Annotated in this window: 48 protein-coding genes and 1 pseudogene (1 of these 49 running past the window's edge); 29 read left to right on the top strand and 20 right to left on the bottom strand. The window is 65.1% G+C overall.

The window, feature by feature from the left end:
* Nucleotides 1-1,863: the 3' portion of an oligoendopeptidase F gene (gene pepF / locus ACYPYD_RS00640; RefSeq protein WP_069708505.1), read on the top strand. Its footprint begins 9 nt before the window's first position; 1,863 of the gene's 1,872 nt are visible here — the last part of the coding sequence; the start codon falls outside the window, past its left edge; its stop codon occupies nt 1,861-1,863.
* Between the two features lie 10 nt (nt 1,864-1,873).
* On the opposite strand, the gene ACYPYD_RS00635 is transcribed toward pepF, so the two are convergent.
* A complete protein-coding gene (locus ACYPYD_RS00635; RefSeq protein ID WP_069708504.1) occupies nt 1,874-2,764 on the bottom strand; it encodes a fumarylacetoacetate hydrolase family protein in 891 nt (296 codons plus the stop codon).
* A 136-nt stretch (nt 2,765-2,900) separates the two neighbouring features.
* On the bottom strand, nt 2,901-4,082 hold the full coding sequence (locus ACYPYD_RS00630) for a capsular biosynthesis protein (RefSeq protein ID WP_156799860.1): 1,182 nt from the start codon (nt 4,080-4,082) through the stop codon (nt 2,901-2,903).
* A 349-nt stretch (nt 4,083-4,431) separates the two neighbouring features.
* Here ACYPYD_RS00630 and ACYPYD_RS00625 point away from each other — a divergent pair, with 349 nt between their 5' ends.
* Nucleotides 4,432-5,925, top strand: a complete 1,494-nt coding sequence (locus ACYPYD_RS00625; RefSeq protein WP_231957995.1) for an LTA synthase family protein — start codon at nt 4,432-4,434, stop codon at nt 5,923-5,925.
* Here ACYPYD_RS00625 and ACYPYD_RS00620 read toward each other — a convergent pair.
* Entirely contained in the window at nt 5,903-6,691 is a 789-nt protein-coding gene (locus tag ACYPYD_RS00620) for an SDR family NAD(P)-dependent oxidoreductase (protein WP_459661694.1), read from the bottom strand. The two genes, ACYPYD_RS00625 and ACYPYD_RS00620, sit on opposite strands and share 23 nt — an antisense overlap.
* Nucleotides 6,692-6,902: 211 nt before the next feature.
* Here ACYPYD_RS00620 and ACYPYD_RS00615 point away from each other — a divergent pair, with 211 nt between their 5' ends.
* The 7 genes from ACYPYD_RS00615 (at nt 6,903) to ACYPYD_RS00585 (ending at nt 17,636) form a co-directional block, all read left to right on the top strand.
* Complete coding sequence (locus tag ACYPYD_RS00615) at nt 6,903-7,445, top strand: sterol desaturase family protein (protein ID WP_459661693.1); 543 nt, start codon at nt 6,903-6,905, stop codon at nt 7,443-7,445.
* Between the two features lie 10 nt (nt 7,446-7,455).
* The gene (locus ACYPYD_RS00610; protein ID WP_069708500.1) at nt 7,456-8,229 is read left to right on the top strand and encodes an aspartyl/asparaginyl beta-hydroxylase domain-containing protein; all 774 of its coding nucleotides are present in this window, start codon (nt 7,456-7,458) and stop codon (nt 8,227-8,229) included.
* Nucleotides 8,230-8,940: 711 nt separating this feature from the next.
* Nucleotides 8,941-11,049 carry a glycosyltransferase gene (locus ACYPYD_RS00605; RefSeq protein WP_156799859.1) on the top strand — a complete coding sequence of 703 codons (2,109 nt, stop codon included), beginning with the start codon at nt 8,941-8,943 and terminating at the stop codon, nt 11,047-11,049.
* A gap of 2 nt (nt 11,050-11,051) precedes the next feature.
* On the top strand, nt 11,052-14,117 hold the full coding sequence (locus ACYPYD_RS00600) for a glycosyltransferase (RefSeq protein WP_459661692.1): 3,066 nt from the start codon (nt 11,052-11,054) through the stop codon (nt 14,115-14,117).
* A 30-nt stretch (nt 14,118-14,147) separates the two neighbouring features.
* A complete protein-coding gene (locus ACYPYD_RS00595) occupies nt 14,148-15,203 on the top strand; it encodes a GHMP family kinase ATP-binding protein (protein WP_069708496.1) in 1,056 nt (351 codons plus the stop codon).
* A gap of 34 nt (nt 15,204-15,237) precedes the next feature.
* Nucleotides 15,238-16,479 (top strand): HAD-IIIA family hydrolase, encoded by a 1,242-nt coding sequence (locus tag ACYPYD_RS00590; RefSeq protein ID WP_069708495.1) that lies wholly within the window; start codon nt 15,238-15,240, stop codon nt 16,477-16,479.
* Nucleotides 16,476-17,636 carry an AGE family epimerase/isomerase gene (locus ACYPYD_RS00585; RefSeq protein WP_459661691.1) on the top strand — a complete coding sequence of 387 codons (1,161 nt, stop codon included), beginning with the start codon at nt 16,476-16,478 and terminating at the stop codon, nt 17,634-17,636. The genes ACYPYD_RS00590 and ACYPYD_RS00585 overlap by 4 nt, the downstream gene beginning before the upstream one ends.
* A 51-nt stretch (nt 17,637-17,687) precedes the next feature.
* Here the strand turns inward: ACYPYD_RS00585 and ACYPYD_RS00580 are convergent, their stop codons facing one another.
* The 6 genes from ACYPYD_RS00580 to ACYPYD_RS00555 all read right to left on the bottom strand — a co-directional run bounded on the left by ACYPYD_RS00580 (nt 17,688) and on the right by ACYPYD_RS00555 (nt 23,710).
* Nucleotides 17,688-18,437 carry a class I SAM-dependent methyltransferase gene (locus ACYPYD_RS00580; protein ID WP_069708493.1) on the bottom strand — a complete coding sequence of 250 codons (750 nt, stop codon included), beginning with the start codon at nt 18,435-18,437 and terminating at the stop codon, nt 17,688-17,690.
* Between the two features lie 171 nt (nt 18,438-18,608).
* Complete coding sequence (locus ACYPYD_RS00575) at nt 18,609-19,469, bottom strand: WcbI family polysaccharide biosynthesis putative acetyltransferase (RefSeq protein ID WP_069708492.1); 861 nt, start codon at nt 19,467-19,469, stop codon at nt 18,609-18,611.
* Nucleotides 19,466-20,980, bottom strand: coding sequence for a GSCFA domain-containing protein (locus tag ACYPYD_RS00570; protein ID WP_231957994.1), 1,515 nt, complete (start codon nt 20,978-20,980; stop codon nt 19,466-19,468). The genes ACYPYD_RS00575 and ACYPYD_RS00570 overlap by 4 nt, the downstream gene beginning before the upstream one ends.
* A gap of 180 nt (nt 20,981-21,160) precedes the next feature.
* Nucleotides 21,161-21,823, bottom strand: a complete 663-nt coding sequence (locus ACYPYD_RS00565; RefSeq protein ID WP_069708491.1) for an ABC transporter ATP-binding protein — start codon at nt 21,821-21,823, stop codon at nt 21,161-21,163.
* Nucleotides 21,820-22,614: an ABC transporter permease gene (locus ACYPYD_RS00560; RefSeq protein ID WP_069709239.1), complete on the bottom strand. Its 795-nt coding sequence runs from the start codon at nt 22,612-22,614 to the stop codon at nt 21,820-21,822. Before ACYPYD_RS00560 ends, ACYPYD_RS00565 begins: the two co-directional genes overlap by 4 nt.
* A gap of 10 nt (nt 22,615-22,624) precedes the next feature.
* A complete protein-coding gene (locus ACYPYD_RS00555) occupies nt 22,625-23,710 on the bottom strand; it encodes a hypothetical protein (protein ID WP_069708490.1) in 1,086 nt (361 codons plus the stop codon).
* Between the two features lie 333 nt (nt 23,711-24,043).
* Between ACYPYD_RS00555 and ACYPYD_RS00550 the strand changes: the two genes are divergently transcribed.
* The 3 genes from ACYPYD_RS00550 to ACYPYD_RS00540 all read left to right on the top strand — a co-directional run bounded on the left by ACYPYD_RS00550 (nt 24,044) and on the right by ACYPYD_RS00540 (nt 27,492).
* Nucleotides 24,044-25,261, top strand: a complete 1,218-nt coding sequence (locus ACYPYD_RS00550; protein ID WP_459661690.1) for a polysaccharide biosynthesis/export family protein — start codon at nt 24,044-24,046, stop codon at nt 25,259-25,261.
* A 43-nt stretch (nt 25,262-25,304) separates the two neighbouring features.
* Nucleotides 25,305-26,600 (top strand): glycosyltransferase family 4 protein, encoded by a 1,296-nt coding sequence (locus ACYPYD_RS00545; protein ID WP_459661689.1) that lies wholly within the window; start codon nt 25,305-25,307, stop codon nt 26,598-26,600.
* Between the two features lie 124 nt (nt 26,601-26,724).
* A complete protein-coding gene (locus ACYPYD_RS00540; protein WP_459661688.1) occupies nt 26,725-27,492 on the top strand; it encodes a class I SAM-dependent methyltransferase in 768 nt (255 codons plus the stop codon).
* 270 nt (nt 27,493-27,762) lie between these two features.
* Here the strand turns inward: ACYPYD_RS00540 and ACYPYD_RS00535 are convergent, their stop codons facing one another.
* The 6 genes from ACYPYD_RS00535 to ACYPYD_RS00510 all read right to left on the bottom strand — a co-directional run bounded on the left by ACYPYD_RS00535 (nt 27,763) and on the right by ACYPYD_RS00510 (nt 33,362).
* A complete protein-coding gene (locus tag ACYPYD_RS00535) occupies nt 27,763-28,953 on the bottom strand; it encodes a glycosyltransferase family 4 protein (RefSeq protein WP_069708487.1) in 1,191 nt (396 codons plus the stop codon).
* Complete coding sequence (locus ACYPYD_RS00530) at nt 28,950-30,500, bottom strand: capsular polysaccharide export protein, LipB/KpsS family (protein WP_459661687.1); 1,551 nt, start codon at nt 30,498-30,500, stop codon at nt 28,950-28,952. The genes ACYPYD_RS00535 and ACYPYD_RS00530 overlap by 4 nt, the downstream gene beginning before the upstream one ends.
* Before the next feature lie 101 nt (nt 30,501-30,601).
* The gene (locus ACYPYD_RS00525) at nt 30,602-31,189 is read right to left on the bottom strand and encodes a histidine phosphatase family protein (protein WP_069708485.1); all 588 of its coding nucleotides are present in this window, start codon (nt 31,187-31,189) and stop codon (nt 30,602-30,604) included.
* Nucleotides 31,190-31,199: 10 nt separating this feature from the next.
* Nucleotides 31,200-32,012, bottom strand: a complete 813-nt coding sequence (locus ACYPYD_RS00520; RefSeq protein WP_459661686.1) for a 3-deoxy-manno-octulosonate cytidylyltransferase — start codon at nt 32,010-32,012, stop codon at nt 31,200-31,202.
* A 16-nt stretch (nt 32,013-32,028) separates the two neighbouring features.
* Nucleotides 32,029-32,181, bottom strand: coding sequence for a hypothetical protein (locus tag ACYPYD_RS00515; protein WP_156799858.1), 153 nt, complete (start codon nt 32,179-32,181; stop codon nt 32,029-32,031).
* A gap of 194 nt (nt 32,182-32,375) precedes the next feature.
* Complete coding sequence (locus ACYPYD_RS00510; RefSeq protein ID WP_069708483.1) at nt 32,376-33,362, bottom strand: KpsF/GutQ family sugar-phosphate isomerase; 987 nt, start codon at nt 33,360-33,362, stop codon at nt 32,376-32,378.
* Between the two features lie 228 nt (nt 33,363-33,590).
* On the opposite strand from ACYPYD_RS00510, the gene kdsA reads away from it, so the two are divergent.
* A complete protein-coding gene (gene kdsA, locus ACYPYD_RS00505; protein WP_069708482.1) occupies nt 33,591-34,418 on the top strand; it encodes a 3-deoxy-8-phosphooctulonate synthase in 828 nt (275 codons plus the stop codon).
* Nucleotides 34,419-34,488: 70 nt separating this feature from the next.
* The gene (locus tag ACYPYD_RS00500; RefSeq protein ID WP_231957993.1) at nt 34,489-35,508 is read left to right on the top strand and encodes a phytanoyl-CoA dioxygenase family protein; all 1,020 of its coding nucleotides are present in this window, start codon (nt 34,489-34,491) and stop codon (nt 35,506-35,508) included.
* Between the two features lie 156 nt (nt 35,509-35,664).
* On the opposite strand, the pseudogene ACYPYD_RS00495 reads toward ACYPYD_RS00500, so the two are convergent.
* Nucleotides 35,665-36,037, bottom strand: a pseudogene (locus ACYPYD_RS00495) (aldehyde dehydrogenase family protein); the annotation flags it as partial.
* 353 nt (nt 36,038-36,390) lie between these two features.
* On the opposite strand from ACYPYD_RS00495, the gene ACYPYD_RS00490 reads away from it, so the two are divergent.
* Nucleotides 36,391-36,702: a hypothetical protein gene (locus ACYPYD_RS00490; RefSeq protein ID WP_069708479.1), complete on the top strand. Its 312-nt coding sequence runs from the start codon at nt 36,391-36,393 to the stop codon at nt 36,700-36,702.
* 73 nt (nt 36,703-36,775) lie between these two features.
* Here the strand turns inward: ACYPYD_RS00490 and ACYPYD_RS00485 are convergent, their stop codons facing one another.
* On the bottom strand, nt 36,776-38,227 hold the full coding sequence (locus ACYPYD_RS00485; RefSeq protein ID WP_459661685.1) for an NAD-dependent succinate-semialdehyde dehydrogenase: 1,452 nt from the start codon (nt 38,225-38,227) through the stop codon (nt 36,776-36,778).
* A 212-nt stretch (nt 38,228-38,439) separates the two neighbouring features.
* On the opposite strand from ACYPYD_RS00485, the gene ACYPYD_RS00480 reads away from it, so the two are divergent.
* From ACYPYD_RS00480 to ACYPYD_RS00465, 4 genes are read left to right on the top strand one after another with little or no spacing between them, the layout of a single operon-like run.
* Entirely contained in the window at nt 38,440-39,897 is a 1,458-nt protein-coding gene (locus tag ACYPYD_RS00480) for an aldehyde dehydrogenase family protein (RefSeq protein ID WP_069708477.1), read from the top strand.
* A gap of 19 nt (nt 39,898-39,916) precedes the next feature.
* Nucleotides 39,917-40,732, top strand: a complete 816-nt coding sequence (locus tag ACYPYD_RS00475; protein WP_069708476.1) for an SDR family NAD(P)-dependent oxidoreductase — start codon at nt 39,917-39,919, stop codon at nt 40,730-40,732.
* Between the two features lie 13 nt (nt 40,733-40,745).
* The gene (locus ACYPYD_RS00470; protein WP_459661684.1) at nt 40,746-41,771 is read left to right on the top strand and encodes an NADP-dependent oxidoreductase; all 1,026 of its coding nucleotides are present in this window, start codon (nt 40,746-40,748) and stop codon (nt 41,769-41,771) included.
* 33 nt (nt 41,772-41,804) lie between these two features.
* Nucleotides 41,805-42,836, top strand: a complete 1,032-nt coding sequence (locus ACYPYD_RS00465) for a DUF2889 domain-containing protein (RefSeq protein ID WP_069708474.1) — start codon at nt 41,805-41,807, stop codon at nt 42,834-42,836.
* A gap of 4 nt (nt 42,837-42,840) precedes the next feature.
* On the opposite strand, the gene ACYPYD_RS00460 is transcribed toward ACYPYD_RS00465, so the two are convergent.
* Nucleotides 42,841-43,326, bottom strand: a complete 486-nt coding sequence (locus tag ACYPYD_RS00460; protein ID WP_459661683.1) for a GbsR/MarR family transcriptional regulator — start codon at nt 43,324-43,326, stop codon at nt 42,841-42,843.
* A 117-nt stretch (nt 43,327-43,443) separates the two neighbouring features.
* On the opposite strand from ACYPYD_RS00460, the gene ACYPYD_RS00455 reads away from it, so the two are divergent.
* From ACYPYD_RS00455 to ACYPYD_RS00440, 4 genes are read left to right on the top strand one after another with little or no spacing between them, the layout of a single operon-like run.
* Nucleotides 43,444-44,247, top strand: a complete 804-nt coding sequence (locus ACYPYD_RS00455; protein ID WP_069708472.1) for an SDR family NAD(P)-dependent oxidoreductase — start codon at nt 43,444-43,446, stop codon at nt 44,245-44,247.
* 4 nt (nt 44,248-44,251) lie between these two features.
* Nucleotides 44,252-44,755: a nuclear transport factor 2 family protein gene (locus ACYPYD_RS00450; RefSeq protein WP_083274757.1), complete on the top strand. Its 504-nt coding sequence runs from the start codon at nt 44,252-44,254 to the stop codon at nt 44,753-44,755.
* Nucleotides 44,755-45,768 carry an LLM class flavin-dependent oxidoreductase gene (locus tag ACYPYD_RS00445; protein ID WP_069708470.1) on the top strand — a complete coding sequence of 338 codons (1,014 nt, stop codon included), beginning with the start codon at nt 44,755-44,757 and terminating at the stop codon, nt 45,766-45,768. The genes ACYPYD_RS00450 and ACYPYD_RS00445 overlap by 1 nt, the downstream gene beginning before the upstream one ends.
* A complete protein-coding gene (locus ACYPYD_RS00440; protein WP_069708469.1) occupies nt 45,765-46,805 on the top strand; it encodes a zinc-binding dehydrogenase in 1,041 nt (346 codons plus the stop codon). Before ACYPYD_RS00445 ends, ACYPYD_RS00440 begins: the two co-directional genes overlap by 4 nt.
* Nucleotides 46,806-46,902: 97 nt before the next feature.
* Here the strand turns inward: ACYPYD_RS00440 and ACYPYD_RS00435 are convergent, their stop codons facing one another.
* On the bottom strand, nt 46,903-47,793 hold the full coding sequence (locus ACYPYD_RS00435; protein ID WP_459661682.1) for a LysR family transcriptional regulator: 891 nt from the start codon (nt 47,791-47,793) through the stop codon (nt 46,903-46,905).
* A gap of 129 nt (nt 47,794-47,922) precedes the next feature.
* Between ACYPYD_RS00435 and ACYPYD_RS00430 the strand changes: the two genes are divergently transcribed.
* The 6 genes from ACYPYD_RS00430 (at nt 47,923) to ACYPYD_RS00405 (ending at nt 56,201) form a co-directional block, all read left to right on the top strand.
* A complete protein-coding gene (locus ACYPYD_RS00430; RefSeq protein WP_459661681.1) occupies nt 47,923-49,524 on the top strand; it encodes a carboxyl transferase domain-containing protein in 1,602 nt (533 codons plus the stop codon).
* Nucleotides 49,521-49,829: a DUF3088 family protein gene (locus ACYPYD_RS00425; RefSeq protein ID WP_069708467.1), complete on the top strand. Its 309-nt coding sequence runs from the start codon at nt 49,521-49,523 to the stop codon at nt 49,827-49,829. The genes ACYPYD_RS00430 and ACYPYD_RS00425 overlap by 4 nt, the downstream gene beginning before the upstream one ends.
* A complete protein-coding gene (locus tag ACYPYD_RS00420; RefSeq protein ID WP_459661680.1) occupies nt 49,826-51,676 on the top strand; it encodes an acetyl/propionyl/methylcrotonyl-CoA carboxylase subunit alpha in 1,851 nt (616 codons plus the stop codon). The genes ACYPYD_RS00425 and ACYPYD_RS00420 overlap by 4 nt, the downstream gene beginning before the upstream one ends.
* A 1-nt stretch (nt 51,677) precedes the next feature.
* On the top strand, nt 51,678-52,127 hold the full coding sequence (locus tag ACYPYD_RS00415; RefSeq protein WP_008832042.1) for a MaoC family dehydratase: 450 nt from the start codon (nt 51,678-51,680) through the stop codon (nt 52,125-52,127).
* 683 nt (nt 52,128-52,810) lie between these two features.
* Nucleotides 52,811-55,015, top strand: coding sequence for a TonB-dependent receptor (locus ACYPYD_RS00410; protein ID WP_037520952.1), 2,205 nt, complete (start codon nt 52,811-52,813; stop codon nt 55,013-55,015).
* Between the two features lie 64 nt (nt 55,016-55,079).
* The gene (locus ACYPYD_RS00405) at nt 55,080-56,201 is read left to right on the top strand and encodes a nucleoside hydrolase (RefSeq protein WP_459661678.1); all 1,122 of its coding nucleotides are present in this window, start codon (nt 55,080-55,082) and stop codon (nt 56,199-56,201) included.
* Between the two features lie 315 nt (nt 56,202-56,516).
* On the opposite strand, the gene ACYPYD_RS00400 is transcribed toward ACYPYD_RS00405, so the two are convergent.
* Nucleotides 56,517-57,401, bottom strand: a complete 885-nt coding sequence (locus ACYPYD_RS00400; RefSeq protein WP_008830471.1) for a flagellin — start codon at nt 57,399-57,401, stop codon at nt 56,517-56,519.
* Nucleotides 57,402-57,671: the final 270 nt, after the last annotated feature.

The following is a 57,671-nucleotide window of genomic DNA, read 5'->3' as shown; positions in this document are numbered from 1 at the left end:
ACCGACCGTCGCGGCGCTATCGGCCTTGCCGCCGCGCTTCCTCTCGCCTCGGCGCTGCCCTCGATGCTGGCGGGCACGGCCCATGCCGCCGATGCAGCCGCCGCGCAGTGGGACCTTACCGACCTCTATCCCGGCCTCGACGCCTGGGATGCCGCGCGCAAGCAAGTCGCCGCCGCGCTGCCGCGCCTTGCGGCCTACAAGGACAGCTTCGGCACCGACGCGCCATCCATGCTCAAGGCGCTGGAGGATATCTCCGAGGTCTCGAAGACCTTCGCCCGCGTCTATGTCTACGCCTCGCTGAAGGCGGACGAGGACGTGCGCGTTTCCGCCAACCAGGAGCGCAACGCGCAGGTCATGGACCTCTACGCCGCCTTCGGCGAGGCGACCGCGTGGACGGCGCCTGAAACGCTCAAGCTGGGCAAGGACAAGGTCGAGAGCTTCATCGCCGCCGACAGGGCGCTTGCCAACCGCTTCGCCTTCGGCCTGCGCAAGACCCTGCGCGACGCCGAGCATACGCTCGATGCGAAAGGCGAGGCGCTGCTGGCGGCGGTGTCCTCGCCGCTCTCCGGCCCGCAGACGATCCGCGAGCAGTTGTTCTCCTCCGACATTCCCTGGCCCGAGGTGGCGCTGTCGGACGGGCGCAAGACGACGCTCGACGCGCAGGGCTACACGCTGACCCGTGATGCCCCTAATCGCGCGGACCGCAAGACAGTGATGGACGGCTTCTTTGGTCAGATGGGCAAGTTCGAAAGCTCGCTGGGCGCGGCGATGGCGGCCAAGCTCAAGGGCGACGTGTTCGAGGCCCGCGCCCGCAGCTACAAGAGCTGCCTTGCCATGGCGCTGGCGCCCGGAGCGGTGCCCGAGGGCGTCTACCGCACGCTGGTGGCCGAGACGAACGCCGGTCTGCCGCAGCTTCACCGCTCGTTCGAGCTGCGTCGCAAAATGCTGAAGCTGCCGGACATGCACTATTACGACATCTACCCGCCGTTGGTCAGCATGGAGCGCAAGTTCACCCTGACCGACATGCGCAACATCACCCTGAAGGCCGTCGAGCCGCTGGGCCCCGACTACGTCAAGCGCCTCGGCGCGGCGACGGCGGCGAAGTGGATGGATCCGCTCCCGCGTCCCGGCAAGCGCCCCGGCGCATACATGAACGGCTCGGCCTACGGTGTGCACCCATACCTGCTGCTCAACCTCGGCGAGAACTACGAGGGGCTGTCCACTTACGCGCATGAATGGGGCCATGCGATGCACTCGCTGCTGGCCGATTCGGTGCAGCCCTACGAGCTGTCCGACTACCCGATCTTCACCGCCGAGATCGCCTCCACCTGCAACGAGGTGCTGCTGACCGAGTACATGCTGGGGCAGGCGAAGACGAAGGAAGAGAAGATCTACTACCTCGGCATGCGGCTGGAAGGGATGCGCGGCACCTTCTTCCGGCAGGCTATGTTCGCCGAGTTCGAGCTGAAGATGCACGAGATGGCGGAGGCCGGGGAGGGGCTGTCGGGCGAGAGTCTGACGCGCGTGTATCTCGACCTGCTGACGCGCTATCACGGCCCGAACTTCGTGATCGACGCGCCCTACGCGATCGAGTGGGCCTATATCCCGCACTTCTACAGCACGTTCTACGTCTACCAGTACGCCACCTCGATCTCGGCGGGGACGTGGTTCGCGCATTCGATCCTGAACGGCGGCAAGGCGGAGCGCGAGCGTTACCTCGACGTGCTGCGCGCAGGCGGTTCGGCCGATCCGGTCGATATCCTGAAGAAGGCCGGGCTCGATATGACCGCGCCCGATCCGTATCGCGGGCTGGTGGCGGACTTCAAGGCGACGATTGACGAGATCGAGACGCTGATGGCGTGACGGGGAGGCGTCAGGGCACCATTCCGTCGAGTGGTGTCCTGCGCCCCGGCCCGCCAGTGACCGCAACGGTCATCGCACCGAGCCCTTCCGCCCAGGCGTGCATGGTGTCTTCCGGCACCACCGGCCCGACCGAGCGCGGCGGCGTGCCGGAGAAGATCACGTCGCCCGGATGCAGGGTCATCACCGAGGCGGCATGTTCGACGAGGTCGGCGATGCCAAGGACGAGGCGGCGGGTATTGTCCACCTGCCGGTCCTCGCCATTGACGGTGAGGCGAAAGTCGAGGGCATCGGGATCGGCGATCTCGTCGCGGGTGGTGAGCCATGGCCCCATGACGCCATATGTGTCGAAGCTCTTGCCGAAGCTGGGAAACTCGCTGCCCTGCATCGTCATGTCGAGGCCGATGCAATAGCCCGCGACATGCTCCAGCGCCTTGGCGGCGGGGATTTCGGTGCCCTGCTTGCCGATGACGATGGCGATTTCCATCTCGTAGAAGGTCGTGCGCTCGGGCCAGCGCAGGGTCACCCCGTCGGCAGGCCCGGCAGCCGCGCTGGTCATCTTGAACAGCAGGCCGAGGCGGCGCGGGTGCCCGCCGGCGGCCAGGACCTCTTCGAAGTTGCCCGCCCCGCAGACGAACTTGCCGGGGTTGGCGACCGGGTTCCTGAGCAGGACTGTGTCAAGCGGCTGGCCCTCGACGCTGTCGGCAAGCGCCTCCATCTGCGGGCGCAGCGTGTCCAGATGCGCGATGAACTGGTCGCCGGGCGGGAAGGGCCAGCGAAGCGGTGGCAGTGCGTCGGTGATCGCACTGACGTCATGAACCCGCGTCCCGCGCACGACGCCGAGGCGGATCGGTTCGGCGCCGTTGGGATCGTCGCACCGTAGCCGATAGCGGCAGATTTTCATCGTTCCCTTTCTCTGCTGTCCATCCGGTGGGACAATGGCGTGAAGGGAAACGCGGGCAATCACCAGGAGTCCGGCAAGCCATCGAGATCGTCCGGAAAGGTTCCGGATAGTGATACCGATGGCAGCCGCTCCTGAACTATTCCGGCGCGATCGGATGCCCTTCGAGCCTTGCCACGGCATGCCGTACGACCTTGTCCAAGGCTTCTTCGGAGAAGAAACCGCCGGGGATCAGGCATCGTTCGATCAGCACGCGGCGGAACGCGCCGAAAGTCTCGGGGTCAGGGGGAACCGGATCGGTCCAGAAGGCGTCGAGGCCGCTCTGGCAGGTGATCTGGGCAATGTCGTAGACCGCATGGCCCAGTACCACCACCGGCACTCCGGCGGCCAGCGCGAACGTGCCGCTGGTGCTGTTGATCGTAACCACCCCGCACGCGCCGCGCGTTACCGGCACGATATCGCCCGTGGCGAGATAATCGACGCGGTCCTCCACCCCGAAGCGCTTGGCGAGGTCGCTCGTCTCCTGTCGCCAGTCGCGCACGCCGTTGTCGAGCGGGTGCTCCTTGACCACCAGGCGCGTGTCGCTCGGTGCATGGGCGGCGAACGAGGCGATCACCTGATGGATGGCGGGCAGGATCCCGGCGAAGGGCGAGTGCAGGCGGATCTGCGCATCGGAATCAAGCTGCAGCGGGAACAGGTAGTAAGGAGCGCCCGAATGCGCGAGCCTCTCCATCAGGTCGGCGGACGAAGCCTCGCGCTCCTTGCGGCGACGCAGCTTGCGCCACCAGCCCATGCCCTCGACCACGGGGTGCCATGGGCGATGGTTGCTCCAGCCCGGGTAATGCCAGCGGGTGAGCACGTCGGCGGCATTGTAGGCGAGCCCTTCCAGCGCGCGGCGCCGGAACGAGGACGGGACTTGCGCATGGGGCGGGACCGGAGGCAGGGATGCCGCGGTTTCGCGATACCAGGCCGGGTCGCGGGGCAGCTGCGAATGGCCGTTGACCCCGCCCAGTTCCAGCGTGACCCAGTCAGGCCGGATATAGCCTTCCTCGAAGACGTGGACCGGGACGCTCAGGTCCCGGGCAATCCGGATCGCAGGCATGTGATGGTCGCGGCAGTCGCCGAACAGGACGACGTCGGTGACCCCCTTGTCTTGCAGCAGCCGCGCGAAGAAGGCGGGCCATTCCTCCAGCGTGCCGCGATACTCGATACCGCCCGGCAGCCGCCAGAACGCCCGGTCGCCACCGTTGAAGTTGACCTTGTGGACGGTATGGCCGGCGCGCATCAGTTCCTGTCCCAGGCGGCGGAACAAGGGCCCCATCAGGCCTTGCAGCAGGAGTACCGTGCGGGAACCGGACGCGGTAACCGGAGGAGGGGAAAGGTGCGGCATCCGGGAAAAAAAGCTCCGAGGAATGGGTCATGTGCGCGGCTTGGCTTGTCCGGCTCAGCCTCCTTTGCCGCGTTTGGCCAAGGCGTTAATGCGCCCGGCGTTCGGCGGCAAGCCTGCCCGGGCCGTCGCTGATGTAGACGGAGACGTATGCGCGCGCCCTTGGAACATCACGGGGAACATCGTGAAGGTGAGGGCCTTTCCTCGTCAGGGCCGGGCCGCTATCACGCCTTTCTCCGCCCGCAGGCCGCTTCGCCCGCAGGCCTCACGACACGGCAGGACGGTGACGACAGGTATCGCGACATTCGCCCTCACGCTGCTCGGCACCTGGGCCGGATCGGCCGTGCTCGACGGGCTCGTGCGGCCGCGCGGGATCAGGCGCGTGCGGGGGCTGTGGCTGCTCGCCTGCATGGCGGGCGCGCTCCACGGGCTGTTCCTGATGCTCTGCGGGAACGCCGTGGTGGCCATGGCGCTGGCGCTCGCGGTCCAGGCGCTGCTGGTTCTCGCCTCCAATGCCAAGCACGCGATGCTGGGCGAGCCGCTGCTGTTTTCCGATCTTGCGCTGGTGGGTGCGGTGTTCCGCCATCCACAGTTTTATCTTTCGGCTGTGCGCCTGTGGCAGCGGGTGGCGGCGGCGCTGGTGGCGGCGGTGCTGCTGGGTGTGGTCGGCTGGCTCTCTCGCGCCGATCCGGAGGCGCATCTCACGGGGCTGCTGCTGCTGGCGGCGGCGCTGGCCGCCCTCGCGCTTTCGCTGCCGCGTTCGCCGCGCAGCACCGTGGCGAGAGTGCCCGAGGTCGAAGCGGACACTGGGCGCCTCGGTTTGCTGCCCGCCGTGCTACTTTACTGGCGGCGCTGGCGGGCGCAGCCCGACCCGGCGCCGTGTCCGCAGCCGCATCGTCGGTCTCCGACCGATGCGGCCGAACTTGTCGTCGTCATCCAGTGCGAGAGCTTCGCCGATCCCACCGAGCTGTTCGGCGATCCGGCGCTGGTGCTGCCCGGGCTGCGGGCAGCGCGGGCTCACGCTATGCAGTGGGGGAACCTCAACGTCAGCGGTTTCGGCGCCTACACCATGCGGACCGAATACGGCGTGCTGTTCGGGCGGGACGAGGCGGCGCTGGGCTTCCGGCTCTACGACCCGTTCCTGACCGCGAGCGCGGAGGGGACATACGCGTTGCCCTCGCGCCTGCCGGGGTGGCGGGCGCTGTTCGTCCACCCGCACGACATGCGCTTCTACGGGCGCGACGCGATCATGCCGGCGGGGGGTTTTGCCGAACTGGTGGGCGAGGATCATTTCGCGCCTCCGGGGCCGGGTGAGGGGCGCTACGTCACCGACGCGGCGATGACCGAGGTTATCCTGGCCCGGGCGAAGGCCGCCACGCAGCCGAGCCTCATCTATGCGGTCACGATCGAGAATCACGGCCCCTGGGCGCCCGACGCCCGTGGCGGCGGCAGCCCCGATCTGGTCGCGGGCTACATGCGGCTGGTGCGCTGCGGCGATGCCATGCTGGAAGCGCTGACCGCCGGCCTCGCCGCGCTTGGCCGTCCTGCGCTGCTGGTGTTCTTCGGCGATCACCGGCCGAGCATTCCGGGCGCGTCGGTGCCGGGCGGACCGCGGCATACCCCCTACGTCATGGTCCGCATGGACGCTCAGGGCCAGGTCATGCCCGGCGACAACCGCCGCATCGACCTCTCTCCGGCACAGCTGCACCATGCAGTGCTCGATACCGTGCTGGGACCTGTAGCCTCGCCGGAAGTCAGCCCCTCCCGGGAGGCGTGAGCCCGGCCAGCACCCGGTCTCGCAGGGGACGCGGGAGCAGGCGGTCGAACCAGTGCAGCACGGTGAAGGGCCAGGGCAGCACGAGGTGCGCCTTGCCCGCAGCGGCTGCGCGCGCGATCCTGGCCGCGACCGCGTCGGGTGCCATCAGCATCGGCTTGGGGCCAGGCACCTTGCGGCCTGCCGCCGTGTCGATGAACCCCGGCGAGACGAGCGTGACGCTGACCCCATACGGCCTTGCGGCAAGCCGCAGCGCGTCGGCGAACCGCGCGAGGCCCGCCTTGGTGCCCGAATAGGCCGCCGCGAACGGCAGGGCGTGAAATGCCGCCGCGCTGCCGACGAGGACGATGCGGCCATGTCCTCGCGCCGTCATTCGTTCGGCGATCGCGGCCGCCATGGCGGCGGGGGCGGTGAAGTTGACGATGCCCAGATGCGCAACCATCGCGGCATCCTCGATGCGGGCATCCGCTGCGCGGACGTCACCCCGGCCCGAACAGAAAAGCACCATATCGAAGGCATCTGCGGCGTCCTCCTCTCGCAATGCGGCGAGAGCGGCCGGGACGTCGGCAATGTCGAGACTGCGGATCAGGACTTGCGCTCCTGCCGCCCGACAGGTCTTTGCGATCGTTTCGAGGCGCGCCGGGTCCCGCCCCCAGAGGCTCAATCGCGCGCCGGGCGCAGCGTAAAACCGCGCCACCGCGCCGCCCAGACCGCCCGATGCCCCGGTGACGAGGATGCGAATCGATTCGCCGCCAAGGCTATTGGCCAACGCCTCCGTCATTGCTGGAGCGCCATGCGCGATACTCGTCCAATTCTTGCCATATGTTCACCGCGTCTGGAGGCGTTTCGACTTGACAGCTAAACCCTCCTACTGTCCAGCATCGGAGCCAATGCTAACTCCGGTTTCCAGTCCGTCACGCATCCGGCTGTTCAAAAGTGAACGCCTGGAAAGTCTTACGCTCATCTCGCCGCGAACCTTCGTGTTGAGCTGGTCGGTGATGCTGCCGCTGATCGCGCTGGTCGGGTGGCAGGGTGCCGGGCGCCATGGCCCTGAGCCGTTAGCTACCGCAGGATTGATCGCGGCGGGCCTGTTCGTGTGGACGCTGTTCGAATACGCGATGCATCGCTGGCTGTTCCACTGGGAATCCGACGTGCCGATGGTGCGCTGGTTCGTCTACCTGATCCACGGCAACCACCACGCCAGCCCCAACGATCCCCTGCGCGGCCTGATGCCCCTGCCGGTGAGCGTGTCGGTGGGCTCGCTCATCTGGCTGGCCTGCCTCGCGCTGATGGGGGCGAAGGGAACCTGGCTGCTGCTGGGGTTCATGACCGGCTACGTGCTGTACGACGCGGTGCATTTCGCCTGCCACCAGTGGCAGATGCGCGGCCGCATCGGCCGTATGTTCAAGCGCCACCACATGCGCCACCACTACGTGGGCGAGGACGGCAACTTCGCCATCTCCGCGCTGTTCTGGGACCGGATCTTTGGATCGCGGATTCGCTCGCTCAAGCGGGAAGCCTAGGACGCTGCGCGTGACCAAGTGGCAGCAGACCCTCAATTCGCGGGGCTGGAAAGTGCCCTTCCTGGGCAAGTCGCTTTTCCAGATCGGCAAGGAACTGCGCCCGAAGATCGACGCGGTGATCATGCGCAATTCGCTGATCCCCGACGCTGCAGTGCAGGACAAGGCATTCTTCCCGTGGATCGCCGAACTGGAGCGCAACTGGCAGGCGATCCGCGACGAGGCGACACGCATCCGGGCCGAGGATATTCCCTCGCTCGGCGACATTTCCTTCGACCACGGCCGCATCGCCGCCGACCGGCGGTGGCGGGCGTTCTTCCTTAAGGGCTACGGCTACCGCATGCCGGCCAATGCCGCCCGCGCACCGGTGACGGCGGCGCTGATCGAGAAAGTGCCGGGCCTCGTCACCGCCAATTTCTCGGTGATGGAAGCGGGCGGGCATATCCCGCGCCACTGGGGCATGACCAAGGGCATGCTGACCTACCACCTCGCGCTCAAGGCTCCGCGTGAGGCGCAGAAGTGCCGCATGCATATCGAGGAGGGGGAGACCCTCCACGTCATGCACTGGGAGGATGGCCGGTCGTTCCTGTTCGACGACATGTTCAACCATGAAGTCTGGAACGAGAGCGAGGACGATCGCTACATCCTGCTCATCCAGATCAAGCGCCCGTGCCGTTTCTGGGGCAATCTGATCCAGAACGCGTTTCTCGGCGCGGTGCGCCATTCGCGCTTTGTAAAGGACATCAGGAAGGCGATCGACCGGGAAGCCGCTGTCCGTAATGCCTGAAGGGCGCCCAACGGGGAAGGGGCGGTAAGCCGTCAGGATGCGACGATGCCGTTCTCCTGCGCGAGGCGTGTCGTTAATTCGGGGTGTTGGCGGAGAAGCTTCCATCTTCGCTGTCGGGTTTGGGAAGGGGGGGGCTACTTACGCTGTCGGCACGCACCGGCTCAACGGCCCGTCGCAGGGACGCCGCCTCTCGATGCCGCCGTTGGCAGGTAATTGGCCATGACCGATCATCTATTCAATCTGGAGCGGGTTACGATCTGACGCCATCATGAAAATGGTTATATATCAATTATTTACTGAATTCCCGAGTCATCGGGGATAGCAGGTCGCCTGCCTTTTGCCCGTCTCCGACAGGCGCTTTAGGTGATCTCCGATAGCAAACGGCCTAGACAGTTTCACGCCGACCTCTGCATTGCCCGCAGCGATTGAATCATCGACGCACCATCAACGCCAGCGGTAAACAGGCGCATCCACGTGTACCTTTCAGTCGTATCATAAGCTCGCCCAGCCGGAATCTTTGGTGAAAAGTCAGTTGTTGAGGTTGAAATTGTGTGGCAAGCGATCAAGCATAGTGCTGCTAAATCGGCATTCTCAATGCGGTGAAGCGATTTGTGTTTTGCAGTGTGTCGTATTTAAAGAATTTCTATATTACAATTATGTAATAGGTGAATGTAAAAGTGAAGCTGATGGAATTGCTGTGGGTTTTGCAAAATGACTGATCGTATTATTTTCGATATACGTCAGCTACAAAAACATACTGCGAAATATGGCCCGCTTGAGCGAATTTTGACAGCCATTATTAGCAATATTCCAGCTTCTGTATTGGCTGAGCGTACCGTGGAACTGTATGCGGATGCTGAGCGACCGATCCCCTTGGCAGTCGCGCATTTAGGTCTCGACATTGTCCGCTCCTTGCCGTTTCGTCGTGAAACGGTACTTGTCGTCGAGCCGGCGGGAACTGTCACCGACGTTAGCCTGCGCGAATTGGTGCAGCCTACGATCCACAGTATGGTACGAGTGCTGGCCGTTACCGATCAAGGCGTTGCCCCGCAGGGCGACGGGGTGGGTGTCAAGCAACTGCTAGAACTGCGCATGCGTCCGGCTGCGGGCGATTCTGCTGCAGGGGATGGCCTCATGGCAACGGTGGCCGTTCCTGTTGCTATAGATGCAAGCCTGCTTGCACCCTGCAACGGGTTGGACGAGGCCATACTAGAGGTGCTTTTTGCCGGTGGTCAGCCTGTCCTGATGGTCGATGGCGCGTTGGCGATGAACAAGGACATCATGCGCGGGGTGCTGGGGCTGACGAGACGTAACCCTGCACGCATTCTGGTCTGCAGCGAAAGTGCTGCCGTAGATGCGCCCGAAGTTTCCGTGCTGCGTCCCGGTCCAGCCTTGCTAGGGCGGATTGCAGCTCGGTCACTTGCGGTGCTGGTTCCCGCTGTCGGCAGATCGCAGACGTTATCGATGCCCGAAGTGCTGGGGCTCGGCGGCCGCTGCGTGGCCGTGGGGGATACCCTTCAGGTCCGCGATCTGGCTGAGCTGGCAGCTTTGCCGACCGCGGCGGCGGAGCTATCGTCTGGGTCGGACTATGCCGCATTTTGGGATCAGATGCTGATAGCAGCGTCATCGGATCCGTCAGTCAGCGTGCCCGAGAGACCCAGGATTGCACTGGTCACGCCAATCTTCCCGCAGAAAGGCGGCCCACCGCACTCCTCGCTCGATCTTGCGTTGGCACTAACGGAAATTGCGCAGCTCGACATCTGGACCGACGGCGACATGCTGCCCTCGCATCGTGCCCGCATGAACGCGGTATACCGACTGGACGCCACTTTCGAGGCGGACCGGTATGATGCGATCGTCTACGTCCTCGGCAATCATCCGATGTACCTGAAGATCTTCGACATGATGTGCGAACATGGTGGAACACTGATCCTCCATGACGCTCACATGGTCGACTTTCTCAACCACCGTTATGGACGCAAGCGGCTCGGCATGCTTCTTTCGCAGGAACATGGCGCGCCGATCGATGCATCCGATCCCGGGAAGGTCATCGGCAGGCTGGCCGAGTACGGTCGCCCCTTCCTGCGCGAGATCGTGCGGCATGCAAACCCCACGATCGTCCACAGCCCGACCTCGGCAGCGGTGCTTCACGACCTCTACGGGATCGATGCGAATTATTTTCCGGTAGCCATGCCCTATCCATTCGAGCGATCAGAACTTACCCCGGAAGCTCGCCTGCAGGCCAAGCTGGCACTGGGCATCGCGGCATTGCGGCCGTGCATCGCATCCTTCGGCGAAGTGCACATGATGAAGGGCGCGAAGCAGTGCCTGTTCGTGATGAAGGAATTGCTGGACTGGGGCATCGACTTCCAGTTCCTGTTCGTCGGCCCGGTCGACAAGTCGCTCGGCAACGAGCTGCGCGAAAGGATCGAGCAGTATGGGTTGCAGGATCATGTCGTCATCAAGGGCCCGGTGTCCGAAGCCGACTATATCCAGCACCTGAAAGCGGTCGATATCGTCCTGCAAATCCGGCAAATCCCGTTCGGGCAGGTGTCAGGTGCGCTGCTCGATGCGGTGTCGGCGGGCATGCACGGCGTCGCGTCGGAGAACCTCGCGCGGTCGATCGAGGCGCCGCCGCTGGTCCGGCGCGTCAACGACAAGGCCTCTCCCACGATCTATGCCGAACAGCTGGCCGAGATGATCGCCGCGAAAAGCTATGAGGACCGGCCCGGACCCGGCTGGGAGGATTTCACCGTAAAGCACGATTTCGGCCGCTATGCCCGCAATCTGCTGTCGATGCTGTTCGGCAAGCGGGGCTAACGATGACCGACAAGGCTTCCGCAAGCCTCGCGCAGGCGTTGATCCGTGACAAGTTCCTGATTAACTTCAATAATCTTGTGTCCAATCCGATGCGCACGGGCATCCAGCGCGTATGCTACGAATTTAGCACGCGCTGGCCATACATCGACGACACCATCGCTTTCGTGGAACTGGGCATGGACCGGATCGGGATCCTTGATCCCGACTTCTTTGAAAACGTGCGGCAACTGTTCGAGGACAACGACGATGTGTTGCGCGCCCTTTCGGGCGAGTTCGAGGATCTCGGCATCGATCCAAGTCCGGGTCGGATCGGGCTACTGTCCGCCCGCAATCGCATCATCTGCGAGATTTCCGTCGAGCAGGCGCTGGAATGCTGCCGGGCGGTCATCTCGCTGGAAGAGTCGCTGAACCTCGAATTTTTCAGCTTTGCGGCGGCGACGCGGCCGGAGAAGATTTTCAACTTGTGCCACGATTTCCTGTCGTGGACCCATTCGGAGTTCTTCTCCACCGACTGGCGTGTGGCTGACAATGTCAGCCTGTCGCTGGGGAACCGGCGCAAGTATACCCACAACATCTTCACCTCGACGACGACGCGAGATGTCTTCGTCAATCGCATCAATCGTGGTGACAGGCGTACATACCGGGTGATCGCGCCGGGTGCCGACGGTCTTGGGCGCACGTATCGCAAGACCGCGCCGGCGTCTGCGGAATTCCTGGTCGTCGGCACGCTGGAGCCACGCAAGCAGTCGCTGCACATCCTGCGGGCGTTCGAGCGGTTGCAGGCGGAGGGTCATGTTGCGCGCCTGTGTTTCGCGGGTCGGATGGGGTGGCTGGAGCCGGCTGACAAGGCCGAGTTGGAGGCGGCCTTCGAGCGATATTCGTGGCTGCGCTGGGTGGACAGCCCCTCGGACGACGAACTGCGCGATCTCATGATGCATTGCCGGGCATCGATATACATGTCGGTGGCCGAGGGGTTCGGTTCTCCGCCGGTTGAAAGCCTGGCGCTGGGCGTGCCGTGCATCGTCACGGCCGACCTGCCCAGCATCCTCGACCTTGAGCCCAACGGCCAACTGCGCGTCGAGGCTCAGGATGGCCAGGCGTTGGAGGACGCGGTGCGCCGCTTGCTGGACGACAGCGCCGTACTGGCTCTCCAGGCGGAGATCGAGACGCTGGCGCTGCCGACCTGGCAGTCTTTCGTGGACGGTATCGCAGCGCTCGTCACCGAAAAGGTGGGCGCGCCCGCGCGATCGGAAACCGACACCAGCTATCGCGCCCGCCTTGCCATTCTCGCATCGCTGTCGCTGATGGGGCAGTTCGACCGGGAAGAGCTTGTGGAGCATCTCGTTTCGGCGGCGCTGCCTGCAATCCATCAGGATGAGCTGACACGGTGGATCGTCCGGGCCGAGCGGGCCAACTGGTCGAACACCGAAGTCGCCCTGAACCTCATGGCGGCGTTTCCCGATGCCCTGCCGGCGCGCCTCGTTAACGATGCGCTGAGCGGCAATCTGGAGACGACAGCGTACATCCCGCCCAGCTTCGCGAAGGAATGGCGGTCCCGGTTCCGCCGGATCATGCAGATCGAGCCTTATCCTGCCTTCCACGAAGCCATCTACAGCGACCTGCTGTTCCGCAATCCCGGGACCGGCGAGTTGGACGCGCACATGCCCCTCGACGAGCGCGGGACGCTGCGCACGGCACACTTGCGGGGCGCGGTGCAGAGCGAGGAATATCGCTCGCGTTTGGAAGCGGGCCTCCGCCACAGGCTGCCCGCAGGGTATGCCGAAAAGATCTCGCTGCCTACAATCGGATGGAAGCTGCGCGTGATCGAGCAACTCGTTTCCGAAGCAGCGGTGGACCGGGCATTGCTGGTCGAAGACGACAGCGAGTTCCTCGATATCGCCAGCCTTGACCTGACCGGGCAGGTGCCCTCGCGCGCGGGGAAGGCCCAGCTTCAGGCGCTGCTCGGTGGGCGGAATGGGCGGGAACGCGTGCTGCTGCGGCTGCTGCTTTCCGAGGCGGCGTTGCGCCGCGTGAAGGATCCCCAGGCCCATCTCGAATTGATCCATATGGTGGCGCTGCGTTCCGGGCTGGCACGGCGGGAACCGGCGGGCGAGCGCACGGTAGCGGGCAAGGTCAGCGCCGTGGCGGGGCTTTCGGCCGCAAGTCTTGCGGTCGGGGTCGCGGCATTCCTCGGTCGCGAGGCAACACCGGCGGAGCTGCGTCTGGCGGACTTCGCTTCGGGTTCTGCAAAGGCTGCGAATGCGGACCTAATGGCCGCCCGCCTCGTGCTTTACGCGACCTTGCGCGGTGAAATCGTGCTGTCGCCCGCCTTCGTGGGCTGGGCTGCCAAACGTCTGGCGGGCTCACTGCAGCTGGACACGTGCATTGCCCGGCAGGGGGGAGCCGATTCTTCGCCCGAAGCTGCTTTCGTCGCTGGGTTCGGCCGTGATCCGGAGCCGCGTGAGACTGCCGCCCTGGTCGCGGCGGCGGCGCAGGGCCTCGGCTTGGCGGACATCGTCGACGCCGTGCGCATCGCTGCGCTGCGGGCTGGGCAGGTGAGCGATATCGTGCCCGAACTGGAGCATTTCGCAAAGGACCACGCGGGCCTCGTCACCCGGTTCGGACAGCTCGATACGCTGGCACATGCGTTGGATGCCGCGGCACCCGAAAAGCGCCGTCAGGCTTGGAGCCGACCCGCTCCGCAGGCGGCGCCGAACGGGCAGCATGCGCCGCAGTCGGTCGCGCAAGCCTTCGCCCACGCACCGCGTTCCGAAGGCGATATCCTGACCGTGGATCAGCTGTCGGCCCTCGACGGCGACGATTTCGTGCGCATGGCCTATCGCAAGCTGCTGCTGCGCGAAGCCGACGAAGGCGGGGTGCAGACTTACCTGAAGGCGCTTGGTGCCGGGCGCAGCAAGGCGGCGATCATCTATAGCCTGAGCGTCAGCGCAGAAGGCCGGGGCGCCGATGCAAACCTTATCGGGCTGGACGGGCTGGTGTCGCGTCAGCGTGCAATGCGGCGATGGCCGGTGCGCAAGCTGCTACAGATGGCGGGCGTTCCGCTCTGATTTTTCCCTGGATCGAAACGAGAAGATGAAATGTTCGAACGGCTGATTCACCGAAACGTGCGCGCGCGCTCGCCGTTGCGTCTGGGGTTGGGTGGGGGTGGCACCGACCTGCTGCCCTATTGCGACGACTTCGGCGGCGTAGTGCTCAATGCCACCATCGATCGCTATGCCTATGCCCACCTGGCGAGCCGCGACGACGGGCGCATCGTTTTCCGCGCCGACGATCTCGGCAGCGAGGACGAGTTGCCCGCGACGCTCGATTTCAGCATCCGCGAAGGGCTGGTACTGCACCGCGCAACTTATAAGCTGATGATGGAGCGGTACAACGACGGCAAGGCGATGCCGCTGACCATCTCCACCACGATCGACGTCCCGGCGGGATCTGGCCTCGGCGCATCCTCGGCGCTGACCGTGGCTTTGATCGAGGCGTTCGCGCTCGCGCTCAAGCTGCCGCTCGGCCCTTACGACATCGCCGAGATGGCCTATGACATCGAGCGCGTCCAGTTGGGCCTGCTCGGCGGCAAGCAGGACCAGTATGCGGCGGCGTTCGGCGGGTTCAACTTCATAGAATTCCTGAAGGGCGGCATTGGCGTCATCGTCAATCCGCTGCGCCTGCATCGCGAATACCTGAACGAATTCGAATCCTCGCTTGTGATCTGCTTCAGCGGCCAGTCGCGCGAATCCGCGCGGATCATCGAGGACCAGATCTCCGGCCTCAAGCAGATGGACGACAAAACCATCGTTTCGATGCACGAGATCAAGGAACATGCCACCCGCATGAAGACCATGCTGCTGGGCGGCAAGATCCGGCAGACGGCCGATGTGCTGCAGCAGGCATGGCTGGCCAAGAAGAACACCGCCACCACCATCTCCAACGGCACCATCGACGGCCTGCTGGACGTGGCGCTGCGCAATGGCGCGTGGGGCGGCAAGGTCTCGGGTGCGGGCGGCGGCGGCTTCATCATGCTGCTGGCCGACCCCTCGCTGCGCCATCATCTGATCGAGGCGCTGAACGATGCCGGCGGCAACGCCAGTGCCGTGCGGCTGACGTTCGAAGGCGTTGAAGCCTGGGTGGTTCCGGAATGACGTCGGCCACGGCAGGCGCGGAGGAGCACCGCTGATGGTCGATCAATGCGCGATCCTGCTGGGCGGGTTGGGCACCCGCCTGGGCAGCCTGACCCGGGAGACGCCCAAGCCGCTACTGCCGGTGGGCGGCACGCCTTTTATCGAGCTGCTCGTTCGTGAGGCGTGGCGGCAGGGCTTCCGAAAGGTGCTGCTGCTGGCGGGGTACAAGTCCGAACGGGTGTTCGCTTTCGTCGATGCCCTGCGCGCCGCGCTGCCGCCGGGGCACACCATTGACGTGGTGGTGGAGCCCGAGCCGCTGGGCACCGGGGGCGCCGTCGCCAATGCGCTGCCGGTGCTGGATGAGCGGTTCCTGCTGCTGAACGGGGATACTTGGTTCGACTGCAACTGGAACGCGCTGTGCAGCGCCGATTTCGTGGGCGAGGGGCCGGAAAATGCATCGCTGGCGGTGCGCGCGGTACCAATGGCGGACCGCTACGAGACCATCGACTTCGAAGCCGACGGGCAGGTGAGGGCGGTCGTGCCGCGCGGACAGGCGCTTGCCGCGCCGTTCTACGTCAACGGCGGCGCCTACTGCCTGTCACGCGATCATGTGCGCGGGCTGGGCGAGCGCTTCTCGATCGAAGAGGACGTGCTGCCCCGGCTGGCGGCGGCGGGCAAGCTGCGCGCGCGCGCCTTCGAGGGATACTTCCTCGACATCGGCGTGCCGGAATCGTATGACCGCAGCCAGGTCGAAGTGCCCGCGCAGCGTCGCCGGCCCGCCCTCTTCCTCGATCGCGACGGCGTGCTGAACCATGACGAGGGCTATGTCGGGACGACCGACCGCTTCCGCTGGATCGACGGCGCGATGGAGGCCGTGCGCCTCGCCAACGACCTGGGCTACTACGTTTTCATGGTCACCAATCAGGCCGGCGTCGCGCGGGGCTATTATCCGGTCGAAAACGTTACGGCGCTGTTCGACTGGATGAATGCGCAATTGCGCGCGCACGGCGCACACATCGACGACTGGCGCTTCTGCCCCTACCATCCCGATGGCACGGTAGACGAGTACAGCCGCGCTCATCCGTGGCGCAAGCCGGAGCCGGGAATGCTGCTGGACCTGATGGAGCACTGGGACATAGATGTCCCGGCGAGCCTCCTTGTCGGCGATCAGGACACCGACCTTGCCGCCGCGCGGGCCGCAGGCATCGCCGGGCACAAGTTCGCGGGCAAAAACTTACGCGATTTCGTCGCCCTCCACCTCGTCAGCCAGACGGATTGCAAGGAAGTCACGACATGAAGCAGCCTATCTTGGAACTTGAGCATGAAGCCCGCGCCTGGCTGATCGACGTGGCGGCGCCGGTATGGAGCAGCCGTGGGCGCACTGCATCCGGCTTGTTCGCCGAGCGGATGACGCTCGACGGCATTCCGAACGACGAGTATTTCCGCACGTTCGTGCAGGCGCGGCACATCTATTCGATGGTCGCGGCGGGCAGGGCGGGCTGGACCGGCCCCTGGCGTGAGTTGGTGGGCGAGACGATGCGCGTCGTCATCGCGAAGGCCAGGCGCCCTGATGGCTTCTACGTCCATCGGCTGGACCGCGACGCCGCTGTTCTCGATGGCCGGGCCGACCTCTACGATCAGGCCTTCGTCCTGTTCGCATTGGGCACTACGGGTGGGGCATTGGCCGAGGAATCGTTCTTCGACGAGGCCGAGGCGCTGCTCGACACGATCGAGGCGAACTGGACACATCCCGAGGGCGGATTCAGCGAGGGTGAGATCGTCGATCCGTCCGTGCGCCGACAGAACCCTCACATGCACTTGTTCGAGGCGTTCAGCGCGCTGCACGAAGCGAGCGGCCGTAAGCGTTTCGGCGAGGCTGCGCTGGCGGTAGCGGACCTGTGCCGGACCCGGCTGGTCGATCCGGTATCGGGCGCGCTGCTGGAACACTTCGGCGAGGACTGGACCCCCGCACCCGGCGACGAAGGCCGCATCGCCGAGCCGGGCCACTGCTTCGAATGGGCATGGCTGTTCGAGCGTCTGGCCCGTTCCGGTGCCCCGGGCGCCGTTGCCGTTTCTGATGCGATGACCGCTTTCGGCCGCCGCCACGGCATCGATGCGCAGCGTGGGGTAGCCATCAACGAAGTGCTGACCGACGGGAACGTGGTCAACGGCAAGGCCCGTCTGTGGCCCCAGACGGAGCGCCTCAAGGTGGCGGTCGTGCGCTATCACCGCACCGGAGCCGACGAAGACCTGCAGGAAGTCGCCGATGCCTGGACGGGCCTCAGCAAGTACTTCCTGCCCGAAGCGCAGCACCTGTGGCGCGACAAGATGAATGAGGACGGCAGTTTCATCGAGGAACTGGCTCCCGGCAGTTCGCTCTACCATATCTCCTGTGCGATCTGGGAAATGTGCTCGCTGCGCACCGCCGGGGAAGCGCTGGAAACAGCTTCCTGACGATGGATTAGCACCCTGGCGGCCGCGCAAGCGGCCCGCCGGGGCTGGCCGTCAAAACTCCGAGGTGGCGAGTCCGTTGCCGCGCGGTCCCTCCACCTTTTCGGCCCAGATGACGGACTCGAAACCCCAGTAGCACCATGTCCCGTCCTTGATTTCGCCGGTGCTGGCGGACAGATCCTCGTTGCCGAGGCCGAGGATCCAGTGGATGGGCGGTTGATAGCGCGTCGTCGCGTAGAGGATCTTCATCCCGTTGCCGGTCAGGATGGAGATGATCCTGCCGAAATCCGGCGGCTCCGATACATGGCCTTCATCGTCGTAGTAGTTCAGCGTGCCCGACCTGTTGGGGAAGGCGGTACTGTCCCCGGCGGGGAAGGAGACGTAGGCTTTCCCGCCGACTTTTAGCGACCGGGCAAGCGCCTCGGTCGTGCCGTAACGATCTTCGCAATGCTCGATATTGTGCGAGGATATCACCGCATCGATGCTGTTTTCGTAGAGTTCAATCGCACTGCGGAAATTCGCTGACCTTACGATCATGTATTCGTCCGCAAATCGTTCGGACGACTGATTGTAATTTTCCACATCGATCCCGATGTAGTGGCACTCGGGAATAACATCCTTCGTGAATTTCGGTGAGTTGTTACCGCAGCCCAGATCGAGAACGCGGCTCGTAGGGTCGATGGAGCGCAGGAACGCGATCTTCCCCCATTCAGGATTGGGAGACCCGTCCGCTAGCAGGGAATACAAGTAATCAGCAATGAGCCTAGAAGCATCTTCCTTGTTCTCGAGAGGTATGTTGATCATATATTCACCGCCTGCCGGACATATGAATTCGAGATAGCATGACGGAGCGATGCCGACGTCGATCTTTATATAGGCGGTATAATCAAGGAAATTACTTGTTATGGCAATTATGTATTTATAAATAATCGCTTCCGGCGGGTCGCCCGGGCGGCCGCGCCGGAATGACTCCCGTCAGATCAGCGCTTCGACGTAGTCCACCTGCTGCGCGAATTGGGGGTGCGGGGCGATCGAGGCGGCACCGATCCGCCCGTAGCTTGCGAAGCAGCCGGCGATGAAGTCTTCGAGGTCGATGGGGCGATAGCTGCCGACGTCCTTGAATGCATAGCTTCCCGGCACGCCCAGTGCCTCTCCGATTTCCGGGTAGACCGCGAAGGCCGCGCCGGTGGCGAGGTTATCGTGCGGCACGATCCCACCGGAAACGGGAGTGCGCCCGCCTGCGCGCAGCAGTTCTGATGCGATGTTATGCAAGACGTGAATGCACGGATGGTTGATGCTGAACATGAACGCGCCGTGGCGCCCCCATGTCCGGATCGGGGCGGCGATGTCGAGGCCGAAGTCTGCCATCTCGTCCACCAGGCGGTCGCGCTCGGGCACCCACATGGCCATGTAACCGCAGCGCTCAAGGAAGCTGCCGTTGAACCGGGCCGCAGTATCGGCAACGCTCAACCCGGCGCGGAAGCAGGCATAGGCGATCGCCGAGTGATAATCGCCGACCGGGCCTACCACCGGGCGGCCATCGTGCTGGAGGTACACCAGATCGGGATGGAAGGCCCGGAAGGTGAGCATCGGCAGGGCGACATGGTCCGCGATGGCATCGATCCGCGCGGACGGGATTTCGGCCTTCACACCATCGGAGATGAACAGCGTGCTGTATTTGTCCATGTCCGCGTTGAAGCGATCGGGGTCGGAGTTGAAGAGAAGAGTATCCACACCGGTTACCTGCACGTCTGCCACCTGCGCCTGCAGGCAGTTGGCGAGGCCGAAGGTCTGGCAGTTCGAAATGACGAGCCACTGCTCCATGGAAGAATTCATGCTCTTGCGCTGTCCATGATTTCCTCGTCGCACACGATGCCGGCGGCGGACGCCTTGCGCACGGCTTCGGGGGCGACGGCCGCCGCTTTGGGATCGCGGCCTTCGATGTAGTTCTGCATGAAGCAGCGCATGGCGTGGGACACGCCCAGCGCATTCACTTCGCGGCGGTCGTCCTCGTAATAGAGCCCCCCGGAGAAGCTGCCGGTGATGATCTCGTAGGACGGGAAATAGTCCACCCAGTCGAAACGCTTCAGCGCCATTTCCGCGGCCACGCGCAGTACGGACTTGCTGTAGGTAGTGGACACGAGGACCGAGCGCGGCTCGTAGGTGGCGATCAGCGGCACCGGCGAGACGGTCAGCAGAACGCGCGCGCCGGGGTTGAGGGCGTGGAACTTCTCCAGGAAGGTTTCCAGCGCGCCGTAAGTCTCGGCCAAGTCGAAGTTGACGAATTCGTGCCGGCTTTCGTCGAACGCTCCGCCCACGACGCCGGGGGCGGCGGAGAACACCGAACCGTCCTCGCGCGATCGCCAGGCTTCGGTCAGCCCCAGCGTGAACACGAAGATGTCGGTATCCTCGAACAGGCGGCGCACGGCAGCGAGGTGCCGGTCGCGCTCGGCGATGACGGCCGCCTCGTCGGCGAAGCCGTCAGGCTCGATCTGCTGACGGAAGGGGTCGATGAAGCGGCCGTCGGGACGGGGCCAGGCGCGATCGCGCGGCACCCGCTGCCCGAACGCCTCCTCGAACAGCTGGAGCAGTTGCACGGTAGTGTAGACGTTGCCGTAGCGGGCCGAGAACGTGCCGTAGTTGTTCCTGACGCGCTGCGGCTCGTCGATGCCCTCGCCCGCCTCGGTGACGAGGTAGTTGAACCCCGATGCCATGATCCGGCGGGAGATATGCTGCGCAAAACAGCTTCCGGCGGTGCCGACGCGGGCATTCTTCCCGATCTTGAAGCGGGTCTGCGTGACGGGGTCGATGCGATGGTGTTCGACCGCGGAGATCGACCGACGCCAGAACTGGTGCGCGGGCAGTCCGCTGTAGGGACTGGTGCTGCGCGGCGGCGTGGCCTTCACCGTCAGCCCGGCGATCAGCAGGCCCAGATGGCGCCCGTCGTCGCCCATGCCGTGCTGCGAGGGCTGGGCGGGATGGCGGATGCCGATGCCGATCTCGAGCGGGGCTTCGGCGGCGTCCTCGGCCAGCGAAACCCGCACCTCGATCCGCTCGCGCCGGAAGTGCCGGGAGAAGGTTAGATCGGCGGCCTTCCTGCCGTTCACGGTAACAGTGATGCCCTGGGTGCCGATGCCGGGGGCGACGAAGGGGGAAGCGTCCAGTACCAGCACCAGATCGCGCGGTCGCGTCGGGTCTGCGGCCAGGACGATCCGGGCGGTCTCGCCATCGGTCCAGCGGCCGATGGGCTCGGTTCCGGAGAACCCGTCGAGGGAAAGGAGAAAGTCCGGCCATGCCGGTCCGGGGCGGGTAAAGTCGATTTCCAGCGGGGGGGTACTTGGGTTCATCACGGCCTCTTCGCTGCAGCTCCGGCATGATTGACGCGGCGGGATCGGGGCCTGCCAGGGGGTATCAGCCGGCACGTCACGGAGGGACCTCCGTTCCTGCGAGCGTTCACCATTCCACAACCGATGCAGGATATCAATGAACCGGAAGGGGCCACCCGGACCCGGAAATCGGGCGCTTCGTCACGCCTCTCCGTGCAGGATGCGCAAGTGGCGATCGTAAGCCTGCTCGAAGTCGGGGTAGAACGTCATGTCGCCTTCGTGAAGCACGGCGAAGCGGTCGCAGTGCTTGCGCACGTATTCGGGATCGTGGGAGATGATGAGCATCGCCCGGTCAGCGCGTTTCTGGAACAGCTCCACCTCGCAGCGCTCGTGGAAGCGGGCATCGCCCACCGCGCTCACTTCGTCGATCAGGTAGCAGTCGAACTCGATTATCATCGAGACCGCGAAGGCCAGGCGCGCGCGCATGCCCTGCGAATAGGAGCGCACGGGTTCGCGCAGGTAGAGGCCCAGTTCCGTGAAATCGGCCACGAAATCGATGTTGCTTTGGTAGTCCTGCTTGTAGATCCGGCTGATGAAGCGGACGTTGTCGAGGCCGGTGAGGGCGTTCTGGAACGCTCCGCCGAAAGCCAGCGGCCAGGATACCGACATGCCCTGTTCGACCGTGCCGGAGGTGGGCCGCTCCGCGCCGCTGATCAGGCGTGCCAGCGTGGACTTGCCCGCGCCGTTGCGGCCCAGCACGCCCAGCTTTTCCCCCCGGGCGAGAGTGAACGAGACATCCTTCAGCACCACCCGGTCGCCCGCGCGGGTGGGGTAGATCTTGTGCACGTTATCGACCGAGATCATTCCGGCGTGACCCCCCGGTTCACCACCTCGATCTGCGAGAGCGCCAGCCAGGTCAGGCCCACGCAGCAGGCGAGCATGTAGAAGAAGTCGTAGTGCACGCGCACCTGCTCGCCGAAATAGCCCTGGCGGACGATCTCGACCCCGTTCACCATCGGCACATATAGGATGTACTTGCGCGCGGCCGGGGGCAGGGCATCGACCATGAAGGCGGCGCCGGACAGCGGGAATGCGAGGTAGGAGATGGGGTGCCAGAGGCGCTCCACCATCTCGCTCTTTTCCGACAGCGCGCCAAGCGTCATGCCCAGCGCGGCGCCGAACCACGCGATCATCAGCCAGCCCCCCGCGACGGTCAGGATGTCCGCCGGCGGATCTAGCCACCCGATGTAGATGTAGAACAGGCTGAGCGTGACGAACGATATCGTAGCGCCGCCCGCTTCCAGCAGCACGCGGGCCAGGAAGATGTCGATCGCCCGCACATTGCGGTGATACATCAGCGCCAGGTTCGGATCGATTGCGCCGATGCAGCGTGCGGGCATGTTGCGCCAGAGCAGCACGCTGGAATAGCCGGTGAGCGCGAAGGCGACGATCGGCAGGGACGATCCGTGCAGCGCCTGGGTCAGCGTCCACAAGACGGTAACGCCGGTCGTGAACAGCATCGGCTCCACGAACAGCCACAGGAAGCCGATGTTGTGCCGCCCGTAGCGGGTCAGGATCTCACGCATGAGGAGGGCGTAGACCACCCGCCCCTGCACCGATGCGCTTCGACCCACTTCAGCAAGGTGTGACCGCATGGTGCGCAACTCAGTCCCGGTGCTCCAGCATTCCGGCAACCAGCATGCTGATGATGGCCCAAGCGGCAAGGCCCAGGATCAGGGTCGAGAGGATGCCGCGCAGGCGGCGCGGTTCTAGCGGATCGTCGGGCAGGTTGGGCTGCACGATGCGTTCCACGTAAGCCTGCTTGCGGCGGGCCTCGTTACGGGCTTCCTCGAGGGAGGCCATCGCGCTGGCCAGCTGCTTGTCGGCGAACTGGCTTTCCAGGAACAGCCGCTGGTAGCGGGCCACGCGCGAGGACAGCGACTTGCTGCTGCCCGCTACCTGGCCGAGCTGGTCGTCGATCTCGGCGGCGAGGCCCTTGGCGCGGACGTCGAGCACCTCGATCTGCGGGTTCTGCGGCGTGAAGGCGCGCAACTGGCGCAGCTGGGTGCGCGTGGCGATCAGTTCGTCCTGCAGCTTGGACACCATCTGAATCTGGATCTGCGCCTGCTTCTCCGGATCGACCACGCCCGCCTGGTTGCGGTAGGAGGACAGCGCCACGGCGGCGTCCTGCGACTTGGCCTTGGCATCGTCCACTTCGGTCTGGGCGAAGCGGATGAGATCCTGCTTGCCGCGCGTATTCAGTTTGTTGACGGTGGCTTCCGCCATTTCGAGAAGCTGTTCGTTAAAGCGGCGGGCGTCCTGTGGGGTAAAGGCGCGCACGGTCATAGTGACGATCGAAGACGTGGTGTCCTGGTCGATCTTCACTTGCTTTTCGTAGTAGTCGTAAAGATCCTCGCCCGAGCTGGAGAAGCCGGTCGGATTGAACCGGTCGAAGATCGAGACGTCCGGCCCGGTATAGGCCTTCACGAAGGCGTCCTTGCCGTTCAGCGCCTGTAGTGCGTCTCGCGAAAGCACGTAGCTTTGCGCCGCATAGATCTCGTCCCCGGCATTGGCGAAGCCGGTGCTCTTGAGCAGGACGCCCAGACCCGTGGTAGCCGGCTTGTCCGGGCTGCGCACGATGAAGCGGGATTCTGAGATGTACACGTTCGAGGCGAAGACCCCGTAATAGAGGATCGCCAGAAATACCGGAACGATCACAGTGACGAAGAACAGCGGCTTGATGCGGCGCATCTTGTCTAGAATATTCAAAGTTCGAGAGTTCCGTAATGCTGCGCCCAGATTTTCCTGACCGTCACCGCTGGCTGGATGCGCGATCGCATCGTCTTTGTCCATCACTCGACAACCTTGCGCTGATATCCGCCGGCGAAGGTTGCAGGCAAGCGCCAGCCACTACCCGGAAGTCCGATTTGCGTCCAGTGAAGAAAGGCTGCGGCAGACCGTGCCGTCGCACCGGGAGCGCGAGCCGTCGCAGTCCTTGCCGCCTTGATCTACACCGGGGATTGCGCCATAGGTCCTCGCAACATGCCGACGCCCGAGCACGTCCAATATTTGGCTGAATTCCCCATGAAAATATCAGTTATCGTCACCCGCTTCATTGCAAGTGGCGCTCTTGCGGCATCGCTGGGGGCCTGCGCCATGGCGCCTGCCGCCGGGCCTTCCGCGCGCGCGGTAGGCAGGCTTGAGGAACAGGGCTTGGCCGAAGGGGCGATCCAGGTGATCGATGTGACGGATGCCGTCGCGCGCACGGTGCTCGCCAGCAATCGCCAGTCCCTGTTCTCCGAGGAGCTGGGCGACGGGCAGCCGATCGGCTCGGTCATCGGCCGGGGCGACGTGCTCGACATCGCCATCTGGGAAGCGCCGCCGGCCGCGCTATTCGGCAGCGTGGGAGCCGAAAGCCGTCTGTCCAGCCCCACCGCATCCGCATCCTCCGCGCTTTCGGGCGGGACAACGGCGCGCGGCACCTCCCTGCCCGAGCAGATGGTGGACAGCGATGGCCAGATCACCATTCCGTTCGTCGGCACTGTGCGCGCGGCGGACCGCACCCCGCAAGACATCGCGCGCGAGATCACCGCACGCCTGCGCGGGAAGGCCCATCAGCCGCAGACCGTGGTGCGCCTGATTCGTAATGCGGCCGCGACCGTCACCGTGGTGGGCGACGTGGCGACGAGCGCGCGCGTGCCCCTGACCGCGCGGGGCGAGCGCATTCTCGACGTACTGGCCAGTGCCGGAGGGGTGCGCCAGCCCGTCGGCAAGATGACGATCCAGATCACGCGCGGGATGAAGGTCAGCGCGCTGCCGCTGGAATCCGTCATCCGCGATCCCCGCCAGAACGTGCGTCTTCGTCCCGACGATGTCATGACGGTGCTGTTCCAGCCTTTCAGCTTCACCGCACTGGGCGCTACCGGCCGCAACGAGGAAATCCCCTTCGAGGCCACCGGCGTGACGATGGCGCAGGCGCTTGGCCGCGTGGCCGGCCTGCAGGACGCCCGTGCGGACGTGAAGGGCGTCTTCATCTTCAGGCTGGAAGACCCCGCTGCCCTCGACCCCGCCACCCGAGCCGGCGCAAGGCTGACGCCTGACGGCAAGGTGCCCGTGATCTACCGCCTCAACATGAAGGATCCGGCCACGTTCTTCATCGCTCAGAGCTTCCCCATCCGCGACAAGGACGTGCTCTATGTCTCCAACGCGCCGCTGGCCGATATCCAGAAGTTCGTGAACGTCATCTATTCGACATTGCTGCCGGTGGCGACAACCGCGACCGCGATGTCCAACAACAATTGACGCGGCATCCGATGCAGTCCCGCCACCGCGCCCGGGCGCGCGGATGAAGCTGCGCCTGCCCGTCTTCCTCGACCTGCTGCCGGCGCGTATCGACGAGGCGGTGGGTACGCGTGGTTGGCGCCGGTTCCGCGTGGCGCGGCAGCGCCGTCTCAGGCAGGATACGACTGCCTCGTGGCCGGAGGCTCGGTCGGAAGCGGGCGGGCCGCGTCCCCGGCTGTTCATCGACATGGCGGTCATCAGCAAGGATGATGCGGGGACCGGCATCCAGCGCGTCGTGCGCGCGCTGGCGCTGGCGCTGCGCGATGCGGCCCCGGAACAGGGCTGGGACATCCGCTTCGTGTCGGCTACGCGCAAGCGCAGCTATTTCGAGATCAACTGGCCTGACCGACTGGCGGGCCAGTCGCCAGACTTCACCCCGATCCGGGCGGGCCCCGGCGACGTCTTCCTGGGCCTGGACTATTCGCTCGACACGCTGCGCTGGCACCGCCGCAAACTGGCGCGGTTCCGGCGCCAGGGCGGACGGCTGTGGTTCCTCGTCCATGACTTGCTGCCATTGCAAAGGCCGGCATGGTTTTCGCGCAATACGGTGCTGCGCTATCGCATCTGGCTGGATATGCTGGCCGCGCTTGCCGAAGGCTTGGTGTGCAATTCCGGCCATACCGAGACGGAACTGCGCGAGGTGTTCGATGTGCGCTACGGCCTGACCGGCGGTTATCGCACGCAAGTGGTGTCGATGGGGGGCAACATCCTCGACGCCACTGCGCCTGCCGCCAAACCCGATGCCGGGATCGACGCTCCGCGCTTCGATACGACGGCGCCCTATTTCCTGATGGTCGGTACGCTGGAGCCGCGTAAGGGGCACGAGGATATCGTCGCTGCCTTCGAGGCGCTGTGGCGTGACGGTGGCACGCAGCGTCTGGTGCTGGTGGGGCGGGAAGGCTGGCAGGTATCCGCCCTGGCCGAGCGGATCCGCTCGCACCCGGAGAATGGTGGCAGGCTTCTGTGGCTGGACGACGTGGGCGACCGGGAACTGGCTGCCATCTACGACTGTTGCGCGGGCGTCATCATCGCGTCGCACGCTGAAGGGTTCGGCCTGCCGCTGGTCGAGGCGCTGGAGCATGGCAAGCCCGTGTTGGCCCGTGACCTTGCGGTGTTTCGTCCGCACGAAGGCAATGGCGTCGACTACTTCCCCGCCGATGCCGCCACCCCTGCGCTGGCCCGGGCGATCGGTCGATGGGCTGAAGACGTCGCTGCGGGTCGCGTGGTTGTCACCCCGTCGCAGGCGACCTGGGCGCTATCTGCCGCCGAACTGCTCTCCGGGCTGGAACAGGGCGGGTAAGCCCGGCATCCTGACCATGCGGTCTATGCGATTTCAATTTATTACTTAGACAATTCCGAAAGAGCGACTATTTCCGCCCGGTGATTACCATTGGCGGGTAAGAGGGTGTGGAATGCTGCGACGGTTGCTGGGGGTCAATCCTTTTCGAAAGTTCGAAAGGCAGCGCGATACGGATCGCGACTGGCGGATGATCGGTGAGACGGAGCCGTACTTCGGCGTTCTGACGTCTGAGACTTTCAAGCGCGACAATCTTGACGACGCGGCGCGTGAGAGATTCTTCGCATCGGGCCGGGGCGACGTTCGCCATCATTTCAGCCGGATGAATGCGCTATTCGGTGCGTTCGAGCCGCGTTCTGCGCTGGACTTCGGCTGCGGCGTGGGGCGTCTCACAGTACCGTTGGCCGAAATCGCGGGGCAGGCCACCGGTGTGGACATATCGCCTGGGATGCTGGCCGAAGCACGCCTGCACACCACGCCGGGGTTGACCTTTGTCGATGCTATCCCCGATGTCGCGTTCGAGTGGGTCATGTCGCTGATCGTGCTTCAGCACATCCCGCCAGAGCGCGGCTATAAAATCCTCAGGCAGCTGCTGGCTGGAGTGTCCGAAAACGGCGGGGCTACCGTCCAGCTGATGTTCGCCCGCACCACCCAGCATGCGCGTTCAGCGGGCGGTCGCCTGATCCTGGACGGCACGGATGTGACCCCGGCGACGCGCAGCCGCAGCCCGCGCGGGTTCCGGGAAGGCGTTATGCTGATGCACGACTATGATCTTTCGCGCGTGATCGCGCTTTTCTATCAGGCGGGTATGACTAGCCTGCACCTCGAACACTGCGATCACGGCGGCATCGTCGGCGCAACGATCTATGCCCGCAAGCGACTGCCTGACAGCTGAAGCGCTCTATAGGCATACCGCGCTCCAACTGAAGTGCCTGTTCGGACCGGGCAATGGGCGGGTCAGCCGTCTTAAGATCCGGTGATCATGTTCAAAGTGCTGATTTTGGCGGCGCAGAACAATGTCAGCGATGAACGGAAGGAATTCCTGATCCGTGATCGCCTGTGCTTGGGCGGTGAGTGTCGCGCCTCTTCAAGTATTTGCATATTTTGGTTTTATCTTGAGAACCGGGCGGCTTTCATAGTCGTTAGCGAGTGCGCGCTGCGAGGCTCAGAGGCCTGTTATCGCGTGTGACACAATCTTGATGTGCTCCGGCCAGGTGGGGTTGTGCCAGCCAGGCAGGCGTTCCATTTGGGCCAGGCGCATCGGGCCGCCTGCGGCATGGTCGAGGACGGCCGCCTTCCAGCCTCGTCCGTCGAGCGGGTCGAGATAGTCGGGTGCCGTTCCGCCCGCTTCGCGCAGCGCGGCAAGGTCGCTGCAAATGACCGGCGTGCCTACGGAGAGCGCCTCTGCCACCGGCATGCCGTAGCCTTCCGCGAAGGTAGGCATCAGCAGTGCCCGGCTTCCGCGCAGCAGAGCGGAAAGATGCGCGTCGGGACAGCCGCCAAGTTCGGTGACATGACCGACGAGGGCGGGGCACCTTTCGAGCATGTCGACGATCTGTTCGTTTTCCCAGCCCCGGCGACCGACCACGATCAGACGGGGAACGCGTTCGGGAGGCATGGTCTCAGCGAGATGGCGCCACAGATGAAGTAGCAGGAGGTGGTTCTTGCGCGGTTCTATCGTGCCCAAACAGACGAAGTATGGGCGGCCGTCCTTCGCGGCATGCGGTATAGCGGGAGGCAGCTGTTCGGTCCCCAGCAAGGCGACATGGATTGCAGTACCGGGCTTCAGCCAGGGTTTGAGTGAGCGGCCGGTCGCGGCGGAGTTGACGATGGCTGCCCCGCCCGTCGCCGCGATCGCCGAGGCTATGGTTTCGATCCGCTGCCGATGCAGTTCCGCTCCCGAAGGGCGGGCATACTCGGGAAATTCGATGGGGATGAGATCGTGTACGAGGCAGAGGAACTTCGCACGCTCGCGCGCGAGGATGCTGTGAACCTTGGCCGCTTTGGTGAGGTGATGCGGAGATGCCTGAACGTAGACCGCGCGTTGGCTCGATCCTACGCCCTGGCGCGTGGGCATGAGCGCCGCCAGCTGCGGTAGCACAGAGGCAAGCGGTCGCAGGCGCGGTGCATTGGCCTCGCTCGCCCAGCGTCGGTCAAGTTCGTCTAGATAGGCCAGCGCCGTTCGGCGCGGCAAGCGGCCGTAGCGGCCGGTGGGATGGACGGCTGCAAAAGCAAGAGCGTTTCCGTAACGGGCCAACAGTCCGCGAGCATAGGCCATTTCCACGCGATCGACACCCGAAGGGGTGGAATAGCGCAGCCGCGAGATCAGGCGCGAAATGTCAAGAATAACCGTCATCTGATCATTTTCATCAGCTTGCCCTGCCAGCGGCGCAGGGGCCCTATCCATTTCAGCCGATTGTGTGCGGTCGCCGATGCCATGCGTGAGACCAGCACTTCGGGCGGACATGGAAGTCCGGTCACCGGATCGAGGTAGCGCGGATAGAGAATCAGTACTCCCGCAACCAGCGCATCGAGCGAAAGCCTGGCCGTCCTGCGCGGGGTTGCAGGACCAAGATCGCGCGTCAGCCCCCAGCCCGCATAGAATGGCGTTCCGTGGCAGGTCACCTCGCGGCCGCGCATCAGGGCTTCGAAGCCGGTGAGCGAGGTCAGCACATGCACCGCGTCGACCGCATGGAGCAGAGGTGCCATGCCGCCACCCCGCACGATGTGGTCGGCGTGGGCGAGGATGTCTGTATCGGGTACCTTGCCCTTGCGATGGCCGGCATCGACATCGGGATGGGGGCGAAACCAGATTTGCGCATCGGGTTCGAGGTCGCGCGCGCGGCGAAGGAGTTCGAGGTTCGAAGTCAGGCCGCCGCCACCTGCGCGTACCGACATGTCGTCTTCCACCTGCCCCGGGACAAGGACAAGGCGTTTGCCTGGTATCCGTTCGGGCACGGATTGTCCCTGGTCGGCGGAATATTTGCTAATGCCTGCCCTGACGATGATTTCGCGCAGACTTCGTGCGCGGCCAAGCAACCGGGCGGACATCTGCGCATCGTTCAGGACTGCCTCCAGATCGCTCGGAGCGCCCGGGTCGAAGTGAATGCCCGAGGCGTCCACGACTATTGAGGAGGGCGGCACAAGATCGACGCCGAGGCCAGCCGACCGAACGAACCCATCTTCGACGCGAACCAGCGCGGTGCCTTGCTGCCCTGCCGCAGCAATGAGAGCGGGCGAGACGCGCGAAGGCCAGACTGCGATTGCACCGCCCTCCTTGCGGGCCACGCGCAGCGCCTGTGCCGGTGATGGCACCATCGCCAGGTGGCGTGTCGGATGCCAGAGGAAACGGCCGATTTCTTTCCGTTTCCACCAGGCCATCCCGCATGTCGAGACAATTGGACGGTTTAGATCCAGAGTGTGACGCCATAGCGCCAGCAGATCCACCACTGCCTCGATCGTCGAAGAGCCCCCTGTGAAAGGGTCGCGCCAATCTTGGTTCGCAAGCAATTCGGCAACGCGCCCGTCGAGGGTGGCGGCATCGTCCCCGGGGGCGCCGAACCCGCCCGTCGAGAGCACGTCCACCTTGATCCCGGCAATGCGCGCGAGCGCGATCCATTCGTCATCGCCATGGGCCAGCAAGCGCGAAGCACCCGGTAGAACCGACCATGGATCGACATCGATGCACCATGTCCTGCCACGAAGCGCATGTGTCCAGCGCGGGGTCCCGACGGGCGGAATCCAGATCGTATCGGGCCGCTCGGTACCCTCGACTTCAGAAGGTTCTCCCGGCCGTATCACGGTTGCGGCCAAGCGTTTCACACCTGCATCATCGGCCCAGAAGTCTCCGCCCACGCGGGCCTGACGTATGGCCGCGAACAGCGTGTCCCGGTCATGGAGCACGGGCTTCGACGTACGGGAAGGGGCAGGCTGGGTTATGGCTGCGTCGTGCCAGGGAAATGGCGGCGCCCGCAGGAGGGACAATGGTGGGGCTGAGGGCGGGGTCATGGACGCCTGCCCCATTCGGTGAGTGTCATCGTCATTCCCTCGTCCCGATGGATGACCCCATAGCCTCCGGTGGGAAGTTTCATGCTCGAACCGGCACTCAGCCCCGCGGCGACGAGCGCGAAGCGTGCCGCGCCGTTGCTGGTGACCAGCAAGGCCGGACCCCGGGTGGACAGGAAATGATCCCGCCATGCCGCGATCCTCGCCTTGCCGTCGACCCGCCAGCCCGGCGGGGGAACTGCGTGTTCATCCCAGGCTGCAAGCGCTTCGGTCCCGATACGTGCGAGCACCACGTCCTCGGTGGCGTTTTCATCGGGGCCATGGTCGATCTCGCGCAGCCACTCGGCGACTTGCGCTTCAGGCGCCTGTGGCATGTGGTCAAGGATTTCCGCAGCGGTCTGGCACGTGCGGGTCAGGGGCGAGACGAGAACCTGTTCGAAAGCAAGTCCTTGCGCCGCGAAATGAGCACCCAGCGCCCGTGCCTGCGCCAGCCCTGCGGCAGTAAGCGGCAAGTCGGTGCGCGCGCCGACGCGGCGGGATGGCTCGCCGTTTTCGAAGGTATTGCCGTGGCGGACGATGACGAACATGACGGTTACGCTAATGAGCCGCGAACGGATCGCCCAGTCGTGCGATCGTTTCTTCCGCCAGTTTGAGGTCCTGGGGGGTGTCGATTCCCGACATGGCGTGGCTGGGCGGCTCGACCTCGACCGTGGCGATGGTGTGACCCGCCTCGAGGAAGCGCAGTTGTTCAAGCCCTTCGATGGTCTCGTAATCCCCTTGAGCGGTCGCGGCGAACCATTCCAGCGCGGCCATCCGATAGCCGTACAGACCCAGGTGTTGCCACACCGGCGAAAATGAGCCCGCTTCGCGCAATCTCGTCTCATCACGGATCGCGGGTAGGATGGTCTTTGAAAACCACAAGGCCCGTCCGTCTGCCGCGCGCACGCAAGTGGTGCCGCTGAACGGAGCAGTCCGCTTGTGCGCGCGCAGCCGATCAAGCCTTGCCCAGTCTAGACGATACACCGGCGTGGCCACGTCGGCCCGGCCTTCGCGCAGAGTGTGGACCAGCCCCGCGACGACGGCAGGCGGCACGAACGGAGCATCGCCCTGGAGGTTGATGACGAGTTCGGGTTTTGCCGCCCGTGTCTGCGCCGCAAGGCAAGCGCGCGAAGAGCCGGAATCGCAGGAATCCGGCGTCATCACCGCCTCGGTGCCGATCGCGGTGGCATGGTCGGCTATGCGCTCATCGTCCGTGGCGACCACCACCTCGCAATCTCCCACCAGCGCGGCAGTTGTGCGGGCCACGGAAACGACGCGTTCAAGCAAGGTGCGCCCGGCGATCGCCAGCAGCGGCTTGCCCGGAAGGCGAGTGGACCCGAAGCGTGCGGGAACCACGATGAGAGCAGGCATAGATGTCATCCGAAGACTAGGACATAAGCTCATAAATGGCAGCATCGAGACGCCCGATATGTTCGCCATTCGGGCGTCCGGAGGATTTGACCAGCATGGCCCAGCGCCGCGTCAGCAGGACTTGAAGTATCGACATATTCCTTCGCCCTGCTTCCTTGCGCTGCGCCATTTTGCCTCGAACCTCGATGATGCCGTTTATGAGTTTACGCCCTAGTGCCCCTGTCAGACGGCTTCGACAAGCAGCGCCAAAGCGTGCTCGACAGCGGAGGCTTGCGCGATCCGGGCCGGGGGAGGGGCTGCGCTATTCAGGGCTTTCGAGGCGTAAGGACATCGTCCGAGCCCGGCGGATCGGCGGGAAGTCCTTCAGGCCACGCCGGTGCGTACGATGTCGTGGATATGGACGATCCCGACGAGCTTTCCCTGATCCTCGACGAAGAGCACTGAAATGGCATTCCCGTTGAGGATGCGCAAAGCCTCGGAAGACAGCGTGTCGGGCTGTACGCTTAGGGGATTGATCGACATGTGCAGGCCAATGTTGTCCGATAAGTCGTGCACGGCGATGCAACGCCGCAGGTCGCCATCGGTAAACGCTCCCACGAGGCGGTCGTCTTCATCCACAACGGCGGTGCAGCCGTAGCGTTTTCGGCTCATTTCGAGCGTTGCGCTGGTGAGCGAGGCATCGCGGCCGACCCGGGGGATGGCTTCGCCCACACCCATTATCTCCCCCACGGTGCTCAACTGCGCGCCCAGCTTTCCGCCTGGATGGAAGACGCGGAAGTCGGACGAGGTGAAGCCCCGCGCTTCGATCAACGCGACCGCCAGCGCATCGCCCAGTACCAGTTGCAGCGTCGTCGAGGAGGTGGGCGCCAACGCGTTGGGGCAGGCTTCGCGCACCGGAGGCATTGTCAGGCAGATGTCTGCTGCGCGGCCGGCCGTGCTGTCGGCATGCGAAGTTGCGACGATCAGAGTTACGCCGTAGAAGTTGCAGTAGTGGAGGATATCGCCCAGTTCGGCGGTTTCCCCCGACCAGGTAATGGCAAGGACCACGTCCTTCTTGGTGATGACGCCAAGGTCGCCATGGCTTGCCTCGCCGGGATGGAGATAGAGCGCCGAGGTGCCGGTAGATCTCATGGTCGCGGCGATCTTGCGCGCGATGTGGCCGCTCTTGCCCATGCCGGTGACGATCACGCGCCCGCGCGTGGATGCCAGGGCCTTGATCGCGCGATCGACTGCGGCGCCCAGGTCCGGAGACTGCAGCGACGCCTTCAGCGCCCCAAGTGCCTCGAGCTCTATGTCCAGCGTCTTGAGTGCAGATGCGGCATACTGCGTTTGGAGGAGTGCGCTCTTCATACCGCCCTTAAATTGTTCATCTTTTTAACAACCTGCCGGCACCGAGATGCGCCGCCAGGACATGAATGCGTGGCCATCGCTATTCCACTACGGAAGGGATTGCCAGCCCGTTCCTTACCGGCCAAGCAAAAGTCTTGACCCTATGGCGCTGCTGTGGAGTCACAGGAAGTTGGAAGACCACCCTGTTTCTAAATTTTAACCCACAACTCGCAGGACGAGGCTGCACCCATGATCCTTTGCGGACGTTCGATTCACCAAAAGACTCCCTTATTCGCCATTGCCGGGCCATGCGTCATTGAAAGCGAGGAAATGACGCTTTTTGTCGCCGAGACGCTCGCCGGGGTGGCTGAACGGCTGGGCATTCTGCTCATTTTCAAGAGTTCGTTTGACAAAGCCAACCGCAGTTCCGACCAGTCATTCCGCGGGTTGGGCATGGATGAAGGATTGCGCATCCTCGAGAAAGTGCGTGCTGAAACCGGCTTGCCGGTCATTACCGATGTTCACGAATCCGCGCAGGTCTCCGCAGTGGCGCAAGTGGTCGACGTGCTGCAGACCCCGGCGTTTCTGGCCCGGCAAACCGATTTCATCGCTGCGGTAGCCGCTTCGGGCAAGCCCGTGAACATCAAGAAGGCGCAGTTCATGGCACCTGCCGACATGAAACAGGTTGTCGCGAAAGCGCGCAATGCAGCTACGGCGGCAGGGCATGATCCTGATGCCTTCCTGCTGTGCGAGCGCGGCACCTCTTTCGGTTACAACACCCTAGTGTCCGACATGCGAGGGCTGGCGATCATGGCCGATACCGGTTGCCCGGTGGTGTTCGACGCGACGCATTCGGTTCAACAGCCAGGTGGTCTGGGCGAACGATCGGGTGGCCAGCGCGAGTACGTGCCGCTGCTGGCGCGCGCCGCCGTCGCAGCCGGTGTCGCAGGCGTGTTCACGGAAACTCATCCGGACCCGGATGCGGCCTTGTCCGACGGCCCGAATGCTCTTCCCCTCGATCAGTTCGAAGAAGTATGGACCCGGCTGCTGGCGATCGATGCGGTCGTGAAAGGATAAGCATCTTTCGGGTTGCATCCCCGCGCGGGTTGGCGCAACCCCGCGCGGGATGGCCGTAAACGACCGAAATATGACGATCGGCAAAGCGCTGATGAGCCCCATCTGGGCTTTGCAATTGCTGACGGGGGCCAAGAGCTTTCTTGATAACCCGATTATCGGATCGCGCCGTCTCAACGCGCGTGGACTGCATCTGGTACGAGTGAAACTGGCGGCGGGTCTGTGTGCATGGCGCAGGCGCCGCCTGGCATCCGGGGTTCGGCCCGAGTGGCGCGAGGCGTTCGATCGCGACGGATTCGTGGTCATTCCCGACATTGTGCCACCAGCCGAATTCCCTGCTTTGCGGGACGCCCTGCTAACGTTTAAGGGACCCGCGCGAGAGATGCGTCAGGGTGACGCCGTAACGCGCAGGCTGGCGATCGACCCGGCGATGCTCTCGGCGATCCCGGCGCTGCGAGCGCTGCTGACCCGCAAGGAGGTGGTGGCATTGTTTCATTACGTGGCGAGCTACCGCACGACTCCGTTGCACTACATTCAAACCATCGTCAGCCACTCGGCGGGCAATGAGCCCGACCCCCAGGAAACCTTGCATGCCGATAGCTTCCATTCGTCGCTCAAGGCCTGGCTGTTTCTAAACCCGGTGTCTGCAGAAGAAGGCCCGTTCACGTATGTACGCGGCTCGCACCGGTTCACGCCGGCGCGTCTCGCCTGGGAGCAGCGCCGCTCGCAGACGGACCCGCACGCGATCGACCGGCTGTCGGCGCGAGGGTCGCCTCGCATCTCGGAGGCGGAGCGCGTTGCGATGAACCTGCCTGAGCCCGAAGGGCTGACAGTGGCCGGCAATACACTGGTCCTCGCCGACACCGTGGGCTTTCATGCCCGCGGTCGCTCGGTGCGGCGAGGTGAGCGGGTGGAAATCTGGTCCTATGCGCGGCGTAATCCGTTCTTGCCGTGGCTGGGCGGTGATCTGTTTAGCCTGCCCGGTCTGGCCGAACGCCGCGTGAAGTGGGTATGGCGCGCGCGCGACAGGCTGGAGAAACACATCGGCCAGCCTTGGCGCGCGGTGGGTACGCGCACTGCGATGGATGATTGAGGGACGGGAATCGTGAGCAAGCGTTGAAGTGCTGGTTTTTCCCCTAGCGGCCGGATGTACAAGCCAGTGGGCAAATCGCGAGGGCGGTCGGGTTCAAATCCCGGTGGAGATTCGAACCCGCTTCCTCTCAGGCTTGTTTTATGTTTTCCGCCCGGTTCAAGCTGGCTGGATGCCCATGCAAAGGTATTTCACCTCCATGTAGTCATCGAGGCCGTAGTGCGATCCGTCGCGGCCGAGGCCCGACTGTTTGACGCCGCTGAAGGGGGCGACCTCGGTGGAAATCAGTCCGGTGTTGATGGCGGCCATGCCCCCTTCCAGCGCTTCGGCCACGCGCGAAACTCGCGAGAGGTAAAAATAGCAGGCAAGGTCGAACTCGGTGTCGTTGGTCATGCGGATGGCGTCGGCCTCGCTGGTGAAGCGGATAACGCCTGCGAGCGGCTCGAAGGATTGCTCGCGCGCGAGCTTCATGTCGGGCTTCACGCCAGCCACCACGGTCGGGTTGCAGAAGCGGATTGCGCTGGCCGGCTGCGACTATCTTCGTGCCGCCGTCGACCGGCTCCTTCGGGAAATCTTCATCGACTTCCTTTCTTCCGACTTCTGCTGGCTCTGGCCTTGGCACGCAGAACGCGATTACCGCGAGTCCGATGATTCATCGCGATCGTCCAGGAATGCCCTTGGGAGTATTGCGGATGACAGCCGTGCCGCGACCGGGGATGATGCTGCGGGTTTCCATGTCGAGGAGGGGATTCGTCGATGCTGCGTCGTTCGTCTGGCCTGGCCGCGTTGCTGTTCGCTACACAGGCGATGGGCCAGTCGATGCCGGTTCCGAAAGAGATTTATGGCAGGTATGCACCGGGTGGCGATTGTTCCCGGCAGCCGCGAGTGGTTGCGAGCGTGGCGGGTGTCTTCCTCGAAACCGTGGCAGGTAAGGCAGGGCCGCTGCCGGTCGATGTCTGTTTCAGCTGCGCGGGTGGTGCGCGCTACGAGGGCATCCAGGTCTGGGTCATGGTCAAGTACGGCAAGGACAAGTGGGGCGGGGACAACTTCCCCGTCACCATGATGTTCAACGACGGCGAACGGCGTGGTGCGCTGCAGGTCGCGCATGACAATACGCTGCGCACCCCGATCGGCATACCGATGATACAGGTGGTTCAGGCGCGCATGTTCAGCTTGTGCAGGAAGCCCAAGGCTTGATCCCTCGACAAGCTCAGGATGAGCGGGGGTAGCATAAGCCGCCGCTCAGGCTGAGCCTGTCGAAGCCCTTGGGTCAGGCCGGCTTGATGCCCATGCAGAGGTACTTGACCTCCATGTAGTCATCGAGTCCGTAGTGCGAGCCTTCGCGGCCGAGGCCCGACTGCTTGACGCCGCCGAACGGAGCAACTTCGGTGGAGATCAGGCCGGTGTTGATGCCGACCATGCCCGCTTCCAGCGCCTCGGCCACACGCCATACGCGGCTCAGGTCGCTGGCGTAGAAGTAGCTGGCGAGGCCGAACTCGGTATCGTTGGCCATGCGGATGGCGTCGGCCTCGTCGGTGAAGCGGATCACGCCGGCGAGCGGCCCGAAGGTCTCCTCGCGGGCCAGCTTCATGTCGGGCTTCACGCCCGCCACCACGGTGGGGTTGAAGAAGCTGCCGCCGAGCGGATTGCGCTGGCCGCCTGCGAGCACCTTCGCGCCGCCATCGACCGCGTCCTTCAGGTGTTCCTCGACCTTCTCTACCGCCTTCTCGTCGATCAGAGGGCCAACTTCGGTGCCGGCATCAAGGCCGTAGCCGACCTTCATGCCGCTGACACGCGCAGCCAGTTTCTCGACGAACTCGTCGTAGACACCGTCCTGCACGTAAAAGCGATTGGTGCACACGCAGGTCTGGCCGCCGTTGCGGAATTTGGAGATCATCGCGCCTTCGATCGCGGCATCCACATCGGCATCGTCGAAGACCAGGAACGGGGCGTTGCCGCCCAGTTCCATCGAGCACTTCTTGATCGTCTCGGCGCATTCGCGCAGCAGGTCGCGGCCGATCTCGGTCGAGCCCGTGAAAGTCAGCTTGGCGACCTTGGGGCTGGCGGTCAGGGTCGAGCCGATCTGCCCTGCACTGCCGGTGACGACGTTGACGACGCCCTTGGGGATGCCCGCCATCTCGCACAACTGCGCGATCGCCAGCGCCGAATAGGGCGTGGCTGAAGCGGGCTTGATAACGATGGTGCAGCCCGCCGCAAGCGCCGGGCCTAGCTTGCGGGTGATCATCGCATTGGGGAAGTTCCACGGCGTGATCGCGGCGACGACGCCGACGCCCTGCTTGATCACAACGATGCGGCGGTCGGCGGCATGGCCGGGGATGACGTCGCCGTAAGCGCGCTTGCCCTCTTCGGCGAACCACTCGATGAAGCTGGCGCCATAGGCGATCTCGCCCTTGCCCTCGGCCAGCGGCTTGCCCTGTTCGCGGCTGAGCAGTTCGCCGAGGTCGTCCTGGTGCTGGAGCATCAGTTCGAACAGCTTGCGCATCAGCTTCGCGCGCTCACCGGCGGTCTTGGCGCGCCATGCAGGGAGGGCGGCCTCGGCGGCGTCGATCGCGCGGGCGGTTTCGTCGGCGCCCATCTTCGGAACGGTGCCCAGCACCTTGCCGGTGCCGGGGTCGGTGACCTCGAAGGAAGCACCCGAATCCGCATCGACCCACGCGCCGTCGATGTAGCACTGCTGCTTCAGGAAATCGGTGTAGGCCATTTCGTGCGGGTTCCTCAGTTGTTGCCGGTGGAGCGTCTCGAACGGACACTCGCGGGTTCCGGCATGGTCTAGGGACGAGCCCTAGCGGTTACAAGTCGTCCGCGCCTCCTGCGACAAGCGCGAGGGTGGCGCGATTGACGCCTCTCCGCGTGTCGGCTAGTCTATGATGTGAACAATAATTCGCCAATGCGAATAAGTTCAGGAGAGCGGGCTTGGAATACGCAGGGTATATCGGCGGCAGCTTCGTGCGCGGCGAAGGCGAGCGGTTCGAGGTGCAGAACCCGTCCGACGAATCGGTGGTGGCCGAAGTGGTCGGCGTTTCGGCAGCGCAGGCCGACGCGGCGATCGGCGCCGCGCGGCAGGCCTTCGATTCCGGCGCATGGTCGGGCCTGTCGATGAAGGAGCGCGCAAAAATCATGGCGCGCTTCGGGGAGGCGATGCGCAAACGGGCGGATTTCCTAAAGAAATGCGCAATCGAGGAAGCAGGATGCCCGGTCTCGGCGACGGTCATGGGCGCGCAGGTCCACGTGCCGCTGCGCATGACCGACGAGATCATCGACCTGTTCCTGCGCCTTCCGCAGCAGGAGGAAAACCCTCTGCCGATCCACGAGCGGGTCAATCCGCACTTCGTCGTGCAGAGCCTCAAGCGCTGGTCGCCGCTCGGCGTGGTCTCGGCGATTTCGGCCTACAACGTGCCGTTCTATACCGCGTTTTGGAAAGTCGTTCCCGCGCTCATGGCGGGTAACACGGTGGTCCTGCGGCCCAATCCGCTGACTCCCATCTCATCCATGATTTTCGCCGAAGCGGCCGAAGAAGCGGGCCTTCCGCCCGGGGTCATGAACGTGATCGTCGAGCCGGGCCTCGCGGGAGGCCTTGCGATGACCACCGATCCGCGCGTCGATATGGTCTCGTTCACCGGCTCGTGTTCTGTGGGGGCCAAGGTGGCGGAGCAGGCAGCGCCGACGCTCAAGCGGCTGGTGCTGGAGCTGGGAGGCAAGTCGGCGCAAATCTACCTGCCCGACGCGGTTGCGCGTGCACCCTCTGCCGCGCTCTCGGTCTGCACTTCGCACGCGGGACAGGGCTGTGTGCTGGGGACGCGGGTTTTCGTGCCGCAGGAGACCAAGGCCGAAGTCCTCGACGCCATGGCCAAATTGCTTGCGGACGTGAAGATCGGGCCGGCGAGCGATCCGGCAACCCAGCTCGGCCCGGTCATCAGCGCCGCCCAGCGCGACCGCTGCACGCACTTCACCCAGGCTGCGGTGGAAGCGGGCGGCCGCGTGGTGTGCGGCGGCAAGCGGCCGGAGGGTATCGCCAAGGGCTTCTACTGGGAGCCCACGGTGCTCGACCTGCCGGACAATTCCAACCCCGCCGCGCAGGAGGAGATCTTCGGACCGGTGGTCGGCGTGATCGGCTACCGTGATCTCGATCACGCGGTGGAGATGGCCAACGACAGCCGCTTCGGCCTCTCCGGCTGGGTCCACGGGACGGACAAGGTCAAGGCGCTGGAGGTCGGGCTGAAAATCCGTAGCGGGGCGGTCAACGTCAACGGCGCGGTGATGTCGAGCTACGCCAGCGGCGGCGGCATCAAAATGAGCGGCCTCGGCCGCGAACGCGGGGTCGAGGGCCTGCGCGAATTCCAGATGATGACCACCTTGAACATCGGTGGCTGAGGGAACGGGAGCAAGGACGATGGAAGGACTGGTCCAAGGTAAGGTCGCCCTCATCACAGGCGCGGGCTCGGGTCTCGGCCGCGCGGCAGTGCTGCTGTTCTGCGAGCATGGCGCGAAGGTCGTCGCCGCCGACATCGACGGCGACAACGCCGAGGAAACCGCGGCGCTTGCGAAAGCGGCGGGCGGCGAGGCGCTGGCGGTCACCTGCAATGTCGCCGATCCGGCCAGCGTCGATGCCGCCGTGGCGCAGGCCGTGGAGCGCTTCGGGCGGCTCGACATCATCTACAACAACGCCGGCATCACCATCAGCCCGGTCCCCGGCAAGGGCCTGCGCTCACTCGTCGAATGCGAACCCGAGGAAATGAAGCGGGTCGAGGACGTCAACATCAACGGCGTGGTCTACGGCTGTCAGGCGGCGATTCGGCAGTTCGAGAAGCAGGCCGGGGAAGGACTAGGGAGCGGCGGCGCGATCGTCTCCACCGCATCGGTCGCGGGGCTGATGGGCTACGGCGGCGTGCTCTACGGCGCGACCAAGGGCGCGGTCGTGCAGCTCACGCGCGCTCTCGCCATCGAGGTCGCGGACAAGGGTATTCGCGTCAACGCCGTCTGCCCCGCCGGGATGCTCACGCACTACGCCGGGATGGATCCCGACAGCGACAACCGTGAGCGCATCCTGCAAGGCATGGGCAAGGCGCACCCGCTGGGCAAGGCGATCGACCCGCGCGATACAGCCAGCGCCGCGCTGTTTCTCGCCTCCGATCTTGCGGGCAATATCACCGGCGTCAACCTTCCGGTCGATGGCGGGCTCTCCGCCGGTCGCAAGACGGGAGGTTGAGATGGCCGCGACGATGAAGCAGGTTGTCCTTGCCGCTTATGCGCAGGGCAATCCGAAGCCCGGCGACTTTCGCATCGAGGAAGTGCCCGTGCCGGAGGCCGGCGAGTGCGAGATCCTGCTGAAGACGCTCTACATCGCCGTCGATCCCCTGCTGCGCTTCTCGGTGGACGAGACGGTGCTGACCGGCGCGGGGCGCATGGAACTGGGCCAGCCCATGGTTGGGCCGGTGGTCAGCGAGGTCATCGCCTCCAGCCATCCCGATTACGCGGTGGGCGACGTGGTCGAAGGGCGTTCAGGCTGGCAGGAATATGCCGTGCTCGCGCCGGACCTCAGCGACTATCGCGGCCCGCCGCGCAAATTGGACAGGTCGCTGGCGCCGGTCTCTACCGCGCTTGGCGTGCTCGGCGGGCCGGGGCAGACCGCGTACGAGGGCATCGTCAAGGTCGGCCGGGTCAAGGCGGGCGAGACGGTGGTGATCTCGGCGGCGGCGGGCGCGGTGGGCTCGATCGCCGGGCAGATCGTCAAGGTGCTCGGCGGGCGGGCGGTCGGTATTGCGGGCGGTGCGGCCAAGTGCGCGGCGCTGCTCGATCTCGGCTTCGATGCGGCGGCCGATTACAAGGCGCCGGATTTTGCCGACCAGCTCAGGGCCGCGATGCCCGATGGGGCGGAGGTCTATCTCGACAATGTCGGCGGCGAGGTGACGATGACCGTCCTGCCGCTCCTCAAGCGCGGTGCACGCATGGCGATGTGCGGGTTCATCGCCTATTACGGGGTGGGCATGGAAGGTCCGGGGCCGGATCGCCTGCCCGGTTTCTATCGGCTGATCATGAACAAGGGACTCGAGATCCGGGGCTTTGCCGGAATGCTGGCCGGGCAGCAGGGGCTGGAGGATATCGCCCGGTGGATGAAGGAAGGCCGCATCCGTTTCGCCGAGTCCGTCGTCGAAGGCATCGAGGCGGCGCCTGCGGCCTTTTCCAGCGTGTTTTCGGGCCATGACCACGTCGGCAAGCTGCTGGTGCGGGTTGCCGCGCAGGGTTGATCGATGGGACCGGAGGGTGCAGCGTCATTTGTCATGGTCACGAGCACGCTTCCGCCGCCGCCGCGCAGCACCGCCAATCCCGCCCCGCAGCGCACGGCGGGCTCGGTCCGCCGCACGACCAGCATCGACGTTTCCTGGCCCGACGGCCTCGACGGCCAGCGCCGCTTCGTGGGCGCCGCGCGCGACTTGTGGACGCCGCTGGCGGGCGAGGACGGCCTGACCCTTGCCGAGGCGCGCTACGAGGCGCGCATGAGCGAGGACAAGACGATCACCGCAATCGCGGCGCAGCCGGACTGCGAGGCGATCGCCCATCTCGTCGGCGCGCGCGCGGGCGGTCACCTGCGCGGCCTGCTGCGCGAGGTCATGCCGGACATGGTCGCCGCCGCCCACCCGCTTTACATCGTGCTCGACGACTTGTCCGGCACGGCATTGGTCAGTTCCTTCGCGTGGTCGCAGTGGCATCCCGACTGGGCTGACCGGTTGCGTGAAAAGCTCGGCGAGGCGCAGCACGCGCAGATGATGGCCCAGCGCGTCAACGTGTGCTGGGGGCTGCAGGAGGGGAACAGCGGCGTGTCCGGCGATGTCGATCCGGAAAAGGTCGCGAGCGCGGACGCGGGCGATCTGCGCAACCCTGCCGACCCGCTGGGGTGGCACGATCTTGCCGAAGATGATGGCCCGGGCTTTCGCCGCGCGCGCCGGATCGATGTGACGCGGGACGCGGAAGCAGGGGTGATCCTCATCGATTCCGCTTTCCAGGACAGCGCAAAGCGCCGCGACGGCGGCCGCGTGGCGATCCACGAATACCGCCTTACCGCCCGCGTCGATGCGCAGACGCTGGAAGTGCTCTCACTCGAGCCCGAGGCGCGGATACTGCCGTTCTCCGAATGCCCGGGGGCGACCGCGAATACGCAGCGGCTGGTCGGCTGCAACCTTGCCGAGATTCGCGAGGACGTGCTGGCGCAGCTGCGCGGGCCGGAAGGCTGCACGCACCTCAACGACGCGCTGCGGGCGCTGGCCGACGTACCGGCGTTGGCAGCGCGGATCGAGGGTTCGGTGTCAGGCTGACGGATTACCGCGTACGCGTTGCGGTTCGCTCGGCCTCGGCCTCGGATTGTGGTTCGGCGATCACGCCCTCGATCGCTTCGCGCATCGCGGTGTAGAAGGCGCTGATACGGGCGAAGCGGTCGGCAACGGGGGCGCTAATGTCGCGCTCACGCTGCCCGGCGAACAGGCGCACCTGCCGATCGAGCAACTGCGCCTTTTCGACGAATGGGCCACTGAACTCGGACGGCACTGAGTAGTAGATGCGGCGACTCCCCGGCTCTCCCTGCCTGCGGGCGTTGCCGCAATGCTCGAGCGTGCGGGCGGCCACGCTGGCGTTGCTTTTGCTCATGCCGAGGTCGGCTGCGATCTCGTCGAGAGTCGCCGGTTCCTCGCGCAGGAGCAGGTAGGCGTAGATGCGCCCGACCGGCCGGGGCCAGCCCCAGGGGGCCATCAACATCGCCATGGCGTCAAGAAAGGCTTCGTCCTGCTGTGATGGCTTGAAGTTCGACATATTCTGGATTTACTGAATTTGAGTGTCGGGTGCCAGCGCAAATGCAAGCGCCGGATTCGATGAGCGTGCGTGCGGCGTGCAGGCGATGGCCGTCCGTTACCCGAGGGAGACGATGACATGGAGCAGCAGGCGTTCACCACGCGATACGGCCCCTGGGCGCTGATCGCCGGAGCATCCGAAGGGACCGGCGCGGCCTTTGCGCGCCAGCTTGCGCAGATGGGGGTGAACCTCATCCTCGTCGCCCGCCGCGAGGGGCCGTTGGAGGCGCTGGCCGCAGAACTGCGCAGCAAGGTGGAATGCGTGACTGCATCGATCGATCTGGCTGCAATGGATGCGACCGAACAGTTGCAGGATGCCGCCGCCGGGCGCGAGGTCGGGTTGCTGATCCTCAACGCCGGCGCCGATCCCAACGGGGCGATGTTCCTCGATACCGAGGTTTTCAACTGGGACGCGCTTGTCGCCCGCAATGTGGTGACGGTGACCCGCGCGCTCCATGCCTTCGCCGCGCCGATGCGCGCACGCGGGCGGGGCGGGCTGATGGTGGTGGGCTCGGGGGCCTGCTACGGCGGGCTTCCGGGCATCAACGTCTACGCGGCGACCAAGGCGTTCGATCTCGTGCTGTGCGAGGCGCTCTGGGCCGAACTGGAACCGCACGGCGTCGACGTGCTCAGCTTCGTGCTCGGCCGGACCGACACGCCCGCGCACCGAGAACTGATGGCGGCGCGGGGTATCGCGGTGCCTGACGGCCTTGCCGATGCCGAAGAGGTCGCCCGGCTCGGCCTGGCCCGTCTGCCGTTCGGCCCCGTCTGCAATTGGGGTGAGGCGGACGACGAGGCGGTGATGTCCGCGTCCTCGGCCGCGCAGCGCCGCGAGCGAATTCGCCGGATCGCGGCCATCTCCGCTGCTTATGCGAAAGGGTGAAGCGATGACCGAACTGGCAGACAAACAGGCCATCACCGAGCAGCTCTATCGTTACTGCCGCAGCGTCGACCGTCTCGACATCGCGCTCGGCCACGGGGTGTTTCATGAGGACGCGGCGGTCGATTACGGAGAGCGCGGCTTCAAGGGCAGCGGGCGCGCGGCGATCGACTGGATTTGCGCCGCGCACGGCGGGCTGCTGGCGCATTCGCACCAGATCTCCAACGTGTTGATCGAGGTGGATGGTGACCGGGCCGGAAGCGAGGCCTACGTCACCGCGACGCTGCGGATGGAGCGCGAAGGCAGGCTTGTGCAGATGGAAGTGTGGTCGCGCTATTGCGACCGCTGGTCGCGGCGCGATGGGACCTGGCGCATCGACCGCCGCGACACCGTCACCGACTACGATTGCGTGCGCGACGTCACCGAGATGTACCGCCATGACCGCGCGCGCCGGGACGGGTCCGACCCTTCCTACGCGGCGCTCGCCCATGGCCTGCAGGGAGAGGCGTGATGAAGGACTTCACGATTTCGGTGTCGTTCGACATGCGCTCGCCGCAATGGGCGAGCCCGACGCCGCAGCTTTACCGCGCCGCGATCGAGATGGCCGCCTTTGCCGACGAGATCGGCGCCGACCAGATCGGCCTGATGCAGCATCACGGCTCGCAGGACGGCTACCTGCCGCAGCCTTTCGTCCTCGCGGGCGGCATGGCGGCGGTGACCAGGCGCATCCGTTTCCTGCTGGGCGCGGTGATCCTGCCGCTGCACGATCCGCTCGAACTGGCCGAGCAGATCGCGGTGCTCGACAACATGGCGAACGGGCGGCTGGGGGTGATCTTCGGCGCGGGCTACGTGCCGTACGAATTCGCGATGTTCCGCCAGTCGCTCAAGGACCGGGCGAAGCGGATGGACGAGGGGCTGGAGATCATCCTGCGCGCGCTCAGGGGCGAGCGCTTCGAGCATGACGACGGAAGCGGCGCGCGGCCGATCTTCGTGCGCCCGCTGCCGGTGCAGGAGCCGGAGGACATCATCCTCGTCGGCGGCGGCGTGCCGGCGTCCGCGAAGCGCGCGGCGAAGTTCGGGGTCGGGTTCGGGCCGATGAAGGGCGAACTCGTCGAGATCTACCTCGCCGAATGCGCGCGGCTCGGCCATGCACCGCGCCGGTATTTCCGCCCGCGTCCCGGCATGCCGATGGCGATCCACTTGTGTGAGGACCCGGACCAGGGCTGGGACGCCATCGCGCCGCATGCCGTTCACGTGATCACCGAATACGCGAAGTGGGCCGAAGCCGAGGGCGACGGCTCCAACTCGCCCTTCAAGGGTCTCACCGATCCCGCCAAGCTGCGGCACGCCGGGCTCTTCGCGGCGTGGACGCCGCAGATGCTGCTCGACAAGGTGGGCGCGGCAGAAGGGGGCAACATCGGCTTCCAGCCCCTGCTTGGCGGCCTCGCGCCTGAGGAGGGGTGGAAGAACCTGAGGCTGCTTGCCGCGACGATGCCGGCGCTGCGCGAGGCGATTGCGGCATGAAGGCGGCCTGTATCGAGAACGGCGCGGTGCATGTGCGCGAATTGCCCGACCCGGAACCGCGTCGGGGGCAGGCGCTGGTGCGCACGCATTCCTGCGGATTGTGCGCATCGGACGCCCACTTCCTGACCGGTGGTCGTCACGTCATCGAGCTGTCGCGCCGCATGGGCGGGCCTTATGCGGGTCTCGACGAGACGCGTCCCTTCGTGCCGGGCCACGAGTTCGTCGGCGAGGTCATCGACTACGGTGCCGGTAGCCGCCGCCCGGTCGCGCCCGGACGGCGGGTGACGTCGGTGCCGATCATGCGGCAGGGTGGAGCGCACGCCGTCGTCGGTTTCAGCCACGATTGTCCGGGCGGGTGCGGAGAACTGATGTTGCTCGACGAGGACTTCCTGCTCGAAGTGCCCGAGGGTCTGCCGGATGATCATGCGGCCCTGATCGAACCGCTTGCCGTGGGCCTCGAACATGCGCGGCGCGGCCGCCCCGGCAAGGACGACGTAGCGCTGGTGCTGGGCTGCGGGGCGATAGGCCTGGGCGTTGTCGCGGGTCTGGCTCTGGCGGGAGCGGTGCCGATCGTCGCGGCCGACTTCCACGCCGACCGGCGCGAACTGGCGCTGAAGGCGGGCGCGCACATCGCCATCGACCCGCGCGAAGTCGATCCCTACGGGCCGCTGCCCGATCTCGGCGGGCGGCGCGTCAATCTCGTCTACGAGAACGTCGGCGTGCCCGGCATGTTGCAGCGGATCATCGAGAGCATGCCGTTCGACGGCCGCCTCGTCATGGGCGGCTACTGCATGGAGCCCGAGCCGCTCTACGTCTTCGCCGCGCAGAACAAGCGGCTCAACATCCAGTTCGCCGGCGGCGAGGAGCCGCAGGACATGGACCTCGCGATGCGCAGTATAGCCGAGGGCCGGATCGACGTGGCGCCGTGGCTTGGCGAGCGTATCGGGCTCGGCTCCGTGGCCGCAGCTATCGCCAATCTCTCCGGCCCTGGAACGTCGGTACGGACTGTCGTCGATCCGCGCCTACAGCTTTCGTAGAGGAGCTTGGCAGAGCTTTTTGGCAAGGTGGCGTATCCGGCGGTACAGCCCAAAGGTGGTGGTCTGTGCCGTGCGGCAGACGGTCGACAGCTGGCGATCAGATTGACCTCCTCAGATCAGTTGTGCCGTAATGGGCTCTGACCATCGCAATGAGCGGGCTTGCTCTGCCTTGTTCCACGCATGCCGCTCCGGAGTGCAGCAGTCCGATCTCGCGCACAAGTTTGAAATCGCGCACCGGCACGAAGCGCTCGGGACCCGCGGCGAAGCTTTCGGGCATCATGCCGATCCCGGCACCGCTACGCACAACGGCCAGCACTCGCTCGTCGCTTGTGGTCTTGAGGACGAAACGCGGTCTCACGCCGCGCTCCACGAAGAAGCGGTTGATCTCGGGCAGGGCCTCGCAGTGGCGGCGCAGGGCCATGCGATCGCGGGCGAGCTGTTCGGCCTGCACTTCACTCTCGTTCGCTAGCGGATGATCGGGCGGCAGGACCATCATGTAGCGTTCGCGGGCAAGCACTTCGGGTGCGAATCGGGGATGGTGTGGGCGGATCACGCTTAGCGCCAGGTCGATGCGGCCGCGCTCTAGCCGCTCGGCGATGTCGCGCTCAGACCCGTCGAGTATCTCTAGCGTCTCGCCTGAACCTAGCGCGCGGTGCGCGGTGAGCCAGCGTTCAACGAGGCGCGTGGGAATCGTGTTGAGCACGCCAACGCGCAGCAAGGTGGGATCGGTGACTTCACTGAGTTCGACAAGAGCATGCTCGTATTCGGCGGCGATGCGGTGGGCGCGTACGAGAAAGCGGCTGCCGGCGGGGGTCAGGGCCACGCGCTGGCGGTCGCGGTCAAACAGCCTCGCCCCCAGTTCGCGCTCCAGCTTGGCGATCCCTACAGACAAGGTAGGCTGAGTCACGCTCACGCGCCTGGCCGCGCGGCTGAAGTTGCCGGTCTCTGCCACGGCCAGGAAGTAGCGCAGGAGATACTGATCAATCATAGATACTGTCTATGACGAGGTGCGGAAACTTTCAATTTCCGCTTTTCATTACTGCTGTCTAGATAGATGCGGCAAATCGACAAGGCAGGCCCAAGGCAAACTGGCGCCGCCCGCACGGAAGGAAGAGGCATGAGCGCGCCGGTCCTGCAGACCACCCTGAATCTCGACAGCCCTGAAGCCCGGGCACGCGACGCGCACAACCGCGCGCTCGCCGCCGAGTTGCACGAACGGGTGGCGAAAGCGGCACTTGGGGGCGACGCAAGGGCACGTGAGCGGCACATAGGCAGGGGCAAGCTGCTGCCGCGCGACCGTGTCGAGCGGCTCCTCGATCCCGGCTCGCCCTTTCTCGAAATCGGCCAGCTTGCCGCCAATGGTCTCTATGGGGACGAGGTGCCCGGCGCCGGGATCATTGCCGGAATCGGCCGTGTGTCGGGACGGCAATGCATGATCTTCGCCAACGACGCGACGGTGAAAGGCGGCACCTACTTTCCGCTGACCGTCAAGAAGCACATCCGCGCGCAGGAGATCGCGGCGACCAATCGTCTGCCCTGCATTTACCTCGTCGACAGCGGCGGCGCCAACCTGCCCAACCAGGCCGAGGTCTTCCCCGACCGCGACCACTTCGGGCGCTTCTTCTTCAACCAGGCGCAGATGAGCGCGCGGGGCATCCCGCAGATCGCCAGCGTCATGGGCAGTTGCACGGCAGGCGGCGCCTATGTTCCGGCCATGAGTGACGAGAGCGTGATCGTGAAGGATCAGGGCACGATCTTCCTCGCCGGGCCGCCGCTGGTGCAGGCCGCGACCGGAGAAGTCATCAGCGCCGAGGATCTGGGCGGCGGCGATCTCCATTCGCGCAAGTCGGGCGTCACCGATCATCTGGCGCAGGATGACGAGCATGCGCTGACCATCGTGCGCGACATCGTCAGCCACCTTGGCCCTGCGCATCGCCATCGCCTTGCGGTGCAGGACCCCCGGCCGCCCAGATACGCGGCCGAGGAACTCTATTCGATCGTCCCCGAGGACGTGCGCGCGCCTTACGATGTCCACGAGGTTATCGCCCGCATCGTCGACGGGTCCGAGTTCCACGAGTTCAAGGCGCTCTACGGCTCCACGCTGGTCTGCGGTTTCGCGCACATCCACGGGCTGCCCGTGGCGATCCTCGCCAACAACGGCGTGCTGTTCTCCGAGAGCGCGCAGAAGGGCGCGCATTTCATCGAACTGGCCTGCCAGCGCGGCATCCCGCTGCTGTTCCTGCAGAACATCTCGGGCTTCATGGTCGGCGGCAAGTACGAGGCTGAGGGCATCGCGAAGCACGGCGCCAAGCTGGTCACCGCTGTCGCCACCGCGCAAGTGCCCAAGCTGACGGTCTTGATCGGCGGCTCGTTCGGTGCGGGCAATTACGGGATGTGCGGGCGCGCCTACGACCCGCGCTTCCTGTTCACCTGGCCCAATGCGCGCATCTCGGTGATGGGCGGCGAGCAGGCGGCGTCGGTACTGGCGACGGTCCATCGCGATGCCGCCAACTGGAGCCCCGAGGATGCCGAAGCCTTCAAGGCCCCGATCCGCCAGAAGTACGAGGACGAGGGCAACCCCTACTACGCCACCGCGCGGCTGTGGGACGACGGGGTGATCGACCCCGTGCAGACCCGCGACGTGCTGGGTCTGGCACTCTCCGCGTGCCTCGAAGCCCCGATCGAGGAGGCGCCCCGCTTCGGGGTGTTCCGGATGTGAGCAAGGATACTCTGTTCGTGCTCGACTTCGACTGGCCGGACCCGGCCTACGAAGGGCGCCATTTCTACTGCAAGGACAGCGTCACGGTGGAGGGCCTGCTTGCGCTGTTCCCCGATCGCGCCGCGAATATCGAGGTCGTGCGCGTCGGATGGCCGCGCCCCCGCAGCGAAGTCGTCGCGGTACTGGGCAAAGACAACCAGAACCTGCCTGCGCTGGCCTTTGCCGAAGGCGGCTTCGTCAACGCAATCGAGCCGCTGTTGGCAGCGCTCCATACCCGCCACGGCTTCCCGGAGCGTCATCCATGATCACTTCTCTGCTCATCGCCAATCGCGGCGAGATCGCCTGCCGCATCATCCGTACCGCGCGGGCCATGGGCATCCGCACCATCGCGGTCTTTTCCGACGCCGATGCACAGGCCCTCCACGTTCGCGAGGCCGACGAGGCCGTCCACATCGGCCCCTCGCCCACGCGCGAGAGCTACCTTGTGGGCGAGAAAATTCTCGCCGCCGCGAAGGCGACCGGGGCCGAGGCCATTCACCCGGGTTACGGCTTCCTGTCCGAGAACGCCGAGTTCGCGCAGGCCGTCATCGACGCGGGGCTGGTCTGGGTCGGTCCGAACCCGTCCTCGATCACGGCAATGGGTCTGAAGGACGCCGCCAAGACGCTCATGGCCGAAGCCGGAGTTCCGGTGACGCCGGGCTACATGGGCGCGAACCAGGAACCCGACTTGCTCCGCCAGGAGGCCGACAAGGTCGGCTACCCGGTGCTCATCAAGGCCGTCGCGGGCGGCGGCGGCAAAGGCATGCGCCTCGTCGAGAGTGCCGACGCCTTCGCCGACGCGCTCGCCTCCTGCAAGCGCGAGGCGGCCGCTTCGTTCGGCAACGACCACGTGCTGATCGAGAAGTACATAGCCTCTCCCCGCCACATCGAGGTGCAGGTCTTCGGCGACCGGCACGGCAACGTCGTCCACTTGTTCGAGCGCGACTGCTCGCTTCAGCGCCGCCACCAGAAGGTCATCGAGGAAGCCCCCGCGCCGGGCATGGACTTGGCCACGCGCGAGGCGCTGTGCGCCGCCGCCGTGCGCGCCGCAAAGGCCGTGGACTATGTCGGCGCCGGGACCATCGAGTTCATCGCCGACGGCTCTGGCGCACTCTCCGCCGATCGCATCTGGTTCATGGAGATGAACACCCGCCTGCAGGTGGAGCACCCGGTCACCGAGGCGATCACCGGGGTCGATCTCGTCGAATGGCAGCTGCGCGTTGCCAGCGGCGAGCCGCTGCCTCTGGCGCAGCACGACCTGAGCATCGACGGCTGGGCGATGGAGGCGCGCCTCTATGCCGAAGACCCGGCGAAGGGCTTCCTTCCCAGCATCGGCCGCCTCGAACTGCTGCAGTTCGGCGAATCCGAGGGCGCCAAGGAAACAGGGCGCATCGACACCGGCGTCACGCAAGGCGCCGAAGTCTCGCCCTTCTACGATCCCATGATCGCCAAGATCATCGCCTGGGGCGACGACCGCGACGAGGCGCGGGAACGGCTCGGCGCGATGCTCGAGGACACCGCCGTCTGGCCGGTACGTACCAATGCCTCGTTCCTCGTCAAAGCGCTGCAGCACCCCGACTTCGCGGCAGGCAAAGTCGATACCGGTCTGATCGGGCGCGACGGCGAGGCTCTGGCGCAGCCGCCGGTGCCTTCGGCCGATACCCTTCGTGCGGGCGCTTCGTCACTCGTTCCGGCCGGCATCGCGCCGGGCCTGCGGCTGAACGCGCCGCCGCGGCGAACCGCGTGGTTCCTGCTCGATGGCGAGAAGATCGAGCTCGAGATTGACGATGGGAGCGACGAGCCTGCCGGCAGCGTCCTCGTCACCGAACAGGGGCAGGCCTGGCTGCTGGCGCCATGGCGACGCGACGGCGCGCATGGCGCGGCAGACAGTTCCGGCGCGATCGTTGCACCCATGCCGGGCAAGGTCATCGCCGTCGAGGTGAAACAGGGCGAGACGGTGACCAAGGGACAGAAACTCCTGACCCTCGAAGCCATGAAGATGGAGCACACCTTGACCGCGCCGTTCGATGGCACCGTCAGGGCGCTCGCGGCGACCCCCGGCCAGCAGGTGCAGGTCGATGCCCTACTCGTGCAGATCGAGGAGACCGACTAGGATGCCCGGACGTTTTTTCGATGAATGGCAGGTCGGTGACCGCCTGACGCATCAGCCGAGCCGTACCGTGACCGAGACCGACAACCTGCTGTTCTCGGCGATGACCCACAACATGCAGCCCCTGCACCTCGACGCTGAGGCCGCGAAAGCCAGCGAGTTCGGGCAGATCCTGGTCAATTCGACCTTCACCTTCAGCCTGGCGGTGGGCCTGTCGATCGCGGACACGACAGTCGGCACGCTCGTCGCCAACCTCGGCTTCGACAAAGTGATTACGCCCAAGCCGACCTTCATCGGCGATACCCTGACCTGCGCGAGCGAAGTGGTCGAGATGCGCGAGAGCAGGTCGCGGCCCGGACAAGGGATCGTCGTGTTCCGGCACGAGTTGACCAACCAGCGCGGGGAAGTGGCTCTATCGATGCTCCGGACCGTGCTGCTGAAGAAAGGGGTGTGATTGCGAAGCAAACCTGAGGATGTGCGAGCTCTCCGTCCGCGACGTCACGGACTCGGGCAAGAAGTTTACTGGTCGGGGTAGCCGAAGCAAGGTTTGCGCGCCTCATGAACGGTTCAAGCGTTGGTATCGTGCCTATCAGGCAAGCACTTCACCGATAAAGAAAAGTCGTTCGCTATCCGGGGGCGGCGTCGTCGGGCAAGGCACCATCGCCGATCAAGTGGGCGAGGCGCGTTCCGGAAGTGTCGTGTCCGAACCGGGACGACAGAATCATTGCTCCCGTAAAAGCTTGCCTGGTTGAACGTCGCTGGCACAGGTTCGGCAAAACCTGATGCAAAAATCGTGCGATGCCATGCGGCCTCGACACTACGGGAACGCGCCGGGGCACGGCAAACACGGACATTTCACCAGTCTCGCCAAATATGCTTGCTGCAGTGCGGTCGCAGGAAGCCTTAACCTCTTTAACGAAGTCCGTGATAACGTCTTTAACCGTTGCTGACGCTGCGGTTTCTTGGTGAACCCGCAAGCCGCCTTTGCGCGCGACTCCGAGCCCGGTTGCCATGTTGCGTTGCAAAATTGCCGCGCCATTTTTCGCAACGCGCTGTGCGGTTCATTGCTGTTGAATGACAGCGCTGGTCAGCTTATCGGCCCCCCATCCCAAAACATGGCTACCTCAGGGGGTAATTTTGAATTCTGCTCGTTTGCGCCGTTTTACGGCGGTTTCGGTCCTCGCGATTTCCGCTTCGTTCGCCGCGCCTGCCCTTGCGCAGAGCGGCGCTCCGGTGGCCGAAGAGGGAGACAACGCAATCGTCGTGACCGCGCTGCGCCGCGAAGAGCGTGCGCTGGACGTGCCGGTCGCGGTTTCGACGCTTTCGGGCGAGAAGCTGGCCGTGCTGAACTCCAGCGGCCAGGACATCCGCTTCCTTGCCGCGCGCGTGCCCAGCCTGCAGATCGAATCCTCGTTCGGCCGCACCTTTCCGCGCTTCTACATCCGCGGCCTTGGCAACACCGACTTCAGCGCTGACGCGGCGCAGCCGGTTTCGGTGGTGTACGACAACGTTGCGCTCGAAAGCCCGATGCTCAAGGCTTTCCCGGCCTTCGACCTCGAGAACGTCGAAGTTCTGAAGGGACCGCAGGGCACGCTGTTCGGCCGCAACACGCCGGCAGGCGTGGTCAAGTTGACCTCCAAGCGTCCGACGGAGGAAGTGGACGGCCACGTCAGCGCTTCGTGGGCGACCTACAACACCGTCAACCTGGAAGCCGCCGTCGGCGCGCCGCTGACCGACAAGCTGCGCTTCCGCGTCGCGGGCCTCGTCCAGCGCCGTGACGACTGGGTCAAGAACGACTACGCCGCGACCATTAACGAGAAGAAGTTCGAAGGCTACCAGGACTACGCCGGTCGCTTCCAGCTGGAGTACGAGGACGGTCCGCTCGACATCCTCGTCAACGCGCACGCCCGCTCGCTGAAGGGCACCGCGCGCCTGTTCCGTGCGAACGCGATCCAGAAGGGCACCAACGACCTCGTCGCCGGCTACGACATCGAGCATACGGCGCAGAACGGCTCGAACCCGCAGACCCTGGAAAGCTGGGGCGCCAACATCCAGACCAGCTATGAGTTCGACGGCGCCGGTTCGCTCTACTCGATCACCGCATGGGAGCGCGCCAGCGTCTTCTCGCGCGGCGACATCGACGGCGGCTACGTCGGCAACGTCCCGTTCCAGGTCCAGACCGGCGGCGACACCACGCCGAAGGAGTTCAGCCAGGAACTGCGCTTCGCTTCGAAGAAGTTCGGCGACGTCAGCTTCCAGGCGGGCGCATACTACTTCAACCAGAACCTCGAGAGCGCGAGCGGTTCGTGGTCCAACACCAACGCCTATTCGCCCACCAGCGTCTCGCACCTCGACAACGAGACGTATGCGGCCTTCGGCTCGGTCGAGTACACGCCGGTGGATTCGCTGATCCTGCGTGGCGGCCTGCGCTGGTCGCATGACAAGCGCTATGGCGTCCTCGTCAGTGGCGCCGACATCGATTCGACGACCGCCGCGCGTTCCACCGGCCGCGCCAACGGTTCGAAGCTGTCTTGGGACGGCAGCGCGACGTTCAAGCTCTCCTCGTCGAGCAGCATCTACGCCCGCGTGGCATCGGGCTACCTCGGCGCGGCGCTCAAGAACGACACCGCCGCCGGTGTCGCGACGATGGCCAAGCCGCAGACGACGACCTCCTACGAAGTCGGCTTCAAGACCGAGCAGCCCGGACTGTTCAACTTCTCGGTCGATGGTTACTACTTCGACACCAAGAACATCCAGCTGACCGCCGTTGGCGGTGGTTCGAACGTCACGCAGCTGATGAACGCGAAGAAGGCGATCGGCTACGGCGTCGAGGCGGAATTCTCGGCCACCCCGGTCGAAAACCTCGTGCTGACGCTGGGCGGCAGCTACAACTACACCGAACTGAAGGACAAGGACCTCTACGTCGCGCCTTGCGGCGGCGGCTGCACCGTGACCGATCCGCTGGTGACCGTGAACGGCACTACGCTGGCCGCGATCGACGGCAACCGTCTGCCGCAGGCTCCGCGCTGGATCGGCAACGCGACGCTGCGCTACGCCGTGCCGCTGGGCAACGACAACGAGATCTTCGCCTACACCGACTGGTCGTACCGCTCGAAGATCAACCTGTTCCTGTACGACTCGATCGAGTTCACGGGTAAGGCCTACCTCGAGGGCGGCGCGCGCGTCGGCTACCGCGACAACAAGCGCGGCTACGAGGTTGCGGCGTTCGCCCGCAACATCACCAACCAGATCCGCGTCGTCGGCGCGATCGACTTCAACAACCTGACGGCGATGCTCAACGAACCGCGCATCATCGGCGGCGAAGTCCGCTTCAACTTCTGATGAAGCGAAGGGCGCCGGGTCAAACCGGCGCCCTTTTCGTATGGTCTGCCAACAAGGATAACCGATGCCCCCCCTGAATGCCGTGATCCGCGCTGTCTCCTCGCTGCTGACGGCGGCGGCGGTCTGTTTCGCCCTGCCTGTGCGGGCCGAGGACAAGCCCGCCCCGCAGAAAGTCATCATCGATGACGAGGGCTTCTCGCTCATGCACATGATGCTGCTCAATTCGCCTCAGATCGACGTGGTGGGTGTGACCAGCGTGACCGGCAACTGGTGGGCACCGCGCGGTGCGGCGCTGCAGCTTCGGGGGCTGGAGATCATGGGCCGTACCGACGTTCCGGTGGCGCAGGGTGCGGTCTATCCGCTCATGAACACCGAGAAGGCGACCGAGCGCTGGGAAGCGCTTTACGGCAAGCTGACATGGAAGGGCGCGTGGATGAAGCAGTGGGTCGAGCCCACGCAGCAGTCGACGCCGCCTTATTACACCCCCTACGACCTTTCGAACCTGCCCTGGGGCGCGCCGACCACCAAGGTCGCCTCGAAGATGGCCGCCGTCTTCATGATCGAGATGGTCCGCAAGTACCCCGGCCAGATCACCATCGTCGAGGGTGGTCCGATGACCAACCTTGCGCTGGCGCAGCGTCTCGATCCAGAATTTGCGAGCCTTGCCAAAGGCTTGATCTACATGGGCGGCAGCTTCAACCCGCACCGCGTGCTCGATGACCGCTCGGCCGTCGAGTTCGCGCGCGAGTTCGCCAATTCGCCGCGCCGCGAATTCAACATCCGCCTCGACCCCGAGGCCGCCAGCATCGTCAGCCGCGCGCCGTGGAAGCAGATCACCGTGATCCCGGTCGATCCCTCGACCGCGACGCAGCTGAGCCGCAAGCTGCTCGACCGCGCCGCGAAGGGCGCGAAGCCGGAACTGGGCAAGGTGATCGCGGGCTTCGAGCCGGGCTTCCCGCTGTGGGACGAGATCGTCGCCGCCGTGCTGCTCGATCCCTCGGTGGTGACCGGGGCGGAGGACCTCTACGTCGATTACGACGCGGCGTTCGGCGCGACTTACGGCGATACGCTCAGCTGGCGCGAGCATTACCAGCCCGGCCTCGGCGAGCAGAAGGCGCGCGTGGTGATGTCGGTCGATCCGCGCAAGCTGGACGAGGTGATCGTGAAGGCGGTGGCGGCGAAGTGATCCTTCGACAGGCTCAGGATGAGTGGGGAGGGAAGGGCGGCAGGCCCACCCCGTCCGGCTGATTCGCTGCGCTCATAAGCCTTCCGGCCCTCCCGCAGGCGGGAGGGCGAGGCGCATGTTTCCCCTCCCGTTCATCCTGAGCTTGTCGAAGGAGGGAGGGGAGCGAGACTTGGACCGCAGGTCCTAGTCGCAGCGGGGTGGGCCTCTCCGCGCCGCCCCGCTCTCGCCACCCCATAAAGAAAGGCCGGGGCGGCGAACCGTCCCGGCCTTTCGAAATGGTCCCCTCCCGCAAGCGGAAGGGGCCTGGCGCCGTCCTTAGCGGAACAGCGACAGGAGCGTCTGCGGCGACTGGTTGGCGATCGACAGGGCCTGCACGCCCAGCTGCTGCTGGACCTGGAGAGCCTGAAGGTTCGCCGACTCCTTGGCGAGGTCCGCATCGACAAGGCTGCCGATGCCGGTCGTGATCACGTCGCTCAGGTTGCTGTTGAAGCTGAGCTGACCTTCGATCTGACGCGAACCGGCGCCGAGGTCGGAGAGGCTGGTCTTGACCGTGTCGAACATGGTGTCGAGCTTGGTCAGGAGCGCATCTGCCGCACCCGAGCCGGTCGTTGCCGTACCGTCATCGACGACGCCGACATTGGTGATGTCGGTGTCGGTCGAGGAATCGCCGAACGCGGTGGTCGCCGCTTCGCTCAGTGCCTGGTTGGCGACCGTCAGCGTGTCGCCGTTGATCGACTGCAGTGCACTGACCTTGCCGTCCGTTGCCACGGTGGCCGCAGTGCCCTTGAGCAGGTTCGTGCCGTTGAAGCTCGAACCTTCGATCACCGTGTTGATCTGCTTCTTGAGGGTCAGCAGATCGTTGGAGATCGCCTTGCGGCTTTCGTTGTCGAGACCGGCATCCGATGCTTCGAGAGCCTTCGACTTCATCTGGTTGACGAGGTCGGAGATCTGTTCCGCACCGGCGACGGCGACGTCCGTGACGGACTTGGCGTTGTTGAGCGAGGTGGTGACCGCGCCCAGCTTGCCAAGATCGCCGCGGAGCGTCTGGGCGACCGTGTACTTCGCCGAGTCGTCCTTGGTCGAGGCAACGTTCAGACCCGTGGTGATACGGCTCTGGGTGGTTTCCATCGACTTGTTCGTCGCGTTGAGGCTCTGGAGAGCTGCCATCGCGCCGCTGTTGGTGTTGACCGAAAACGCCATTTCAATTTTCCCTTCTAGGTTACCGGCCGATTCTGCGGCCTCTCGCAATCCCGAAAGATACGGGTGCGACTTTATTCTAGGAGGAGTCGTTAAAGGATGGTTGCGGCCTGTGGAAAAACTATAGGAATGCTTTCCCGGGCTCTCCGACAAAAGCCCGTCATCCCAGCGAAGGCTGGGACCGCTATCGGTCTTTAGACGCGAGCTTGCCGAGGAGCCCTTCAGCGCGAGGGGGGCTGTACACGGCCAGCGGTCCCAGCCTTCGCTGGGATG

It is taken from the genome of Novosphingobium sp. 11B, from assembly GCF_054589055.1.
Note: the sequence above shows the minus strand (reverse complement) of the source record. Positions and strands in the feature narration are given on the sequence as shown.

Bases quoted from the DNA above. Each gene is read 5' to 3' on its own strand.
- ACYPYD_RS00585 (WP_459661691.1), top strand. From the start codon at position 16,476: ATGAAGCAGCCTATCTTGGAACTTGAGCATGAAGCCCGCGCCTGGCTG.
- ACYPYD_RS00435 (WP_459661682.1), bottom strand. From the start codon at position 47,793: ATGATTGATCAGTATCTCCTGCGCTACTTCCTGGCCGTGGCAGAGACC.
- ACYPYD_RS00535 (WP_069708487.1), bottom strand. From the start codon at position 28,953: ATGACGGTTATTCTTGACATTTCGCGCCTGATCTCGCGGCTGCGCTAT.
- ACYPYD_RS00605 (WP_156799859.1), top strand. From the start codon at position 8,941: ATGACTGATCGTATTATTTTCGATATACGTCAGCTACAAAAACATACT.
- ACYPYD_RS00440 (WP_069708469.1), top strand. From the start codon at position 45,765: ATGAAGGCGGCCTGTATCGAGAACGGCGCGGTGCATGTGCGCGAATTG.
- ACYPYD_RS00565 (WP_069708491.1), bottom strand. From the start codon at position 21,823: ATGATCTCGGTCGATAACGTGCACAAGATCTACCCCACCCGCGCGGGC.
- ACYPYD_RS00515 (WP_156799858.1), bottom strand. From the start codon at position 32,181: ATGGCGCAGCGCAAGGAAGCAGGGCGAAGGAATATGTCGATACTTCAA.
- ACYPYD_RS00590 (WP_069708495.1), top strand. From the start codon at position 15,238: ATGGTCGATCAATGCGCGATCCTGCTGGGCGGGTTGGGCACCCGCCTG.
- ACYPYD_RS00430 (WP_459661681.1), top strand. From the start codon at position 47,923: ATGAGCGCGCCGGTCCTGCAGACCACCCTGAATCTCGACAGCCCTGAA.
- ACYPYD_RS00475 (WP_069708476.1), top strand. From the start codon at position 39,917: ATGGAAGGACTGGTCCAAGGTAAGGTCGCCCTCATCACAGGCGCGGGC.
- ACYPYD_RS00420 (WP_459661680.1), top strand. From the start codon at position 49,826: ATGATCACTTCTCTGCTCATCGCCAATCGCGGCGAGATCGCCTGCCGC.
- ACYPYD_RS00520 (WP_459661686.1), bottom strand. From the start codon at position 32,012: ATGCCTGCTCTCATCGTGGTTCCCGCACGCTTCGGGTCCACTCGCCTT.
- ACYPYD_RS00630 (WP_156799860.1), bottom strand. From the start codon at position 4,082: ATGGGGCCCTTGTTCCGCCGCCTGGGACAGGAACTGATGCGCGCCGGC.
- ACYPYD_RS00600 (WP_459661692.1), top strand. From the start codon at position 11,052: ATGACCGACAAGGCTTCCGCAAGCCTCGCGCAGGCGTTGATCCGTGAC.
- ACYPYD_RS00455 (WP_069708472.1), top strand. From the start codon at position 43,444: ATGGAGCAGCAGGCGTTCACCACGCGATACGGCCCCTGGGCGCTGATC.
- ACYPYD_RS00500 (WP_231957993.1), top strand. From the start codon at position 34,489: ATGACGATCGGCAAAGCGCTGATGAGCCCCATCTGGGCTTTGCAATTG.
- kdsA (WP_069708482.1), top strand. From the start codon at position 33,591: ATGATCCTTTGCGGACGTTCGATTCACCAAAAGACTCCCTTATTCGCC.
- ACYPYD_RS00415 (WP_008832042.1), top strand. From the start codon at position 51,678: ATGCCCGGACGTTTTTTCGATGAATGGCAGGTCGGTGACCGCCTGACG.
- ACYPYD_RS00575 (WP_069708492.1), bottom strand. From the start codon at position 19,469: ATGAATTCTTCCATGGAGCAGTGGCTCGTCATTTCGAACTGCCAGACC.
- ACYPYD_RS00555 (WP_069708490.1), bottom strand. From the start codon at position 23,710: ATGCGCCGCATCAAGCCGCTGTTCTTCGTCACTGTGATCGTTCCGGTA.
- ACYPYD_RS00460 (WP_459661683.1), bottom strand. From the start codon at position 43,326: ATGTCGAACTTCAAGCCATCACAGCAGGACGAAGCCTTTCTTGACGCC.
- ACYPYD_RS00560 (WP_069709239.1), bottom strand. From the start codon at position 22,614: ATGCGGTCACACCTTGCTGAAGTGGGTCGAAGCGCATCGGTGCAGGGG.
- ACYPYD_RS00470 (WP_459661684.1), top strand. From the start codon at position 40,746: ATGAAGCAGGTTGTCCTTGCCGCTTATGCGCAGGGCAATCCGAAGCCC.
- ACYPYD_RS00635 (WP_069708504.1), bottom strand. From the start codon at position 2,764: ATGAAAATCTGCCGCTATCGGCTACGGTGCGACGATCCCAACGGCGCC.
- ACYPYD_RS00510 (WP_069708483.1), bottom strand. From the start codon at position 33,362: ATGAAGAGCGCACTCCTCCAAACGCAGTATGCCGCATCTGCACTCAAG.
- ACYPYD_RS00485 (WP_459661685.1), bottom strand. From the start codon at position 38,227: ATGGCCTACACCGATTTCCTGAAGCAGCAGTGCTACATCGACGGCGCG.
- ACYPYD_RS00570 (WP_231957994.1), bottom strand. From the start codon at position 20,980: ATGAACCCAAGTACCCCCCCGCTGGAAATCGACTTTACCCGCCCCGGA.
- ACYPYD_RS00580 (WP_069708493.1), bottom strand. From the start codon at position 18,437: ATGATCAACATACCTCTCGAGAACAAGGAAGATGCTTCTAGGCTCATT.
- ACYPYD_RS00595 (WP_069708496.1), top strand. From the start codon at position 14,148: ATGTTCGAACGGCTGATTCACCGAAACGTGCGCGCGCGCTCGCCGTTG.
- ACYPYD_RS00405 (WP_459661678.1), top strand. From the start codon at position 55,080: ATGCCCCCCCTGAATGCCGTGATCCGCGCTGTCTCCTCGCTGCTGACG.
- ACYPYD_RS00525 (WP_069708485.1), bottom strand. From the start codon at position 31,189: ATGTTCGTCATCGTCCGCCACGGCAATACCTTCGAAAACGGCGAGCCA.
- ACYPYD_RS00445 (WP_069708470.1), top strand. From the start codon at position 44,755: ATGAAGGACTTCACGATTTCGGTGTCGTTCGACATGCGCTCGCCGCAA.
- ACYPYD_RS00450 (WP_083274757.1), top strand. From the start codon at position 44,252: ATGACCGAACTGGCAGACAAACAGGCCATCACCGAGCAGCTCTATCGT.
- ACYPYD_RS00465 (WP_069708474.1), top strand. From the start codon at position 41,805: ATGGTCACGAGCACGCTTCCGCCGCCGCCGCGCAGCACCGCCAATCCC.
- ACYPYD_RS00550 (WP_459661690.1), top strand. From the start codon at position 24,044: ATGAAAATATCAGTTATCGTCACCCGCTTCATTGCAAGTGGCGCTCTT.
- ACYPYD_RS00545 (WP_459661689.1), top strand. From the start codon at position 25,305: ATGAAGCTGCGCCTGCCCGTCTTCCTCGACCTGCTGCCGGCGCGTATC.
- ACYPYD_RS00400 (WP_008830471.1), bottom strand. From the start codon at position 57,401: ATGGCGTTTTCGGTCAACACCAACAGCGGCGCGATGGCAGCTCTCCAG.